The 54,999-nt window shown below is 59.2% G+C and carries 56 protein-coding genes and 6 pseudogenes (1 of these 62 only partly in view); 28 read left to right on the top strand and 34 right to left on the bottom strand.

Features of this window, described 5'->3' with window-relative positions; translation table 11 throughout:
* From E0F99_RS12495 to E0F99_RS12485, 3 genes are all read right to left on the bottom strand, one after another.
* Positions 1-1,489: the 5' portion of a cation acetate symporter gene (locus tag E0F99_RS12495; RefSeq protein WP_083359369.1), read on the bottom strand. It extends 170 nt beyond the left edge of the window; only the first 1,489 of its 1,659 coding nucleotides appear in the window; the start codon lies at positions 1,487-1,489; its stop codon lies beyond the left edge, outside the window.
* The gene (locus E0F99_RS12490) at positions 1,486-1,797 is read right to left on the bottom strand and encodes a DUF485 domain-containing protein (protein ID WP_083359370.1); all 312 of its coding nucleotides are present in this window, start codon (positions 1,795-1,797) and stop codon (positions 1,486-1,488) included. The genes E0F99_RS12495 and E0F99_RS12490 overlap by 4 nt, the downstream gene beginning before the upstream one ends.
* 216 nt (positions 1,798-2,013) lie before the next feature.
* On the bottom strand, positions 2,014-2,865 hold the full coding sequence (locus E0F99_RS12485; RefSeq protein ID WP_083359371.1) for a glycine betaine ABC transporter substrate-binding protein: 852 nt from the start codon (positions 2,863-2,865) through the stop codon (positions 2,014-2,016).
* Positions 2,866-3,197: 332 nt separating this feature from the next.
* Here E0F99_RS12485 and E0F99_RS12480 point away from each other — a divergent pair, with 332 nt between their 5' ends.
* Complete coding sequence (locus E0F99_RS12480) at positions 3,198-4,751, top strand: glycoside hydrolase family 17 protein (protein WP_083359372.1); 1,554 nt, start codon at positions 3,198-3,200, stop codon at positions 4,749-4,751.
* A 56-nt stretch (positions 4,752-4,807) separates the two neighbouring features.
* Here E0F99_RS12480 and E0F99_RS12475 read toward each other — a convergent pair whose 3' ends face one another.
* Entirely contained in the window at positions 4,808-5,179 is a 372-nt protein-coding gene (locus tag E0F99_RS12475; protein ID WP_083359373.1) for a hypothetical protein, read from the bottom strand.
* 236 nt (positions 5,180-5,415) lie between these two features.
* Here E0F99_RS12475 and E0F99_RS12470 point away from each other — a divergent pair, with 236 nt between their 5' ends.
* The gene (locus tag E0F99_RS12470) at positions 5,416-6,714 is read left to right on the top strand and encodes a serine/threonine protein kinase (RefSeq protein WP_083359374.1); all 1,299 of its coding nucleotides are present in this window, start codon (positions 5,416-5,418) and stop codon (positions 6,712-6,714) included.
* Positions 6,707-7,495, top strand: coding sequence for an MlaA family lipoprotein (locus tag E0F99_RS12465; protein WP_083359375.1), 789 nt, complete (start codon positions 6,707-6,709; stop codon positions 7,493-7,495). Before E0F99_RS12470 ends, E0F99_RS12465 begins: the two co-directional genes overlap by 8 nt.
* A 65-nt stretch (positions 7,496-7,560) precedes the next feature.
* Here E0F99_RS12465 and E0F99_RS31105 read toward each other — a convergent pair whose 3' ends face one another.
* Together E0F99_RS31105 and E0F99_RS12455 are read right to left on the bottom strand one after the other, a co-directional pair.
* Positions 7,561-7,932, bottom strand: coding sequence for a DUF805 domain-containing protein (locus E0F99_RS31105; RefSeq protein WP_083359376.1), 372 nt, complete (start codon positions 7,930-7,932; stop codon positions 7,561-7,563).
* Positions 7,933-8,009: 77 nt separating this feature from the next.
* Positions 8,010-8,498 carry a TraX family protein gene (locus tag E0F99_RS12455; RefSeq protein ID WP_232000170.1) on the bottom strand — a complete coding sequence of 163 codons (489 nt, stop codon included), beginning with the start codon at positions 8,496-8,498 and terminating at the stop codon, positions 8,010-8,012.
* Positions 8,499-8,749: 251 nt separating this feature from the next.
* Between E0F99_RS12455 and E0F99_RS12450 the strand changes: the two genes are divergently transcribed.
* Entirely contained in the window at positions 8,750-8,953 is a 204-nt protein-coding gene (locus E0F99_RS12450; protein WP_017850088.1) for a co-regulatory protein PtrA N-terminal domain-containing protein, read from the top strand.
* 270 nt (positions 8,954-9,223) lie between these two features.
* Here the strand turns inward: E0F99_RS12450 and E0F99_RS12445 are convergent, their stop codons facing one another.
* On the bottom strand, positions 9,224-9,928 hold the full coding sequence (locus E0F99_RS12445) for a response regulator transcription factor (RefSeq protein WP_083359377.1): 705 nt from the start codon (positions 9,926-9,928) through the stop codon (positions 9,224-9,226).
* A 146-nt stretch (positions 9,929-10,074) separates the two neighbouring features.
* Here E0F99_RS12445 and E0F99_RS12440 point away from each other — a divergent pair, with 146 nt between their 5' ends.
* From E0F99_RS12440 to E0F99_RS12420, 5 genes are all read left to right on the top strand, one after another.
* Complete coding sequence (locus E0F99_RS12440; RefSeq protein WP_017850090.1) at positions 10,075-10,767, top strand: response regulator transcription factor; 693 nt, start codon at positions 10,075-10,077, stop codon at positions 10,765-10,767.
* Positions 10,745-12,112 carry a sensor histidine kinase gene (locus tag E0F99_RS12435; RefSeq protein ID WP_232000105.1) on the top strand — a complete coding sequence of 456 codons (1,368 nt, stop codon included), beginning with the start codon at positions 10,745-10,747 and terminating at the stop codon, positions 12,110-12,112. Before E0F99_RS12440 ends, E0F99_RS12435 begins: the two co-directional genes overlap by 23 nt.
* Positions 12,113-12,613: 501 nt before the next feature.
* Complete coding sequence (locus E0F99_RS12430; RefSeq protein ID WP_083359379.1) at positions 12,614-13,399, top strand: glycosyltransferase; 786 nt, start codon at positions 12,614-12,616, stop codon at positions 13,397-13,399.
* Positions 13,400-13,500: 101 nt separating this feature from the next.
* A complete protein-coding gene (locus E0F99_RS12425; RefSeq protein WP_083359380.1) occupies positions 13,501-14,265 on the top strand; it encodes a COG4705 family protein in 765 nt (254 codons plus the stop codon).
* Positions 14,266-14,309: 44 nt separating this feature from the next.
* Positions 14,310-14,747 carry a hypothetical protein gene (locus tag E0F99_RS12420; RefSeq protein ID WP_083359381.1) on the top strand — a complete coding sequence of 146 codons (438 nt, stop codon included), beginning with the start codon at positions 14,310-14,312 and terminating at the stop codon, positions 14,745-14,747.
* A 495-nt stretch (positions 14,748-15,242) separates the two neighbouring features.
* Here the strand turns inward: E0F99_RS12420 and E0F99_RS12415 are convergent.
* From E0F99_RS12415 to E0F99_RS12405, 3 pseudogenes are all read right to left on the bottom strand, one after another.
* A pseudogene (locus tag E0F99_RS12415) lies at positions 15,243-15,692 on the bottom strand (DUF808 family protein); the annotation flags it as partial.
* 230 nt (positions 15,693-15,922) lie between these two features.
* A pseudogene (locus E0F99_RS12410) lies at positions 15,923-16,268 on the bottom strand (TolC family protein); the annotation flags it as partial.
* A 6-nt stretch (positions 16,269-16,274) separates the two neighbouring features.
* Positions 16,275-16,472, bottom strand: a pseudogene (locus tag E0F99_RS12405) (efflux RND transporter permease subunit); the annotation flags it as partial.
* A gap of 354 nt (positions 16,473-16,826) precedes the next feature.
* On the opposite strand from E0F99_RS12405, the gene E0F99_RS12400 reads away from it, so the two are divergent.
* Entirely contained in the window at positions 16,827-17,432 is a 606-nt protein-coding gene (locus tag E0F99_RS12400) for a TetR/AcrR family transcriptional regulator (protein ID WP_083359383.1), read from the top strand.
* 207 nt (positions 17,433-17,639) lie between these two features.
* Entirely contained in the window at positions 17,640-18,098 is a 459-nt protein-coding gene (locus E0F99_RS12395; protein WP_083359384.1) for an REP-associated tyrosine transposase, read from the top strand.
* A gap of 134 nt (positions 18,099-18,232) precedes the next feature.
* On the opposite strand, the gene E0F99_RS12390 is transcribed toward E0F99_RS12395, so the two are convergent.
* Positions 18,233-18,673 carry a GlcG/HbpS family heme-binding protein gene (locus tag E0F99_RS12390; protein ID WP_083359385.1) on the bottom strand — a complete coding sequence of 147 codons (441 nt, stop codon included), beginning with the start codon at positions 18,671-18,673 and terminating at the stop codon, positions 18,233-18,235.
* A gap of 256 nt (positions 18,674-18,929) precedes the next feature.
* Between E0F99_RS12390 and gcl the strand changes: the two genes are divergently transcribed.
* The 8 genes from gcl (at position 18,930) to E0F99_RS12350 (ending at position 28,315) form a co-directional block, all read left to right on the top strand.
* Entirely contained in the window at positions 18,930-20,705 is a 1,776-nt protein-coding gene (gcl, locus tag E0F99_RS12385; protein WP_083359386.1) for a glyoxylate carboligase, read from the top strand.
* Positions 20,706-20,715: 10 nt separating this feature from the next.
* Positions 20,716-21,498, top strand: coding sequence for a hydroxypyruvate isomerase (hyi, locus tag E0F99_RS12380; protein WP_083359387.1), 783 nt, complete (start codon positions 20,716-20,718; stop codon positions 21,496-21,498).
* Between the two features lie 172 nt (positions 21,499-21,670).
* A complete protein-coding gene (locus E0F99_RS12375; protein WP_026013623.1) occupies positions 21,671-22,561 on the top strand; it encodes a 2-hydroxy-3-oxopropionate reductase in 891 nt (296 codons plus the stop codon).
* Positions 22,562-22,669: 108 nt separating this feature from the next.
* Positions 22,670-23,950 (top strand): glycerate kinase type-2 family protein, encoded by a 1,281-nt coding sequence (locus tag E0F99_RS12370; RefSeq protein WP_083359388.1) that lies wholly within the window; start codon positions 22,670-22,672, stop codon positions 23,948-23,950.
* Complete coding sequence (gene pyk, locus E0F99_RS12365; protein ID WP_083359389.1) at positions 23,940-25,355, top strand: pyruvate kinase; 1,416 nt, start codon at positions 23,940-23,942, stop codon at positions 25,353-25,355. Before E0F99_RS12370 ends, pyk begins: the two co-directional genes overlap by 11 nt.
* A gap of 121 nt (positions 25,356-25,476) precedes the next feature.
* Complete coding sequence (locus tag E0F99_RS12360) at positions 25,477-26,349, top strand: urea transporter (RefSeq protein WP_083359390.1); 873 nt, start codon at positions 25,477-25,479, stop codon at positions 26,347-26,349.
* Between the two features lie 31 nt (positions 26,350-26,380).
* Positions 26,381-27,205 carry an ion transporter gene (locus E0F99_RS12355; protein ID WP_083359391.1) on the top strand — a complete coding sequence of 275 codons (825 nt, stop codon included), beginning with the start codon at positions 26,381-26,383 and terminating at the stop codon, positions 27,203-27,205.
* A 105-nt stretch (positions 27,206-27,310) separates the two neighbouring features.
* The gene (locus E0F99_RS12350; RefSeq protein ID WP_083359392.1) at positions 27,311-28,315 is read left to right on the top strand and encodes a sulfate ABC transporter substrate-binding protein; all 1,005 of its coding nucleotides are present in this window, start codon (positions 27,311-27,313) and stop codon (positions 28,313-28,315) included.
* Between the two features lie 78 nt (positions 28,316-28,393).
* On the opposite strand, the gene E0F99_RS12345 is transcribed toward E0F99_RS12350, so the two are convergent.
* Complete coding sequence (locus E0F99_RS12345) at positions 28,394-29,017, bottom strand: DUF5666 domain-containing protein (RefSeq protein ID WP_083359393.1); 624 nt, start codon at positions 29,015-29,017, stop codon at positions 28,394-28,396.
* A 178-nt stretch (positions 29,018-29,195) separates the two neighbouring features.
* Between E0F99_RS12345 and E0F99_RS12340 the strand changes: the two genes are divergently transcribed.
* Positions 29,196-30,392 carry an MFS transporter gene (locus E0F99_RS12340; RefSeq protein WP_083359394.1) on the top strand — a complete coding sequence of 399 codons (1,197 nt, stop codon included), beginning with the start codon at positions 29,196-29,198 and terminating at the stop codon, positions 30,390-30,392.
* A 6-nt stretch (positions 30,393-30,398) separates the two neighbouring features.
* On the opposite strand, the pseudogene E0F99_RS12335 reads toward E0F99_RS12340, so the two are convergent.
* The 3 genes and pseudogenes from E0F99_RS12335 to E0F99_RS12325 form a co-directional block, all read right to left on the bottom strand.
* Positions 30,399-30,671, bottom strand: a pseudogene (locus E0F99_RS12335) (type II toxin-antitoxin system HicB family antitoxin); the annotation flags it as partial.
* Between the two features lie 106 nt (positions 30,672-30,777).
* The gene (locus tag E0F99_RS30855; RefSeq protein WP_162276195.1) at positions 30,778-32,748 is read right to left on the bottom strand and encodes a M10 family metallopeptidase C-terminal domain-containing protein; all 1,971 of its coding nucleotides are present in this window, start codon (positions 32,746-32,748) and stop codon (positions 30,778-30,780) included.
* A 270-nt stretch (positions 32,749-33,018) separates the two neighbouring features.
* Positions 33,019-34,137, bottom strand: a complete 1,119-nt coding sequence (locus E0F99_RS12325; RefSeq protein WP_083359396.1) for a cytochrome P450 — start codon at positions 34,135-34,137, stop codon at positions 33,019-33,021.
* A 75-nt stretch (positions 34,138-34,212) separates the two neighbouring features.
* On the opposite strand from E0F99_RS12325, the gene E0F99_RS12320 reads away from it, so the two are divergent.
* Positions 34,213-34,908 (top strand): ArsR/SmtB family transcription factor, encoded by a 696-nt coding sequence (locus tag E0F99_RS12320; RefSeq protein WP_083359397.1) that lies wholly within the window; start codon positions 34,213-34,215, stop codon positions 34,906-34,908.
* Between the two features lie 25 nt (positions 34,909-34,933).
* Here E0F99_RS12320 and E0F99_RS12315 read toward each other — a convergent pair.
* From E0F99_RS12315 to E0F99_RS12305, 3 genes and pseudogenes are all read right to left on the bottom strand, one after another.
* Positions 34,934-35,185 (bottom strand): annotated as a pseudogene (locus tag E0F99_RS12315) (phosphonate metabolism protein PhnP); the annotation flags it as partial.
* Between the two features lie 91 nt (positions 35,186-35,276).
* A complete protein-coding gene (gene phnN, locus E0F99_RS12310) occupies positions 35,277-35,849 on the bottom strand; it encodes a phosphonate metabolism protein/1,5-bisphosphokinase (PRPP-forming) PhnN (protein WP_083359398.1) in 573 nt (190 codons plus the stop codon).
* A pseudogene (locus E0F99_RS12305) lies at positions 35,849-36,211 on the bottom strand (alpha-D-ribose 1-methylphosphonate 5-triphosphate diphosphatase); the annotation flags it as partial. The pseudogene E0F99_RS12305 and the gene phnN, both read right to left, overlap by 1 nt.
* 836 nt (positions 36,212-37,047) lie before the next feature.
* Between E0F99_RS12305 and E0F99_RS31100 the strand changes: the two are divergent.
* Positions 37,048-37,119 (top strand): hypothetical protein, encoded by a 72-nt coding sequence (locus E0F99_RS31100; RefSeq protein WP_408003450.1) that lies wholly within the window; start codon positions 37,048-37,050, stop codon positions 37,117-37,119.
* Between the two features lie 258 nt (positions 37,120-37,377).
* On the opposite strand, the gene E0F99_RS12300 is transcribed toward E0F99_RS31100, so the two are convergent.
* The 10 genes from E0F99_RS12300 to ccmA all read right to left on the bottom strand — a co-directional run bounded on the left by E0F99_RS12300 (position 37,378) and on the right by ccmA (position 44,746).
* The gene (locus E0F99_RS12300; protein ID WP_083359399.1) at positions 37,378-37,773 is read right to left on the bottom strand and encodes a hypothetical protein; all 396 of its coding nucleotides are present in this window, start codon (positions 37,771-37,773) and stop codon (positions 37,378-37,380) included.
* Positions 37,774-37,788: 15 nt separating this feature from the next.
* Positions 37,789-38,979, bottom strand: coding sequence for a c-type cytochrome biogenesis protein CcmI (gene ccmI, locus E0F99_RS12295; protein WP_083359400.1), 1,191 nt, complete (start codon positions 38,977-38,979; stop codon positions 37,789-37,791).
* A complete protein-coding gene (locus tag E0F99_RS12290; RefSeq protein ID WP_012723038.1) occupies positions 38,972-39,445 on the bottom strand; it encodes a cytochrome c-type biogenesis protein in 474 nt (157 codons plus the stop codon). The genes ccmI and E0F99_RS12290 overlap by 8 nt, the downstream gene beginning before the upstream one ends.
* A complete protein-coding gene (locus tag E0F99_RS12285; protein WP_083359401.1) occupies positions 39,442-39,978 on the bottom strand; it encodes a DsbE family thiol:disulfide interchange protein in 537 nt (178 codons plus the stop codon). Before E0F99_RS12285 ends, E0F99_RS12290 begins: the two co-directional genes overlap by 4 nt.
* The gene (locus E0F99_RS12280; protein ID WP_083359402.1) at positions 39,975-41,963 is read right to left on the bottom strand and encodes a heme lyase CcmF/NrfE family subunit; all 1,989 of its coding nucleotides are present in this window, start codon (positions 41,961-41,963) and stop codon (positions 39,975-39,977) included. The genes E0F99_RS12285 and E0F99_RS12280 overlap by 4 nt, the downstream gene beginning before the upstream one ends.
* 3 nt (positions 41,964-41,966) lie before the next feature.
* Complete coding sequence (gene ccmE / locus E0F99_RS12275) at positions 41,967-42,434, bottom strand: cytochrome c maturation protein CcmE (protein WP_083359403.1); 468 nt, start codon at positions 42,432-42,434, stop codon at positions 41,967-41,969.
* The gene (ccmD, locus tag E0F99_RS12270; protein ID WP_003172771.1) at positions 42,431-42,607 is read right to left on the bottom strand and encodes a heme exporter protein CcmD; all 177 of its coding nucleotides are present in this window, start codon (positions 42,605-42,607) and stop codon (positions 42,431-42,433) included. The genes ccmE and ccmD overlap by 4 nt, the downstream gene beginning before the upstream one ends.
* On the bottom strand, positions 42,604-43,359 hold the full coding sequence (locus E0F99_RS12265) for a heme ABC transporter permease (protein WP_083359404.1): 756 nt from the start codon (positions 43,357-43,359) through the stop codon (positions 42,604-42,606). Before E0F99_RS12265 ends, ccmD begins: the two co-directional genes overlap by 4 nt.
* 86 nt (positions 43,360-43,445) lie before the next feature.
* The gene (gene ccmB / locus E0F99_RS12260) at positions 43,446-44,114 is read right to left on the bottom strand and encodes a heme exporter protein CcmB (protein ID WP_083359405.1); all 669 of its coding nucleotides are present in this window, start codon (positions 44,112-44,114) and stop codon (positions 43,446-43,448) included.
* On the bottom strand, positions 44,111-44,746 hold the full coding sequence (gene ccmA / locus E0F99_RS12255) for a cytochrome c biogenesis heme-transporting ATPase CcmA (RefSeq protein WP_083359406.1): 636 nt from the start codon (positions 44,744-44,746) through the stop codon (positions 44,111-44,113). The genes ccmB and ccmA overlap by 4 nt, the downstream gene beginning before the upstream one ends.
* A 200-nt stretch (positions 44,747-44,946) precedes the next feature.
* Between ccmA and fliK the strand changes: the two genes are divergently transcribed.
* Both fliK and E0F99_RS12245 read left to right on the top strand, forming a co-directional pair.
* Positions 44,947-46,536, top strand: coding sequence for a flagellar hook-length control protein FliK (fliK, locus tag E0F99_RS12250; protein WP_083359407.1), 1,590 nt, complete (start codon positions 44,947-44,949; stop codon positions 46,534-46,536).
* Positions 46,533-46,862, top strand: a complete 330-nt coding sequence (locus E0F99_RS12245; protein ID WP_083359408.1) for an EscU/YscU/HrcU family type III secretion system export apparatus switch protein — start codon at positions 46,533-46,535, stop codon at positions 46,860-46,862. The genes fliK and E0F99_RS12245 overlap by 4 nt, the downstream gene beginning before the upstream one ends.
* A gap of 72 nt (positions 46,863-46,934) precedes the next feature.
* Here the strand turns inward: E0F99_RS12245 and E0F99_RS12240 are convergent, their stop codons facing one another.
* Positions 46,935-48,122 carry a molybdopterin molybdotransferase MoeA gene (locus E0F99_RS12240; RefSeq protein ID WP_083359409.1) on the bottom strand — a complete coding sequence of 396 codons (1,188 nt, stop codon included), beginning with the start codon at positions 48,120-48,122 and terminating at the stop codon, positions 46,935-46,937.
* A gap of 22 nt (positions 48,123-48,144) precedes the next feature.
* On the bottom strand, positions 48,145-48,684 hold the full coding sequence (gene moaB / locus E0F99_RS12235; protein WP_083359410.1) for a molybdenum cofactor biosynthesis protein B: 540 nt from the start codon (positions 48,682-48,684) through the stop codon (positions 48,145-48,147).
* A gap of 76 nt (positions 48,685-48,760) precedes the next feature.
* Between moaB and mobA the strand changes: the two genes are divergently transcribed.
* Positions 48,761-49,363, top strand: coding sequence for a molybdenum cofactor guanylyltransferase MobA (gene mobA, locus E0F99_RS12230; protein ID WP_083359411.1), 603 nt, complete (start codon positions 48,761-48,763; stop codon positions 49,361-49,363).
* A 79-nt stretch (positions 49,364-49,442) separates the two neighbouring features.
* Positions 49,443-49,664 carry a YgdI/YgdR family lipoprotein gene (locus E0F99_RS12225; RefSeq protein ID WP_083359412.1) on the top strand — a complete coding sequence of 74 codons (222 nt, stop codon included), beginning with the start codon at positions 49,443-49,445 and terminating at the stop codon, positions 49,662-49,664.
* A gap of 54 nt (positions 49,665-49,718) precedes the next feature.
* Here E0F99_RS12225 and E0F99_RS12220 read toward each other — a convergent pair whose 3' ends face one another.
* The 3 genes from E0F99_RS12220 to E0F99_RS12210 form a co-directional block, all read right to left on the bottom strand.
* Complete coding sequence (locus E0F99_RS12220; RefSeq protein WP_083360476.1) at positions 49,719-50,609, bottom strand: pseudouridine synthase; 891 nt, start codon at positions 50,607-50,609, stop codon at positions 49,719-49,721.
* A 72-nt stretch (positions 50,610-50,681) separates the two neighbouring features.
* A complete protein-coding gene (locus E0F99_RS12215; RefSeq protein ID WP_083359413.1) occupies positions 50,682-51,017 on the bottom strand; it encodes a transcriptional regulator in 336 nt (111 codons plus the stop codon).
* A 74-nt stretch (positions 51,018-51,091) separates the two neighbouring features.
* The gene (locus E0F99_RS12210) at positions 51,092-51,328 is read right to left on the bottom strand and encodes a glutaredoxin family protein (RefSeq protein WP_083359414.1); all 237 of its coding nucleotides are present in this window, start codon (positions 51,326-51,328) and stop codon (positions 51,092-51,094) included.
* Between the two features lie 191 nt (positions 51,329-51,519).
* Between E0F99_RS12210 and E0F99_RS12205 the strand changes: the two genes are divergently transcribed.
* Complete coding sequence (locus E0F99_RS12205) at positions 51,520-53,238, top strand: cation:proton antiporter (RefSeq protein ID WP_083359415.1); 1,719 nt, start codon at positions 51,520-51,522, stop codon at positions 53,236-53,238.
* Here the strand turns inward: E0F99_RS12205 and E0F99_RS12200 are convergent.
* On the bottom strand, positions 53,225-54,433 hold the full coding sequence (locus E0F99_RS12200) for an ammonium transporter (RefSeq protein WP_083359416.1): 1,209 nt from the start codon (positions 54,431-54,433) through the stop codon (positions 53,225-53,227). The two genes, E0F99_RS12205 and E0F99_RS12200, sit on opposite strands and share 14 nt — an antisense overlap.
* 359 nt (positions 54,434-54,792) lie before the next feature.
* Between E0F99_RS12200 and E0F99_RS12190 the strand changes: the two genes are divergently transcribed.
* Positions 54,793-54,999, top strand: a 207-nt coding sequence (locus tag E0F99_RS12190; RefSeq protein WP_130908782.1) for a DUF883 domain-containing protein, incomplete at its 3' end; no start/stop codon positions are given.

The following is a 54,999-nucleotide window of genomic DNA, read 5'->3' as shown; positions in this document are numbered from 1 at the left end:
AGATGGCTTTTTCGTGATGCAGGATCGACACCCAGATGGTCGGGCCAAGGATCATCAGGCCAACGGCGCTGACCAAGCCCAGCCAGCCGCCAATCATCGCGCCACGGGTGGTAAGGTTTTTCCAGTACATGGAAAGCAGCAGCACCGGGAAGTTACAGCTGGCGGCAATCGAGAACGCCAAGCCGACCATGAACGCAATGTTCTGGCTTTCGAACAGGATACCCAGGCCGATGGCCAGCACCGCCAGGGCGATGGTGGTGATCTTCGATACGCGAATCTCATCCTTCTCGTTGGCTTTGCCTTTCTTGATCACACTGGCATACAGGTCATGGGACACCGCCGAAGCACCGGCCAGGGTCAAGCCGGCAACCACCGCGAGGATGGTGGCGAACGCCACGGCCGAAATGAAGCCCAGGAATATACTACCGCCCACCGCGTTGGCCAAATGCACCGCCGCCATGTTGTTGCCGCCGAGCAAGGCACCTGCCGCATCCTTGAATGCCGGGTTGGTGCTGACCAGCAGGATCGCGCCGAAGCCGATGATAAAGGTCAGGATGTAGAAGTAGCCGATGAAGCCGGTGGCGTACAGCACGCTCTTACGCGCTTCCTTGGCGTCGCTTACGGTGAAGAAGCGCATCAGGATGTGCGGCAGGCCTGCGGTGCCGAACATCAGCGCCAGCCCTAAGGAGAATGCTGAGATCGGATCTTTCACCAGGCCGCCCGGGCTCATGATCGCTTCACCTTTAGGGTGAACCTTGATCGCCTCGGAAAACAGCATATTGAAGTCAAAGTTGACGTGCTTCATCACCATCAGCGCCATGAACGAGGCACCGGACAGCAGCAGGACCGCCTTGATGATCTGCACCCAGGTCGTCGCCAGCATGCCGCCGAACAGCACGTACATGCACATCAGAATGCCCACCAGGATCACCGCCACATGGTAATCGAGGCCAAACAGCAACTGGATCAACTTGCCCGCGCCGACCATCTGCGCGATCAGGTAGAACGCCACCACCACCAGCGAGCCACAGGCCGACAGGCTGCGGATCTGGGCTTGCCCGAGGCGGTAAGACGCCACGTCGGCAAAGGTGTACTTACCCAGGTTACGCAGACGCTCGGCGATCAGGAACAGAATGATCGGCCAGCCCACCAGGAAGCCGATCGAGTAGATCAAGCCGTCGTAGCCAGAGCTGAACACCAGCGCGGAAATCCCCAGGAAGGACGCCGCCGACATGTAGTCGCCGGCAATCGCCAGGCCGTTCTGGAAACCGGTGATCTTGCCGCCGGCCGCATAGTAGTCGGCCGCCGATTTGTTGCGCTTGGATGCCCAGTAGGTGATGCACAAGGTCGCGCCGACAAAGGCAACGAACATCAGGATCGCCGGGATATTCAGCGGTTGTTTATGCACTTCGCCGGTCAATGCGTCTGCCGCCCAAACAGCAGGTGCAAAGACCGAAGCGCCGAGTACAGCCAATAGACGACGGATCATTGCGCAGCCTCCTTGAGAATCGCATTGTTCAGGTCGTCAAATTCGCCGTTGGCGCGTCGTACGTAAATTGCAGTCAGGACAAAGGCCGAAACAATCAGCCCGACCCCGATCGGAATTCCCCAGGTGATGGACGAACCGGGGCTGATCTTGCCCCCCAAGATTTGCGGCCCATAAGCAATCAGAAGAATGAAAGCGGAGTAAAGCCCGAGCATGATCGCCGAGAGAGTCCAGGCGAACCTTTCCCTTTTTCTCACCAGCTCCTTGAAACGCGGGCTGTTTTGAATCGAGAGGTAAATGCTGTCGTTCATTGTTTTTATCCTCGCAGCACAGCTTTTTTATTATTGGAACGTATCCACTGTATGCGGCTGCAGAACAGGTTCCAGACGACCTTAGTATTAGAACGACATGAGGGTTCTCGCCAACTTTAAGCTGATTAAAGTGACAGCCTTTGCCTCAGAAACGACAAAGCCCACCGGGCGAAAACGCCAGATGGGCTTGAAAGGTGCTAACTAGAGGCTTCGGGGTTATTTACCGATCCACTCGGCCACACGTTCAGGGTGCTTGGCAACCCAGTCCTTGGCCGCCGCATCAGGCTTGGCGCCCTCCTGAATCGCGAGCATGACTTCGCCGATTTCGTCCTTGGAGGCCCATTGGAATTTTTTCAGGAAAGCGACGACTTCCGGCGCTTTCTTCTCCAGGCCCTTACTGCCGATGCTGTTGACGGTTTCAGCAGCACCATAAATCCCTTTTGGATCGTCCAGGAAACGCAGTTTCCACTTGGCGAACATCCAGTGTGGCACCCAACCGGTCACCGCAATGGATTCCTGCTTGTCCTCGGCACGGGCCAGTTCGGCAATCATCGCCGCGCCCGAGCTGGCTTGCAGCTTGTAATCCAGACCATAGGCCTTGATCGCTTCGTCGGTTTTAAGCATTACGCCTGAACCGGCGTCGATGCCAACGATCTTGTTCTTGAAGGAGGTGTCGGTCTTGAGGTCTTCAATCGACTTGGCCTTGACGTACTCCGGCACGATCAAGCCAATTCTTGCATCCTTGAAGTTGGGGCCGTAGTCGACCACCTTGTCCTTGTTCTTGGCCCAGTACTCACCGTGGGTCACGGGCAGCCAGGCGGAGAGCATGGCGTCGAGCTTGCCAGTGGCGACGCCCTGCCACATGATCCCGGTAGCGACGGCTTGCAGCTTCACGTCATAACCGAGCTTTTCCTTGATCACTTCTGCTGCCACGTGGGTGGTGGCAACGCTGTCGGACCAACCGTCTACATAGCCGATGCTCAGGGTCTTGCTGTCTGCGTTGGCCAGTGTGGAGCTCATCGCAACTACCAGCGTGGCAGCTGCGCCCAAGAGTCGTCGCATTTTCATCATACTTCCCCGAAAGTGCTGCGCCCGACGGATGCCGAGCGACGTCAACCTGTTGTTATGTGGTGCACCGCGCCCCCTTCACGCGCATCGATCCGGCGGCTGTGACATCAGTGGAGTGCTGACACTTCGATCATCAACCTGCCGGGGCCTTGGACCTGCTCTGACTGCGACCTCAGGTAAGCAAGAAACGACATCACATCGCCAGCAGGAGGTTTTGTAGGACATAGCAACAAAATCCCGCCCGAACTTTGCATGTCTAAATTATGCAGCCCCACTGGGACGGGCTAAATCCGGGTAAGATGCGCGCCTTTGCTCCCCCAGATAAGCCGACTATGCCCGCGACTGCCCGCCTCCCTGCCCTGCCCTATGTTTTCGCCTTGATCCTCGGCGCGCTTGCCCTCGTCGGCTATTGGTACGGCCTCGGCCGGCCCGTGGTGTTGCCGGACGTGGCCAGCGCCAGCCACAAAATGCAATGCGCGTCCTACACCCCATTCGACAAGGACCAATCACCGTTCGACCAGCCTTTCAAGCTGCGCCCCGAGCGCATGGACGCCGACCTCGCCTTGCTGTCCACCCGCTTCGAATGCATTCGCACCTACTCCATGACCGGCTTGGAGGCCCTGCCGGGCATGGCGCGCAAGCATGGGTTGAAGGTAATGGCCGGCGCCTGGGTCAGCAGTGACCCGATTGCCACCGAAAAAGAAATCGACGAGTTGATCGCTGCGGCCAACGCCAACCCCGACGTGGTCACCTCGGTCATCGTCGGCAACGAAGTGCTGCTGCGCAAGGAAGTCACCGCCAAGCAATTGGTGACGCTGATCCATAAAGTCAAAAGCCAGATCAAGCAGCCGGTCACTTATGCCGACGTGTGGGAATTCTGGCTGCAACACCCGCAAATCGCCCCGGCAGTGGACTTCCTGACCATTCACCTGCTGCCGTACTGGGAAGATGACCCGTCCGGCATCGACCAGGCGCTCAAGCATGTGGGTGACGTACGCCAGACCTTCGGCAACAAGTTCGCGCCCAAAGACGTGTTGATCGGCGAGACCGGCTGGCCCAGCGAAGGTCGCCAGCGCGAAACCGCCGTGCCGAGCCGGGTTAACGAAGCCAAGTTCATGCGTGGTTTTGTGGCCATGGCCGAAGCCAACGGTTGGCGCTACAACCTGATCGAAGCCTTTGACCAGCCGTGGAAACGCGCCAGCGAAGGCGCGGTCGGCGGTTACTGGGGGCTGTTTGATGCTGATCGCCAGGACAAGGGCATCCTCGCCGGGCCGGTGACCAATGTGCCGTACTGGCCGCTCTGGCTGGGCGTGGGCGGGATTATCCTGCTGGGCGCCTTGGTACTTGGCGGGCGCGTTCGCACTTCTCGAGCAGCACTGATGTTGCCATTGCTCGGTGCCGTGGCGGCCTGCTCCATCGGCACCTGGGCTGAGCTGACCCGCGTCACCGCGCGCTTCAACGATGAATGGGTGTGGGCAGGCTTGCTGGTGGTGTTGAACCTGCTGGTGCTGGCCCACGCCGCCCTGGCCCTGAGCGCGCGCGACGGTTGGCGTGAGCGGGCCTTTAATTGGCTGGAGCAACGCGCAGGCTGGCTGGTGGCAATCGCCGGGTTCGCCGGTGCGGTAATGATGCTGGCGCTGGTATTTGACCCGCGTTATCGCAGCTTCCCAAGTGCAGCGCTGGTGCTGCCGGCCCTGGTTTACCTGATTCGCCCGGTGACTGGGCCGCGTCGGGAGATTGCGTTGCTGGCCTTTATCATCGGTGCCGGCATCGCGCCGCAGCTGTATCGCGAAGGGTTGCTGAATCAGCAGGCGTGGGGTTGGGCGCTGGTGAGTGGGTTGATGGTTGTGGCGTTGTGGCGTTGCCTGCGGGTACGCAAGGCTTAAAACCATACCTGTGGCGAGGGAGCAAGGTCCCTCGCCACAAAGGCGCCCTATGCGGGTTAATCAGTCACCCGCGGCTTCCTGACCAACCGCAACCCCGCAATCACCACCGCAAACACCGCAAACGTGGTGTTGTACAACGCCAACGCTGGCAAACCGAACACCATCGCCAATACGGCCAGGCCCCATCCGGCACGGCCCGGCACAAAAAAACCCAGCACCGATGTAACCAACGCCGCCCAGCCCAACACCTTGAAGTGAATCATCAGCCCCAGGTTCGAACGCAGCTGGCATTCCCAGCGGCTGGCCTCATCGACGCAGACTCCCACCCAGCGGCCATCCTCCATAAACCCGTATCGGGCGCCATAACTGGCGGCCAGCCATAACGGCAGGGCAATAAGCAGCAGAATCAACGGCAAACGACGGGACATGGAGCACTCCGAAAGGCAAAAACGGCGCTCAGCTTAATGCGCCGGCAGCCGTTAGCAAGGCGCATACACACAATTAGTGTCCATCCACGCGCGGCAAAGTGTATCTTCTGGCTGCTATTATCCCGATTCCGACGTTTTTTTCCGACTTTTCGTGCCGAAAGCTGGCACTTCGGTGGCAACGCGGTGGTCATAGCCTGCGAACTTCATTCAGCACGTTTCCTCTTAGGGATTAAGTCATGCTCCGTTCCTTGCGCTGTGCTGCCTTACTCGGCAGCCTTTTTTTGAGTGCGTCAGCACTGGCCGTCGACATCGACCAGGCCACCTATGGCTACCCTTTGACCAACCCGTTCGAAGCGACCATCGCCACCACCCCGCCGGACCTTCGGCCCAAATTACCGACCAACGACGAGATCAACCAGTCCGACTACACCCTGAACATGCGCCCTGAGCGCGAATTCAGCTTGCCGGACAACTTCTGGGCAGTGAAGAAACTCACCTACCGCATCGCCAAGCAAGACCGCGCCGCGCCGTTGATCTTCCTGATCGCGGGCACCGGTGCGCGTTTTGACAGCAGCATCAACGAATACCTGAAAAAACTGTATTACCAGGCCGGCTACCACGTGGTGCAGTTGTCGTCGCCGACCAGCTTCGACTTCATCAGCGCCGCCTCGCGCTTCGCCACGCCGGGTATCACCCAAGAAGACGCCGAAGACATGTACCGCGTGATGCAAGCTGTGCGCGCACAGAACGCCTCGCTGCCGGTAACCGACTTCTACCTCACCGGCTACAGCCTGGGCGCCCTGGATGCGGCATTTGTCAGCAAGCTCGACGAGACCCGTCGCAGCTTCAACTTCAAGAAAGTGCTGCTGCTCAACCCGCCGGTCAACCTCTACACCTCGATCACCAACCTCGACAAGCTGGTACAGACCGAGGTCAAGGGCATCAACAACACCACCACCTTCTATGAGCTGGTGTTGAGCAAACTGACCCGTTACTTCCAGCAAAAGGGCTACATCGACCTCAATGACGCCCTGCTCTACGACTTCCAGAACTCCAAGCAGCACCTGACCAACGAACAGATGGCGATGCTGATCGGCACCTCGTTCCGCTTCTCGGCGGCCGACATTGCCTTCACCTCGGACCTGATCAACCGACGCGGCCTGATCATCCCGCCTAAATACCCGATCACTGAAGGCACCAGCCTCACGCCGTTCCTCAAGCGTGCGCTGCAATGCGACTTCGACTGCTACCTCACCGAACAAGTGATTCCGATGTGGCGCGCGCGCTCCGATGGCGGCAGCTTGCTGCAACTGGTTGATCAAGTGAGCCTGTATGCGCTCAAGGACTACCTGCACGACAGCCCGAAAATCGCCGTGATGCACAACGCCGACGACGTGATCCTCGGCCCGGGCGACCTCGGTTTCCTGCGTAAAACCTTCGGCGATCGCTTGACCGTCTACCCGCTGGGCGGCCACTGCGGCAACCTTAATTACCGCGTCAACGCCGACGCCATGCTGGAGTTCTTCCGTGGCTAAATATCTTCTGCTGCTCGCTGCCCTGATGTGCGCGGGCGTCGCCAATGCCGACAACAGCAAGGCGCACGAACCGGTCAAGGTTGACGCTGACGGCTTCAAGGAGCCGCTGACCAAGCTCAAGTTCAACCCGGGCCTGGACCAGCGCGAGTTCGAGCGTTCATCGCTGACCGCACTCAACGTGTACGACCCGCTGGAGTCGTGGAACCGCCGCGTATACCACTTTAACTACCGCTTCGACCAATGGGTGTTCCTGCCGGTGGTTGACGGTTACCGCTATGTTACGCCGAGCTTCCTGCGCACCGGCGTGAGCAACTTCTTCAATAACCTGGGTGATGTGCCCAACCTGTTGAACAGCCTGCTGCAATTCAAGGGCCACCGCTCCCTGGAAACCACCGGGCGCCTGCTGCTCAACACCACCATCGGCGTCGCCGGTCTGTGGGACCCGGCCACCGCAATGGGCCTGCCGCGCCAAAGCGAAGACTTCGGTCAGACCCTGGGCTTCTACGGCGTGCCCGGCGGCGCGTACTTGGTGCTACCGATCTTCGGTCCGTCAAACCTGCGCGACACCACCGGCCTGATCGTCGACTACGGTGCCGAAACCGAAATCAACTTCCTCAACGTGTCCAAGGTCAGCGAAAACCATCCGGAAATATGGGCCCTGCGTGCCGTCGACAAACGCTACCAGACCAGCTTCCGCTACGGGCAGATGAACTCGCCGTTTGAGTATGAAAAGGTACGCTACATTTATACAGAATCGCGCAAGTTGCAGATCGCCGAGTAAACGCCATCCAGATACGAAAATGCCACTCACCTAAGTGAGTGGCTTTTTTGTTTCTGCTCCAACAATCACTCAGCAGTGCGTGACGTACCCACAGAGCGGCTAGCCGGTTGTTCCTTAGCGCCCGGGTATAACCCAAAACCAACCCAGAAGAGCGACCCGACAAAAGGCAACAACGTCCAGAACGAGTTGACTTGGCTAATGCCGTTATCGGTGAGCCTACGGCATAACAGAGTGACCCTGGCTGGCAGCGTCAGCAGCAAGTAACCCAAGCCAATACCCAAGGCAGTTTTTATCGAATCTTCAAAAAACCACCAGCGACGAGCTATGAATACCCCTGTAATTACATTATCAACCAACTGAAAATACCAGAAAGCGCTCCTGCTCGACCGACCCTCGAATACAAATGATTTCTTCGGCGCGTCCAGACACCAATTCATTTAAAACTCCCTGATTAACAGACATCGATGCTTAATAAGCACCAGGCTCCCACCATCTGATTTTGACCTCCCTCAGATCAGAAGCCGCAGAGCTTGCAAAGCAGCAAGATGGCCCGGATAGAACCAGTAGCCCCATTGCCGACCGGCCAGACCTTGAAGGTGAAAGTCTGACGCAGAAGCCAGAGCCCGATCAGGGGAGCCGCGAACGCGGAGCTCAAAGCCAACAATGAATAGATTTCCAAGTCCATCGCCCTGGTCACGATGCTGCTGCGGGTATTGCTCGACAGGCAAAGAGCCGCTGGCAGCAACCAAAAAACACCGAGGCTCTTGATCGCTAACAAGACCGCCGCTGGAAGGAGTGCTCCGTAGAAGCCATACATCAGTGGATCATCCAGCACGTAGGCAACTGCGGCGGCCATCAACGCCGTAGCGCCGCTCAACAAGGTGCGATATTGCAATCCCCACGCAATCAACAGCCCTAATGCCAGGGTAACCAACACGTTGAATGATCCCGGGGGGCTGATGTAGCGATAAGGCACTTCTGAAATGGCGGCGAACAACAGCATCAAGGCGAGGTAGCGTCCGTTCGCGGCAGTCAGCCAGGGCCCTTTCTACATTGCGGTCTCATTAGCTTGGACTGCAGATAGTGGTCGGAAGAAGTGATGCCCAGGATATAAGGGTTACACAGAACAAGCCTAAGTAACCCACCTGTCAAAAAATTCATTTTTCGGGAATGAGCGTGAAATGCCCCTAGCTTCAGTATTAGCCCAAGCCAGCAAACATTTTGATGGCTAAACCTAAAAACTGGAGATTTGCCATGAAAACCCTGAAAGCTCTTTTGATCGTAACCTTGATGAGTGCCTCTGTAGCTGCGATGGCAGAAGGCGGTGGCGATAAAGTAATGGCGCAGATGGAGGCCGCAAGAGCGTCTGCAATGACAACCTACCAAAAGTCTGAACACGCAACCGCCGTTGCCAGCAATCAAAAAGCGGCGTCCAACGATGTCGCACGTTCGAATTGATAGGACGTTCTACTCATCAAATTCATTAGCAGCCGACTACTCGATCATGCGCTTTAAGTGCCATGAAGTGCAGTCGGGAAAACTGCCGAAAGGACGCATAACCAGAGTCGCTTACTCGCCGTGTGGCAGTAGGACTAATCCTTTAAAAGGGTCAAAACGACCTGCTCGGGTTGCGGGGTACACCGACAATCCGAGTAATTGGTCGGCAGCACAAAAGCTGTTCTAATGATGCGCAAGCATTTCACCACCCAGCGGCTTCGATTCAGGTTACTATCGAGCAGGAGCTTCAGATAAGTTTGTCGATACGTTGAGGCAGTAGCCTGCACCAGGAATGGTAGCAATTAGCGAAATTCCAAATCCATCATCTAACTTTCGACGTAGGCGATAAATATGTTTATCGATAACGTTGTCGTTTGGATCGAATTCATAGTCCCACGCACTCTCAAGTAGCATCAAGCGAGTAACAACCTCACCACAATGTTTCATGAGTTTTTCTAGAATCAAGGTTTCGCGGTGAGCAAGGGATATCGTTCGCCCCATCCATGTTACCTGCCGAGCTGCAGAGTCAAGGCACAGTTCGCCAACACACAAGGTACTCGCCTTACCAGGCTGCTGATCTCTAGGTCGCAATAACCCTTCCAGTCGCGCCAATACTTCAACAAAGGCATAGGGCTTCGCCAAGTAGTCGTCGCAACCCGCCTCAAGCCCCTCAACTCGCTGCTGGGTCGAGGCTAAGGCGCTGAGCATCAATACTGGCGTCTGCATTCCCTCCCTGCGTAACTGTCGAACCAACGACAAACCGTCCATACCCGGTAGGCATCGATCAACGATCAAAGCGTCATAGATACCCTCAAGCGCCATCGCGAGCCCGTCACGACCTTCTGCACTGGCATCGACGACATGTCCGCTCTCTCCGAGTCCTCGCACTAGGTATGAAGCGGTACGGGCATCATCCTCAATGACTAAAATACGCACTCAAACCTCGCAAAGACTTAAATAAATTTTTTTTCATTTTGTCGGAAGCTCAGTGTATAGACTGGCTTGTAACACTATGCCATCAAAGGGGTCGTTTGATTTACATCGGCCTATTAATTTCAAGCCAGGAGCTCAGCGCGACGCCTATGACCCACGTACTGGTTATCGAGGATGATCCCGTCACCTCGCGGGAGATCGAGGCTGCACTTCAAGACCATGGCTTTGACGTGACCCTTGTAAACAATGGTCGTGAAGGCTTGTTAGCAGCCATTAGCGATACCTTCGACATCATTGTTCTTGATCGCATGCTACCTGGAGCGCTTGACGGCCTAGGTATGCTCACCGCATTGCGCGCCTCCGGCATCACCACACCGGTTCTGATTCTCAGTGCGCTCAGCGCTTTAGATGAACGGGTTCGAGGCCTTCGCGCAGGAGGCGATGACTATTTGACCAAGCCGTTCGAGTTCATTGAGCTGACTGCTCGACTAGATGCTCTGAATCGCCGAAGGGCACCTCCTAGCGCAGCAAATCGAGACAGTCGATTACGCATTGGGAACCTGGAAATTGACCTGCTACGACGCTCAGTGCGCCGAGGCGAAAGACAGATTGACTTATTACCTCGTGAATACGCGTTACTAGAGTATCTCGCTCAACATGCCGGGCAAGTCGTCACGCGAACCATGCTCTTCGAGGCTGTCTGGAACTATAGTTATGACGACCGCACCAATGTGATAGATGTTCATATTGGTCGCCTGCGTCATAAGATTGATGGCGAGGGCGATTCTCCAATGCTCCAAACCATTCGGGGGGCTGGTTATGTCCTACGTTCGCCTGAGTGAGATTCCACGTACCATCAGCTTTCGAACAGCCCTTATGTTCCTGGCATTATTTGGATGCTCGTTTTTTGCGTTATTTGGTTATATTTATTGGCAGACTACCGGATATCTGATCTCAGAGGTGGATACTGCACTGCATCGAGAGGTAGACCGCCAAACCGCCCAAGAGCCTGCGCTACGACGTACAGAAATACTTAAACATACGGAACAAGACCCCGAAGGGCGGCTCCCCTATACGCTATTCGATTCTGCTGGTACAACGATTGCGGGGGCGCTATCAACCCTACCTACGTTCAGTGCATACGATAAGCCAGCGGAATTTTTCTGGGATAAAGCTAACGGGCATGATCGGCCTATCCGCTACCTTGTTCACAAACTGGATGATGGAAGCACTCTTCTGATCGGCCAGGATATTCACGATATTCGTGAGTTTGACGAACTTTTGGTCAATGCTCTAGTTTCAGGTGGCTCACTACTTATAGTAGTTGGACTACTAGGAGCGATTGCATTAGGCGTATCTGCTCGCCGTCGTCTAGACGTACTTAGCCGTTCCATAAAAATAATTGTGGAGGGCGATCTGAGTGGGCGTTTGCCTACACGGGGAAATAACGACGATATTGACCGTATTGCCGGCGTGGTAAACGGCATGCTGGATGCACTTGAACGGCTGATGAGTGAAGTCAAAGGTGTATGCGATGATATTGCTCATGACTTGCGAACACCGCTGACTCGCTTGATCGCTGGATTGGAACGTGCACAACGGCGTAGTTTGACGCAAAAAGAGTACGCCAGCGCTATCGATACAGCCATTGAGGATGCTAAAGGCCTAATGCAAACCTTCCGGGCACTGCTGCGCATTTCAGAAATAGAAGGCAGTGCTAGACGCAGTAATTTTACCCTTGTTGGTTTCAATCAAATCTGCGCTGATGCAGTTGAGCTCTTTGAACCTCTCGCTGATGAGCGTGGTATGAGTCTAGTGTTCAAGCCATGCGAGGGAGTCGATACAGTAATGGGCGATTCGCAGTTACTGTTTGATGCGGTTTGCAACCTCATCGATAACGCCATCAAGTTTTCACCGGACGGAAGTGACGTTGAAGTAACAGTCTCGGCAGACTCTAACAACTGTGGAATCAGTATCCGTGACCCTGGGCCCGGAATACCGGAGGAGGAACGGGAAGCGGTTTTCCGTAGACTCTACCGCTCAGAGTCCAGCCGTCATACGCCAGGAAATGGCCTGGGCTTAAGTATGGTTTCAGCTGTAGCACGTTTACATGACATGTCCCTACAGGTGCACGATGCCCGGCCTGGATGCCGGGTGGACTTGATAGGTAAAGCACAAAACGCTTGAGAGCCTGTATCCATATCTAAAGCTTTCGTCGCTCGGCGAGCAACCCATTCGATTGCTTGCCTGTCTCTTGGCTCACCTGATATCCCTGTATTTGGATTGTCCGCTATGCACGTCAGCAGGTCTTTGACCTGCTTTCGTTTCAGAGTTACATCCTGAATTTTTCGCCTACCAATAGGATTGCGACGATTGTTGGGGGAGCAACCACTCCCATAGCGACAAACCTGTCAAAAAATTCATCTGCAAGGGAACTGAATTATAAGCTCCCAGGCACAGAATAAATAAAGAATAAATGCCCTAAAGCAAATAGCTAGGCATTGAGTTCTCCACAGGGAAAAATCTGCAACAAGAGACACTGTCTTTTTATGGCGGTTTAATTGTGCACACCCAATGTAAAAGTCTAAGAGTTGGACAAGTATACTTTTTCGATGGAGGGTAGCAGGGCGGCTTCGCTGGCTGTTGCTCGCTATAACAAAGGCCGTCAAATTCGAGAGTTAGTTGGCTATGAAAGATCACCACCCAGAAAAGGCAAACTACAGCATCGCTTTGGTTAACTACAAGTCGCTTGAGCTGACCAGGAAATGCCTCCAGCTCCTGCAAGATACCGTGAAAGAAAAAGGTATTTCTGTTTATGTGGTGGACAACGACTCTAGGGATTCAAGCACAGAGTATCTTCGAGCTTTAAAATGGATCAACTTAATTGAGCGAAAACCAGAGTATCCTGAAGCTGGAAATATTGCTCATGGCCGAGCCCTTGATCTCGCTTTAGGTTTCGTGGAAACGGAATATGTATTTCTTTTGCATACCGACACTTTCATTTATGACCTTGACGTTTTTAACATGATGCTCGCGCAATGTGCCGAACAACAAGGCGTGGCAGCCGTTGGATGCTTAGAGCAGCTGAACAGAGGCTTTTTTCGCTCGGCCTGGAGAGTATCATCACGGTTTTTTAAACATTACACCAGGCGCAGTCTTAAAGCGCTTGGCATAAAATCGAGGGAGCCGAAACCCTATATAGAAAAACACCTAAAAAGCTTTTGCGCCCTGTGGAATGTAAGATTGATCAAAAAGCACGGCTTGCATTTTCAAATGGATGAACGCAATCCAGGCTATGAGCTTCAGGATAGGATGACCGAATTGGATTATAAAATTAGATTTATATCGCCCCGGAAAATATTTCGCTATCTAGACCATATTCAAAGTGGAACGATTTCCTCACTAGGCGGCTACACCAGAAACCACAGAAGAGTCAGGATGTATAACCAGATTACACAGGGTTTAAAACTTTAAAAGGCGGCGACGGATCTGTATTCGCTCAACCTCAGAAAAATTCCGCTATCTAACTTCGCCTTTACATAAGCTCAGCGCATATCAAAAGAGGCTGTCATCACATGAATCTCGACAAAGCCGGATGGCTCAACAAAGTACCTGAAGTGACATTGTCATTCTGGGTCATAAAAATACTGTCCACTACGGTGGGGGAAACAGGGGCGGACTTTCTGTCAGTAAACGCTGGCTTAGGAGCTGCCTGGACTTCCATCGGCATGGCCGCATTACTAATGCTAGCGTTGTATTTCCAGCTCAATACCAAGGCTTATTCGCCCAGGATTTACTGGCTAACAGTGGTACTCGTAAGCATTGTCGGGACACAGATTACCGACGTCATGACCGACATGCTAGCTATCAGCCTATACACCAGCACGGCGCTCTTTGCGGTACTGCTGACGATCAACTTTCTAGTCTGGTACAAGGTCGAGCGAAACCTGTCGATTCGTGAAATTGTCACGCCTAGAAGGGAGCTTTTTTACTGGACGACCGTACTTTGCACCTTTGCGCTTGGCACAGCAGCCGGCGATCTAGCCACCGAAGCGCTGGGTTTGGGTTTCACCCTTGGTGTTTTTATTTTCGGTGCGCTTATTGCCGCCACTCTGGTGGCTTGGCGCTTGGGTGGCAACGTGGTGCTGACCTTTTGGCTGGCTTACATCCTGACCCGTCCTTTTGGCGCCTCTCTCGGCGACTTGCTTACTCAAGCTAAGACCTATGGTGGCCTTGGCATGGGGGCTGCTTGGACGAGCGCAATTTTCTTGTGCGTAATTGTCGTTCTGGTAGGGGTCGCACAAATAAGTGTGAGTAACCGTAAATCCGTAAATCCGTAAATCCGTAAATCAATAACTGGTCAAAAAACCATCAAGGAATTCTCATGCCAACTCTTCAAAATATGATCCGTCAAGTCGGTATCGTGTCGTCTATTTTTTTGCTGAGCATCGCTGCTGGCTGCTCGAAACCTTCCGATAATGTCGCCTCTGGAATACAGCCCACCCCCGTCAGCGCATCTGCCCAGTCTGCTTCAAAGTTGGGTGACCTATCTGAGTTCCGAACCATCGCGGCGGATACTTCCAGCCTCACCGAAAAAAACGACCTCGCTGGAGCAAAAGCTCGCATCAAGGATCTAGAAACCTCATGGGACTCTGCCGAAGCAGGAATTAAACCCCGCGCTGCCAGTGATTGGCATGTGCTGGACAAAGCAATTGATAGGGCACTCGATGCCCTGCGAGCAAGTACACCCAAGCAAGCCGATTGTAAGGCAGCAATGGATAACCTTTTGAAAACCTTCGATTCTATGATGGGTAAGTCATGACACCGCTCTAGGGCCGCTGATGCATCAGGGGGCAAACATCGGCCCAGATGCTTCAACACAGACGCGCAGGTCATGATCCCTGCGCAGGTCTTAGTGAGTTACATGCGTATATTGCCAGTCACAGATGACTCGATAACTGGCGAAGCGACTCAAGACGCGCCGACCGATGCAAGCCACGGCGTGCGACCAAATTTGCCGTGGCGTACCTACTGGTGCGTCTGCTTGTGGTGTTACGCCGTAAAAAACCTCCAAGCCTTCGTAAGTGATTTGAAGCCAGTCGCACTTTCATTCTCCGCATGCAGCGCGCAACCTAACGTACAAGATTGCCATAGAAACGGGCGCGAACTTGCTAAGTCGACTATCCCGGACGCACCTAATGAGGATTCGTGAAGAGATACTTGAAATGGCTCGGTCGACGCTTCGCCCTCCAGGGGCTGGCGCTGTTTAGCGGGCAGGAAAGGACAGCGTATTGTGCATTTCAAAGCGGTGGACAAAAAGGATGCAGTCGGTACGGATCGCGCCCTTGATCTTGTCCTTCTCAAACGCCACCAGATCAGTCGCCGGATCCACCACCGCTTCGACCCGATGCGCCTGCTCATAGGTGCGTTTGTGCAAGAACGTATGCGCGAGCTTTTCAAAGCCCTCGAAACACAGATAAGCGCCGCCCAACATCAACAACGGCGTGACCGCCCACGGTGCAAACGCACTGATCAACAGTGCCGCGGGCACCAGGATCAACTTGTTGAGAAACGAGCCCTTGGCCACCGCCCACACCACCGGGATTTCCCGCTCGGCACGAACCCCGCAGACCTGCTGGGCGTTAAGCGCCATATCATCACCGAGCACCCCGGCGGTCTTCTTGGCGGCCCTCTTGGTCATCAACGCCACATCGTCGAGGACGGCGGCGATGTCGTCGATCAGTACCAGCAAACGGCTTCCTGCCATGACGCGTTCATCCTGCAGTTCAAGTGCCGCGAATATAACGCGGCGACCGGGAGGGAATAGAGGTCTCTCTACTGCACGGAGGATTGCTGTTGATCTGTTTTTGATCTTGGTCTGAGTCGCCCCGTTAACCACGCTGGCCGCACGCAGGTTTGAATCCGTGGGCAACCCGGCCAACCGACAGGCCGCCATCGCAGGCAAGCCACACAGTTGGATTGCGATGTATCAGCTAATCAGGGTGCCTGCCACCCGCCGCCCAGGCTCCGAATCAGCACCGCCTCCCGACTAACGGTGCCCACACGCAACTGCGCCTCCTGGCTGCCAAACAACTGCTGATTGCGCTGGTACGCCTGCTGGAAGGCATCAGCCTGGGTTTGCAGATGGTTGATCGCCGACAAATTGTCCTCAACATTCTGCCAACGCACTGAGCACCGTGCCCCGATAATTCACCGCGATCTGGTCATAACTCGCCGCAGCCTGCTTGACCGCCGCCTGCGCACCGCCCTCAAAAATCGTCTCTGCCAACGCCGGGCCCAACGTCCAAATGCGGTTCGGCAACGAAAACAACCCACCCAGCGCGATGGACAGCGAGATCACGTTAACCACCAGCAATATCGCCAGCCCCAACTCGTACTGCACATCGGTAACCAAGGCGCGGAGGGGCTGGGTGCGGTCGGTGAGCACCGCCACGTTCAAGTTGCCCGGCAGGCTGGCGCGTAACGTGGGCAGCCGTTGCTGCACGCGGTCGACCACTTCGATCACGTTGGCACCGGGCTGGCACTGGCCTGCCTTTGCGGGCGCCGCCAACGAAGTGTATGCCCAGGCCAATCGACAGCGCGACCAGCAGCAACGCTGCCTATGACTCAGGCGAACGTACGTCGCCTGCTTTTCTCAACGGTTTCTCACTCGAACGCCCAATACTGGGCTGAACGGCGACCGTATTGGCCGCGTCGCTGATCCGAGCGCCAGCAACGCGCCCAGCCGGTGCCTGTACTACCGTGGATACGTTCAGCATCAACGCAGACAAAGTCAGCTGCAACGCCCGGTGTGCACAGGCTGCGCCTGCATTCTTGAGCGCTGTGTGAAGCCGGTGCTACCATGCGCAACCGCCTGTCTAGGCAAGGAAACTGCTGGTCTATGAGCACCATCCGCGAGCGCAATAAAGAAATGATCCTGCGGGCGGCGAGCGAGGAGTTTGCCGACAAGGGCTTCGCCGCGACCAAAACCAGCGACATCGCCGCCAAGGCCGGGCTGCCCAAGCCCAACGTTTACTACTACTTCAAGTCCAAGGACAACCTCTATCGCGAGGTGCTCGAGAGTATTATCGAGCCGATCCTGGCGGCGTCCACGCCGTTCAATCCCGACGGTGAGCCGGCGGTGGTGCTGAGCAATTACATCCGCTCGAAAATCCGCATCTCGCGCGACCTGCCGTTTGCCTCCAAAGTATTCGCCAGCGAAATCATGCACGGCGCGCCGCACCTGAGCAGCCAGCAGGTCGAGCAACTGAACGCCCAGGCCAAGCACAACATCGACTGCATCCAGAGCTGGGTGGACCGCGGCCTGATCGCGGCGATTGACCCCAATCACCTGATGTTCAGCATCTGGGCGGCGACGCAGACGTATGCCGATTTTGATTGGCAGATATCGGCGGTAACCGGGAAAGCCAAGCTGGATGAGGCGGATTATGAAGCGGCGGCGCAGACGATTATTCGGTTGGTGTTGAAGGGGTGTGAGCCGGACTGATAGACCGTGGTGTGGCCATCGCAGGCAAGCCAGCTCCCACATTGGAATCTATGCCAGACACACTATGTATGAACACCGCAAAACCACTGTGGGAGCGGGCTTGCCCGCGATAGCGCCCTCCCAGACATATCCTGCCAAAAGCCTGCCGATCAGCATCAGCCACCAGGATCTAGCCTCTCAGAACCCCAACTGAAGAGAGGCCAAGGAATGCCTGATCTAGCGACCTCACACCGCCTGCGCGTCGGGCGGTTCAGCGAACCGAACCGCATCTACCTGATCACCACCAACACCCACGAACGCATACCGATATTCAGTGACTTTCATCTGGGTCGCCTGGTGGTCTGGCAATTCAGGTTGGCCCAGTACCAAGGGCTGGCTAACTCCCTGGCCTGGGTGGTGATGCCTGACCACTTTCACTGGCTGATCGAGCTACAAAAAGGCTCGCTGGGGGATCTGCTGTGCCAAGTGAAGTCCAAAAGCACCCGAACGGTGAACGGCGCCACAGGCCGCAAAGGCCGGCTTTGGCAGACAAGCTTTCATGATCGCGCGCTGCGCCAGGAAGAAGACTTGGTCAAAATGGCCAGGTATGTGGTGGCCAACCCACTGCGGGCCAAATTGGTAGAACGGATTGGCGACTATCCACTGTGGGATGCGGTGTGGGTATAGAGCCGAGACCGAGTCGCCGCCTTCGCGAGCAAGCCCGCTCCCACATTTGATTGGATTCACACATTTATATGTGTGAATGCGGTCAAATGTGGGAGCGGGCTTGCTCGCGAAGAGGCCCTAAAAGTCACCGAAGGCTAGGCAGACACCCCGGCATCCGCCAACAACCCCACCCCCTCAATCGCCGTAATCGCGCACTGCTCATCAATATCCGACGTATCCCCACTGATCCCAATCGCCCCCAGCACCGCGCCCGCCTGATCCCGAATCAATACCCCGCCCGGCGCCGGCACCACGCTGCCCTGCCCCAGGCTGTTCAACGCCGCGATAAACGCCGGGCGCTGCTGGGCGTCCAGTGCCAGCAAACGTGAGCCCTTGCCCAGGGCAATCGCGCCCCAGGCCTTGCCGATGGCGATTTGCGGGCGAAGCAGGCTGGCGCCGTCTTCGCGTTGCAGGGTGACCAAGTGCCCGCCGCTGTCGAGCACTGCAATGGTCAGCGGTGCGGCTGAAATAGTGCGGCCTGCGGTGAGGGCCTGGCTGGCCAGTTGGGTGGCGAGTTTCAAGGTTAAAGCGCTCATGGTGCCGTCCTTCTTTTGTTATTGAGAAAGCGGTGGAGGTCTGTTTGATCAGATGCCAGATTAAACAAATAGAACACAATGACATTTGTTTTTGTATACAATATTTTCGAACAAACGCTCCATACGTCGAAAAAAGCGCTTCCGACGAACGTAAAGGCGCATTTATAAAATGCATTGACCTGCGCCGCTCGCCGTGAATACACTTTGACTAGAAACCACTTGTATACAATTACAAAACGCAAGAGGCACCAAAACCATGAGCAAAATGAGAGCAATCGAAGCCGCCGTCCTGGTGATGCGCCGTGAAGGTGTGGACACCGCCTTCGGTATCCCAGGCGCCGCCATCAACCCGCTGTATTCGGCCTTGCAGAAGGTCGGTGGCATCGATCACGTCCTTGCTCGCCACGTTGAAGGCGCCTCGCACATGGCCGAGGGCTACACCCGCACCAAGGCCGGCAATATCGGCGTGTGCATTGGCACCTCGGGCCCGGCGGGCACTGACATGGTCACCGGCCTGTACAGCGCCTCGGCCGACTCGATCCCGATTCTGTGCATCACTGGTCAAGCACCCCGTGCACGCATGCACAAGGAAGACTTCCAGGCCGTCGACATCACCAGCATCGTTAAACCCGTGACCAAGTGGGCGACCACTGTTCTGGAGCCGGGCCAAGTGCCTTACGCGTTTCAGAAAGCCTTCTATGAAATGCGCTCCGGCCGCCCTGGCCCAGTGCTGATCGACCTGCCGTTCGACGTGCAGATGGCCGAGATCGAATTCGACATCGACGCCTACCAGCCGCTGCCGCTGGCCAAACCACTGGCCACGCGCATCCAGGTCGAGAAAGCCCTGGCGCTGCTGGACCAAGCCGAACGCCCCTTGCTGGTGAGCGGCGGCGGTGTGATCAACGCCGACGCCAGCGAGCTGCTGGTGGAGTTCGCCGAACTGACCGGCATCCCGGTGATCCCGACCCTGATGGGCTGGGGCACAATCCCGGACGATCACCCGCAGATGGTGGGCATGGTCGGCCTGCAAACCTCGCACCGTTATGGCAACGCAACGATGCTCAAATCAGACGTGGTGCTGGGCATCGGCAACCGCTGGGCCAACCGTCACACCGGTTCGGTGGAGGTGTACACCGAAGGCCGAAAATTCATTCACGTGGACATCGAGCCGACGCAAATCGGCCGCGTGTTCACCCCGGACCTGGGCATTGTTTCCGACGCCGGTTCTGCGTTGACGATGTTCATTGAAGTGGCCCGCGAGTGGAAAGCCGCAGGCAAACTCAAGGACCGCAGCGCTTGGCTCAATGACTGCCAGCAGCGCAAGGCCACCCTGCACCGCAAGACCCACTTCGATAACGTGCCGGTAAAGCCGCAGCGCGTGTACGAAGAGATGAACCAAGTGTTCGGCAAAGACACCTGCTACGTCAGCACCATCGGACTGTCGCAGATTGCCGGCGCGCAATTCCTGCACGTCTATAAGCCACGCCATTGGATCAACTGCGGCCAGGCCGGCCCGTTGGGCTGGACCATTCCGGCGGCGCTCGGTGTGGTCAAGGCAGACCCGAGCCGCAACGTGGTGGCGCTGTCAGGCGACTATGACTTCCAGTTCATGATCGAAGAATTGGCCGTGGGCGCGCAGTTCAAGCTGCCGTACATCCACGTGGTGGTGAACAACTCCTACCTGGGTTTGATCCGCCAGGCCCAGCGCGGGTTTGAAATGGACTACTGCGTGCAGTTGTCCTTCGACAACCTCAACGCCCCGGAACTCAACGGCTACGGCGTGGACCATGTCGCGGTCGCCGAAGGCCTGGGTTGCAAAGCCCTGCGCGTATTCGAACCGGGCCAGATTGCGCCAGCGTTGCGCAAGGCCAAGGAGATGATCGAAGAATTCAAGGTGCCGGTGATTGTTGAGATTATTCTGGAGCGCGTGACCAATATTTCCATGGGCACCGAGATCAACGCCGTCAACGAATTCGAAGATCTGGCCCTGGTCGGCAATGATGCGCCGACTGCCATTTCCCTGCTCGATTAAGGAGAACCCTATGCCGCGTTTTGCCGCCAACCTGTCCATGCTGTTTACCGAGCAAGACTTTCTCGCCCGTTTCAAAGCGGCTGCCGATGCCGGCTTCCAAGGTGTCGAGTACCTGTTCCCGTACGAATTCAGCTCCGCCGAGATCAAGGCACAACTGGATGCCAACGGCCTGACCCAAGTGCTGTTCAACCTGCCAGCCGGTGACTGGGCTCAGGGCGAGCGCGGCCTGGCGTGCCACCCGGACCGCGTCGAAGAGTTCCGCGCCGGGGTCAAGCTGGCCATCGCCTACGCCCAGGTGCTGGGCAATACCCAGGTCAACTGCCTGGCAGGTATCCGGCCACAGGGCGTTGACGACGAGACCGTAGAAAAGACCTTTGTCGCCAACCTCAAGTACGCCGCCGACAAGCTGCAAGCCGCGGGCATCAAGCTGGTCATGGAGATGATCAATACCCGTGACATTCCGGGTTTCTACCTGAACAACACCGCCCAGGCCCTGTCGATTCGCGAGCAGGTGGGCAGCGCCAACCTGTTCCTGCAATACGACATCTATCACATGCAAATCATGGAAGGCGACCTGGCCCGGACCCTGGCGGCGCACCTGGGTGAGATCAATCACATCCAACTGGCCGACAACCCGGGGCGCAATGAGCCGGGGACCGGGGAGATCAACTATCGCTTCCTGTTCGAGCATTTGGACCGCATTGGTTACACCGGTTGGATCGGCTGTGAGTACAAGCCGCTGACCACCACCGAAGCGGGACTGGGTTGGCTCAAGACCCATAACGCCATCTAACTCAACACGCAGGACCCAATGTGGGAGCGGGCTTGCTCGCGAATGCGGTAAGTCAGTCGACGAAGATGTTGAATGAAAGACCTTCGCGAGCAAGCCCGCTCCCACATTTGGATCTTCAGTGTTTGGCAGACCCTGTCCGCCCTGCACCTAGAATAAAAAGAGGATGTTGATCATGGCTAAAATCGGATTTATCGGCACCGGCATCATGGGCCAACCCATGGCCGCCAACCTGCAAAAGGCCGGCCACCAACTGTTCCTGTCAGAGCATCACGGCAAGGCGCCCGAAGCCCTGATCGCGGCCGGCGCGGTGGCCTTGGCCAACCCGCAGCAAGTCGCCCAGGAAGCCGAGTTCATCATCGTGATGGTGCCCGACACCCCACAGGTGGACGATGTGCTGTTCCGCGCCGACGGTGTTGCTGCCGGCCTGTCACCCAACAAAGTAGTGATCGACATGAGTTCGATCTCCCCCACCGCCACCAAGGCCTTTGCCGCCAAGATCAATGCAACCGGCGCGCAATACCTCGACGCGCCTGTGTCCGGCGGTGAAGTCGGCGCCAAGGCCGGCACCTTGAGCATCATGATCGGTGGCGAGCCGCAGACGTTCGAACGCGCCCTGCCGCTGTTCCAGGCCATGGGCAAGAACATCACCCTGGTCGGCGGCAACGGTGATGGCCAGACCGCCAAGGTGGCGAATCAGATCATCGTCGCGCTGAACATCCAGGCGGTGGCCGAAGCGTTGCTGTTCGCCTCGAAAAACGGCGCTGACCCGGCCAAGGTGCGTGAGGCGCTGATGGGCGGTTTTGCGTCGTCGAAGATCCTCGAAGTGCATGGCGAGCGCATGATCAAGGGCACCTTCGATCCAGGCTTTCGCATCAACCTGCATCAGAAGGATTTGAACCTGGCGCTGGCCGGGGCCAAAGAGCTGGGCATCAACCTGCCGAACACCGCCGGTACGCAGCAAGTGTTCAGTACCTGCACGGCGATTGGCGGCGGCAATTGGGACCACTCGGCACTGATCAAGGGGCTGGAACACATGGCGAATTTTTCGATTCGCGATAAATAATTCAATTTGAAATGCAGACCTGTGTGGGAGCTGGCTTGCCTGCTCCCACATTTTTGTCCCAGTTCCACGTTTCAAACCTAAAAACAAAAATCCCCCGGGAGCCCGCTTATGTCGGTCGATCCGCAACACCTGCTTCGCGAGCTGTTTGCCACAGCCATCGACGCCGCCCACCCCCGGCTAGTCCTTGAACCTTATCTGCCCGCCGACCGTAGCGGCCGGGTGATTGTGATCGGCGCTGGCAAAGCCGCGGCCGCCATGGCGCTCGTCGTCGAGAACTGCTGGCAGGGCGACGTCTCGGGCCTGGTGGTCACCCGCTACGGTCACGGCGCGCCGTGCAAAAAAATCGAAGTGGTCGAAGCCGCGCACCCGGTCCCCGATGCGGCCGGCCTGGCGGTGGCCAAGCGCGTGCTGGCACTGATCAGCAACCTCACCGAAGACGACCGCGTGATCTTCCTGCTGTCCGGTGGCGGCTCTGCCTTGCTGGCCCTGCCCGCCGAAGGCATCACCCTGGCCGACAAGCAAGCCGTCAACAAAGCCCTGCTTAAATCCGGCGCGACCATTGGCGAGATGAATTGCGTGCGCAAGCACCTCTCGGCGATCAAGGGTGGGCGACTGGCCAAGGCCGCATGGCCGGCGACGGTCTACACCTATGCGATTTCCGACGTGCCGGGCGACCAAGCCACCGTCATCGCTTCCGGCCCCACCGTCGGCGACCCGAGCACGTCGCAACAAGCCCTGGCGATCCTCAAGCGCTACGGCATCGATGCGCCCGCCTCGGTGCGCAGCTGGTTGCAGAACCCGGCGTCGGAAACCGTCAAACCCGGCGACCCGCTGCTCGCGCGCAGCCATTTCCAATTAATCGCCCGCCCGCAGCAGTCGCTGGAAGCGGTGGCGGTGAAAGTACGCCAGGCCGGGTTCAGCCCGTTGATCCTCGGCGACCTCGAAGGCGAAGCGCGGGATGTGGCCAAGGTGCACGCCGGTATCGCCCGGCAAATCGTGCAGCATGGCCAGCCACTGGCGGCGCCGTGCGTGATCCTCTCCGGCGGTGAAACCACCGTCACCGTGCGCGGCGATGGCCGTGGCGGGCGCAACGCCGAATTCCTGCTGAGCCTCACCGACAGCCTCAAGGGCCTGCCCGGCGTTTACGCCTTGGCCGGCGACACCGACGGCATCGACGGCTCGGAAGACAACGCCGGCGCAATCATGACCCCCACCAGCTACGCCCGCGCCGAAGCCTTGGGGCTGTCGGCCAGCGACGAGCTGGACAACAACAATGGCTATGGCTACTTCGCCGCGCTCGACGGTTTGATCGTCACCGAGCCGACCCGTACCAACGTCAACGACTTGCGCGCCATCCTGATTCTCGAGACTGCCCACCATGACGCCTGACAAAAAGGTCAAAATCCTCGCCACCCTGGGTCCGGCCACCGACGGCATCGATGACATCCGCGAGCTGGTGGAAGCCGGGGTGAATATCTTCCGCCTCAATTTCAGCCACGGCGACCACGCCGATCACGCCCAGCGCTACCAGTGGATTCGCCAAGTGGAGCGCCAGCTCAATTATCCGCTGGGCATCCTCATGGACCTGCAAGGGCCGAAGCTGCGGGTCGGGCGGTTTGCCGAGGGCAAGGTGCAACTGGTACGCGGCCAAGCTTTGCGCCTGGACCTGGACCCGACGCCGGGCGATCAGTGTCGGGTTAACTTGCCGCACCCGGAAATCATCGCAGCGCTGGAGCCGGGCATGGACCTGCTGCTGGACGACGGCAAGTTGCGTCTGCGCGTCATCACCAAACATGCCGAGGCCATCGACACCACCGTGCTGAATGGCGGCGAACTGTCTGACCGCAAAGGCGTGAATGTCCCACAAGCCCTGTTGGAACTCAGCCCATTGACCGCCAAAGACCGCCGCGACCTGAGCTTCGGCCTGGAGCTGGGCGTGGACTGGGTGGCGCTGTCGTTTGTGCAGCGACCGGAAGATATTCGCGAAGCCCGCGAGTTGATCGGCGACAAGGCATTTCTGATGGCCAAGATCGAGAAGCCTTCGGCCGTGCAACGGCTGCAGGAAATCGCCGAACTGAGCGACGCGATCATGGTGGCCAGAGGCGACCTGGGCGTGGAAGTACCCGCCGAGAGCGTGCCGCAAATCCAGAAAGACATCATCAGCACCTGCCGCCAACTGGGTAAACCGGTGGTGGTGGCCACGCAGATGCTCGAGTCCATGCGCTTCTCCCCGGCGCCGACCCGCGCGGAGGTGACGGATGTGGCCAACGCCGTGGCGGAAGGTGCGGACGCGGTGATGCTGTCGGCGGAAACCGCTTCGGGTGAGTACCCGCTGGAAGCCGTGCAGATGATGAGCAAGATCATCCGCCAGGTGGAAAACGGCCCGGACTACCAGACACAGCTGGACGTCAGCCGGCCCAAGGCCGATGCCACGGTGTCGGATGCGATCAGCTGCGCGATTCGGCGCATCAGCAGCATCCTGCCAGTGGCGGTGCTGGTGAACTACAGCGAATCCGGCAGTTCCAGCCTGCGCGCGGCACGGGAGCGGCCGGTGGCGCCGATCCTCAACCTCACACCCAACCTCTCTACGGCGCGCCGCTTGAGCGTGGCGTGGGGCGTGCACTCGGTGGTCAATGATCGGCTGCGCCAGGTGGACGAGGTGTGTTCCACAGCGCTGGAGATTGCTCAGGCGCAGGGGATGGCGCAGCGTGGGGATACGTTGGTGATTACGGCGGGGGTGCCGTTTGGCAAGCCGGGGTCGACCAACTCGTTGCGCATCGAGACATTGATTTAGCGCCTGCTTGGGCCTCATCGCGGGCAAGCCCGGCTCCCACATTTTGATGTGCAAATACACTCACATGTGGGAGCGGGCTTGCACGCGATTGGGGCAACTCGGTCTCACTGACTTACCACACATGCACAACCCAACCTGCCCCGACTGGGCCGAAGCCCTGCTCAATGGCTTCAGCCAGATATTCCTGCAACGCCAGCCGCTGTGTGGCCTGCTGTGCCTGCTGGCCATCCTTATCGGCGCCCCGGCCTTGCTGGGCGGGGCGTTGTTGGGCGGCGTGGCCGGTTTGCTCACAGCGCAGCGCCGTGGTTATCCCAAGGCAGAGCGCCAGGCCGGCCTTTATAGCTACAACGGCGTGCTGCTGGGTTTGTTGATCAGCCAGCACTTCGCCTGGTCGGCGTTGTTGCCGCCGCTGATCCTCGCATGCGGCGGCCTCGGGGCGATCCTCACGCGGCAGTGGTTGAAACACGCCACCCGCCCGGACGACTTGCCCGCCTACACCGCGCCGTTCGTGGGCCTCGGTTGGTTGCTGCTGGGCACAGTGCCTGAACGCATGTTTGCGCTGAACGAACCCGCCCCCCTCGCCGTCCTCACTGCGCCGTTTACCGGGCTCGCACAAATCATGCTGCTGGACCAACCTCTGGCCGGCGCCCTGATTGCACTTGGCCTGTTGCTGGCCAACCGCCGCGCCGCGCTGTGGGCATTCACCGGTGCCGTCAGCGGCGTGCTGATCGCTTTGTTGATAGACGAAACCAGCAGCGCCCTCCTTGGCCTGCACAGCTACAACCCGGCGCTGGCCGCACTGGCATTGAGCCAGGCACGCCGCCAACCCTGGCTGCCGCTGCTCGGCATCCTCTTGGCGGTCATCCTAACGCCCGGTTTCGCCGCCCTGCACTTGCCCGCGCTGACCGCGCCGTTCATCCTCGCCTGCTGGCTGGTACGCGCCAGCCAGCGGATGTTCAAAGCCTGCGTGGACAGCCCGTTCGAATCCCCCTAGGCTTGCTCGATATTCGATTTAGGCGAGATCTATGGACAGCAACAACGACTGGCGTCAGCGGCTCTACGTCATGGTTTTCCAAAGCGATACAGTGGCCGGGCGCCGCTTTGACGGCATTTTGTTGCTGATCATCCTCGCCAGCATTGTGATCGTGATGCTCGACAGCATCGACCAGATTCATCAGGACTACGCGAATCTGCTGGCCTATATCGAGTGGGGCTTCACCCTTATTTTTGCCATCGAGTACGTCTTGCGCCTGTACTGCTCGCCCAAGCCGTTGCGCTACGCCTTCAGCTTTTATGGGCTGGTGGACTTGCTCGCCATCGTGCCTGGCATCCTCGCGCTGTATTACAGCGACGCGCAGTACCTGTTGATCATCCGCATCATTCGGATGCTGCGGATCTTCCGCGTGCTCAAGCTCAGCCCGTACCTCAAGCAAGCCAACTACCTGATGGCGGCGTTGCGCGGCAGCAAACAGAAGATCGTGGTGTTCCTGCTGAGCGTGTGCACGCTGGTCACAGTGTTCGGCACCTTGATGTACGTGATCGAAGGCCCCGAACATGGTTTTACCAGCATTCCCAAGGGCATCTATTGGGCGATTGTGACCCTAACCACCGTGGGCTTTGGCGACATTGTGCCGAAGACGCCGCTGGGCCAAGTGATCTCGTCGCTGGTGATGATCACCGGTTACTCGATCATCGCCGTGCCCACCGGGATTTTCACTGCAGAGCTGGCGAGTGCCATGCGCGGCGAGCAGCTGCAACACGACTGCCCGGTGTGCAAAAAAGACAGCCATGAGCCCAACGCGGCGTTTTGCTCGCGCTGTGGCAGCAATCTGTTTCATAAAGTGGAATAAGCAAAGTCCGTTTTAATCTTTAAACGTCTATGCGGGCGCGGCTATAGTCGCTGGCAAATTGCCCCTACTCAATCGACCACCTTCTCGAACAACAAGGAATGAGCAGTGAAAAAACTCGTTAGCGCCTCTCTTCTGGCCGCCGGCCTTGCCCTGGCGGGCGCCGTCCAGGCTGCCCCCGTCACACTGCTCAACGTCTCCTATGACGTGATGCGCGACTTCTACAAGGATTACAACGCTGCCTTCCAGAAGCACTGGGAAGCCGAGCATCCGGACGACAAGCTGACCTTGCAGATGTCGTTCGGCGGCTCCAGCAAACAAGCGCGCTCGGTGATCGACGGCCTGCCGGCTGACGTGATCACCATGAACATGGCCACCGACATCAACGCCTTGGTCGACAACGGCAAACTGGTGCCGGACAACTGGGTGACCCGGCTGCCGAACAACAGCGCGCCGTTCACCTCCGCCACCGTGTTTATCGTGCGCAAAGGCAACCCAAAAGCCCTGAAAGACTGGCCGGACCTGCTCAAGGATGGCGTGCAAGTGATCGTACCGAACCCGAAAACCTCGGGTAACGGCCGCTACACCTACCTGTCGGCGTGGGGTTATGTACTGAAAAACGGCGGTGATGAAGACAAGGCCAAGGCCTTTGTCGGCAAGCTATTCAAACAAGCGCCGGTGCTGGACACCGGCGGCCGTGCAGCCACCACCACGTTCATGACCAACCAGATCGGCGACGTGCTGGTGACCTTTGAAAACGAAGCGGAAATGATCGCGCGTGAATTCGGCCGTGATCAGTTCGAATTAATCTACCCAAGCGTCTGCGCCGAAGCTGAGCCGCCGGTGTCGGTGGTCGACAAAGTGGTCGAAAAGAAAGGCACCCGCGTAGCCGCCGAGGACTACTTGAAATACCTGTGGTCGCCGGAAGGTCAGGAAATTGCTGCCAACAACTACCTGCGCCCACGTGACCCGAAGGTGTTGGCCAAGTACACCGACCGCTTCCCTAAAGTCGACTTCCTGTCGGTAGAGAAGACCTTTGGTGACTGGCGCACCGTGCAGAAAACCCACTTCAATGATGGTGGGATTTTTGATCAGATCTACAGCGGCCAGTAACCTGCTCTAGCTGAGTAAACACGGTCAAAATGTCGGAGGGGGCTTGCTCCCTCCCACATTGGGTGGTGTGTTTGGCAATTACATCGGCGGTGTCACGCCATCCTTACCCGCCGAAATCGCCTGAGCGGTGACAGTCCCATCCGCCCCCTGCGCTGCAAACATCACCACCTTCACCCCCGGTTTGAGCAAGCTACGGTCACCCGGCTCCAGGTTGACGATCGGCACATCATCCGGCACCACAATTTTCTGCTCGCCGCCTTTGTACTTCACGGTCAAGGTACGCCCTTGGCTGACGACCAGATCGCCGACGGTGCCGTTGGTCATGCTGCTGCCTTCTTTCAAGTCGAACGCGCGGTGGCCGTCGCCCGTGCCGGCCATGGCCGGCGGGAACACGTGGACCTCCAGAGCCGTCAGGGTGCCGTCGGCATTCGGCATGGCGGCAGAGCCGATATAGCTGCCGGGCTTGATTTCATCAATTTTGGCCAGGGTGACGGCGCGTACTTGGGTATCTTTGGTCAGGTGCACGGTGACTTCTTCACCGCTGTTGACCTTGACGTGCATTGCGTCGCCGTCGATCGCCGTGATGGCGCCGCGTACACCCACTCGTGGAGCATCGGCGGCTTTGGCGGCATTGGCCAACCCAATGGCCATGGCCGCGGCAAGCGTTGAAGCCAGGATCATCTTGTTCAGCGTGATTTTCATGAAATTGAATTTCCTGTTTCGGCAGTTGTGACTGAATGTATCATTGCCGTTCGACTCAAAAGTTAACGTTTCAGTCATTAATTTGCGGCATGAGTGATATCACTGACAGCGCCCTACTACGGCGCTGGCGTTGTCTTTACTCTCGCACGCCACCTTCCTTCGCTTTTACGAGAACATCATGAACGCTAGCCCACACGCTACAGGCACCATGACCCGAGGCATGGTGATGCTTTTTGCGTTCTGCTGCGGTGCCATTGTGGCCAACATCTATTACGCCCAACCGATCATCGAATTGATTGCGCCGGACATCGGCCTGACCCCGGCGATGGCCAGTCTGATCGTGTCCCTGACGCAAATCGGTTACGCCTTGGGCCTGTTCTTCCTGGTGCCACTGGGCGACCTGCTGGAAAACCGCAAGCTGATGATCACCACCACCGTAGTGGCCATCGCCAGCCTACTGGGTGCTGCGTTCACCGAGCAGCCGAATTTGTTCCTTCTTGTGTCGCTGCTGATCGGGTTCAGCTCCGTCTCGGTGCAAATTCTGATCCCGCTGGCCGCACACCTGGCGCCGGCCGAGTCCCGTGGCCGCGTGGTTGGCAGCATCATGGGCGGCTTGCTGCTGGGTATCCTGCTGGCACGCCCGGTGTCCAGCGTGGTGGCTGACCACTTTGGCTGGCGTGCGATGTTCATGGCCGCCGCCGCGTTGATGGCGTTCATCAGCGTGGTATTGCTGATGACTATCCCCAAACGTCAGCCCGACCATAGTGCCAGCTACGGCCAGTTGCTGCGCTCGCTGGGCACCCTGCTGCGTGAGCAACCGGTACTGCGCCAGCGCGCGTTTTACCAAGGCTGCATGTTCGCCACGTTCAGCCTGTTCTGGACCGCCGCCCCGCTGGAACTGGTGCGCAACCATGGCCTGAGCCAAACCCAGATCGCGATCTTCGCCCTGGTAGGCGCCATCGGCGCCATCGCCGCGCCCATCGCCGGCCGCCTGGCCGATGCCGGCCATACCCATCGCGCCTCGCTGCTGGCGATGCTGTTGGGTGCCTTGAGTTTCCTGCCGGCCTTTGTACACCCGTTGTACAGCGTGATCGGCCTGGCGGTGACCGGCGTGGTGCTGGATTTTTGCGTGCAGATGAACATGGTCCTCGGCCAACGTGCTATTTACGCCCTCGACGCCAACAGCCGCAGCCGCCTGAACGCGCTGTACATGACCAGCATCTTCATCGGCGGCGCGTTCGGTTCGGCAATTGCCAGCAGCGTGTATGAACACGGCGGGTGGCTGGGCGTCATGCTGGTGGGCAGCGCGTTCCCGCTGGTGGCGTTGTTACGCTTCCTTAGTGCTTGGCGTGGTGCCTCGGTCGCAACCGCCTGAGTGCCCTCAGGAACGCACCCACTTCTGCAAGGCCGCATCCGCCAGAAATGACGAGCGGCTTTTGACCTTGTGCTCACGCACATAACGGTCGATTCGCTGGATGACATAACCGGGCAAGGTCACATTGACCTTCTCGGTTTTGCCCAGATAGGGCGAGATGCCCAACGCCAGCATTCCCCGGCCCATGCCCGCGTATTCTTCATGAGCGTGATGGTTGGCCACCGACGTTGGCATCGGACTCGCCCCGCCTTCGGCCGCGATCTCTTGCAGCATGATGTTCCCAACGAGCAGGCTGGCAAGTGCCAAGGCACGGGCGTTTGTCGAGTACGCCCAAGCGCTGATCAATGCGTGAGCTTGTCAGCGCCTCGCCGGGGTACTTTTAGCGCTAGCGGGCAGCCAGGCCGAGCACGTCCTGCGGCTTGATCAACCGCGAGCTTTGAATCAGGAAATCCGAATACCGCCGCCCCAGCAGGTCGACGCCCACAAAGGAGCGGCCGCTCTGTGGGTCATACGTGACGACGGTATCGCCAATACGCCCCGTATAGTTCTCAACCAGGTGCAAGGAGGTTCCCAGCTCGTTTGCCAGGGCTGTCAGATCAATAGCGTCTTCGCCACTGGTGAAATCCATGAGCCGGTCAGGGTCGTAAGCGCTCGAATCACTGACCTTGGCATATTTGAACGTGTTTCTACCGCCCACGCCCCAGAGTTCATCGCCACCGCCACCGCCCGTGATGACGTTGTTCACAGCGTTGCCTATGATCCGGTCTCGGCCTGAGCCGCCGATAGCATTCTCCAGCGTGACGCCTTCAGCGATGGCGACGTTATTGCGCAAGCCGCCTACGCTGGAGGCTGAGTTATGGCGCAAGTCGATGACCTGGTTCTGTGTGAAGCCGGAAAAGTCCAGGGTGTCATTGCCGCCGGTGTCGCGAATGGCGAAGTCGGGGGCGCTGCTCCCGGCATGCAGGCTGCTGGCGCTGTCACCGGTGTTGGCGTTGAACCCGTAGACCGTATCGTGGGGGTTGATGCCACGCTCAGGATTCGGTGTCGGGCTGCGTACGGCGCTCAGTTGCGTAACGCCAGTGCCAGTGACCACGTCACTGGCACGAATCCCGCCCACACTCTTGATAAACAGATCGGCTTTGCCACGCCCTGTCAGGTCAACGCTCAAGCTGCCGTTCCCGCTGTTCTGATCATGGCTGAGAACGATCTCGCCAGCTCGCCCTGTCAAACGCTCGACCACCTTGAAATGCTTGATTGAGTAGTTTTTGAATAGGCCGCTGAGATCAATCTTGTCCGTCCCACTCACGAAATCCACAATGTTGTCTGGCCTGGCGAGCGTAGAGTCATTCGCCCAATCGTAAACAAAAACATCCGCGCCGCCGCCGCCTCTCAACTGATCCGCACCGCCGCCGCCACGCAGCCTGTTGCCAACCTCATTACCCTGAATGTCGTCGTCGCCCGGACCGCCGATGGCGTTTTCCAAGACAACCCCCTTGGCAATGGAAACATTGCCCTTCAAGCCGCCAACGCTGGAATACGACTCAGCGCGCAAGTTGATTTTCTGGTGTTGGGAAAACCCGGAAAAATCCAACGTGTCATTGCCCCCACCGTCCCAGATTGAAAATAGAGCGGTGTCGTTCGCGCCTTTAAGGTTGAAGGCACTGGCGCCGGCAGTGGCGTTAAAACCATAGGTGGTGTCCGTATTCCGGGTCGTTAAGTTGGCACCGTAGGGTTGCTGCGCCGCTGCAATATCATCTTTCATAAGCAGGGAAGGTTCACGGCGCCGAAAATCATGACCCGGTTGATTGGTTTCGCGCCAATAACTCATTACGCTGTGGGCTCTGGTGTCTTGCTCATAAGGCGTATCGGCATAACTGCCCACACCTTTACCATAGTCACCGGGGTGCCCGAGACCAATGGCATGCCCCACTTCATGAACAGCGGTTAATAAAAAATAATCGCCATTTTGCGGCGTATCAGAAGCGCCCTTAGTTCCGATAATGGTGGTCATGTCAGCGTGATACAGATCAGGCAAGTGTGACTTCCCACCACTGGTTTCAGGGTTCGCCTTGATTGTTATTGAACCGTCCGCGGACGCCGAGGGTTCTTTGAATACAATGTTGGTCACCTCCTGCCAGGCCTGCAGCGCTTTGCGAATCGAGGCTTTCTGTTGTGCAGAGAACGCTGCGTCAAGGGTGAAAGACAATTCGATTTTTCCGTCGCCATTACGATCGTAATGCCGGTATCCGCCTCGCAGTATCTGCCTGGCGGCCTCATCGGTAGTGAAAGAGGCTTTTTTGACCGCACGATTAAACATCGGTGCATGATGATTAACAAACGAATTAGCAACTCTCATAAACATCCTTTGAAAAACTTTATAATCAACCTGAACAAAAGGCCATGACCGCGACGCCCTAACTAACCGCGACCTTAAAGTCCCACAGAGAAACACCTAACGCCAACCCGATAGTATTTCACTTTCAAACATTAAGACGCCCGACAACACGCCCATCGCCCGTAAACATAGGCGCAAGAAGAAAGGGGCGCACATAAAAACCTACAATTACACATCAACTTAAACATCGCCCGCACACAAAACCCGACACTTCGTTTTCATATAAAAGCGTCACCGGTTCAGGTCGTCTTGTTGAAACCGCGGGATACGCCCATTCAGCGACGGCCAGTACCCGCACTGACCAGCCCCCGCCCATACACTCGGCTGGCGCAGTAAGGCCAGAAGCGCTTGCGAAGCGATGGCCAACGCGAGTGTTTGGCCAGGGCATTGATGGTTGCCCGCGCCGAAGCTGAAGATTCGCCGATGAGGGCGCTCAAGCACCAAACTGTCCGGGTCAGGGTTCGCCTTGGGGTCCCGATTGGCAGCAGCCAGTAACACCAGGACGGTGTCGCCTTCCTCTAAAACGCTGTGGCCAATCGAGCAGCGTGCGGCCACAAATCGCCGGGTGTTCTGTACCGGCGAATCGTAGCGGGCAACCTCTTCCACCAGCGCTTTCACCGAGGCCGGCACGCGCTGAAGGTATTCAAGCAGGTCGGGCCGCCGAGCCAGTGCTACCAGCGTATTGCCAATCAGCCCGGCAGTCGCCTCGCACGTTTGGGACAGCAAGCCGATCAGGTTGGCGGTCAGTGCGTCCGGGTCGGCCCAGGCACCGCCGATAAGCGTCTTGAGTAAATCTGTCTGCTCAAGCCCACCACTGACCATCTGCCGCAGGTACACAGCAGCCGCGTCGGCATAACGCAATTGCGTTGTGCTGCTCAGCGGCGAAAGGCAAGCGACAAACGTACGTGTCTGATCGGCGACGCTACTTAAACGATCGCCGGGCACGCCCAGCAGAGACCCGACCACCGCGACCGGCAACGTGAACATCCAGTCGTCCAGGTTATGCATGCAAGCACCGAGTTGCTTTACCACCCCGGCAATACGCTGCGCATCCACAGTGGCCAGCGCGGGCTCGACCACGGCCCTCGGGCACCGGTGCGCCACCCCTTCGTTCATGCGCATTAGCTTTGAGAATACCTGCCCCGCCGCACCGCTCGCGATCGCCGCAGGTACCGGCTCGTGCGACGGGCGCACCCGACAGTCGGGATGCATCAACACGGCTTCGACCGCCTTTGCCGTACTGGCGACCCACAGCCCAAGGGAAGCATCGAACCCCAACTGCGCATTGCGTCTCAGGCTTGCGTAGTAAGCGTAAGGATCAGCGTGGGTAGCAGCTTGCAGCGGGGTCATTTGGCACTTCCTGTTCACAAAAGAAGCGTTACTATCGGCTCTCTCACACGGCAACGATTCGCTCAGGAACGAAATATGAACGCCCACGACGATGACGCTGCGCTCTCACAAATAGCGGGAGCGATTGCAGAGCCTGCGCGAACGAAAATGCTCTGTTCGCTGATGGACGGCCACGCGCGTACCAGCACCGAGATGGCGGTGGTTGCCGGCGTGAGCACGTCCACCGCCAGCGCCCACTTGGCCAGGCTAAAGGACGACGGGCTGCTCAAGTTGCACACGCAGGGGCGCCATCGCTACTACAGCTTGGCCGGCCCGCCAGTAGCACACGCCATCGAGGGCTTGATGGTGATCAGCCGCACTGCGAGCAAAACGTTCGTCTCAAAGACACCCAATCGCCTGCAATTCGCCCGCACCTGCTACGACCACATGGCAGGCACCCTCGCGGTACAGCTGCATGACTATTTCATCGGGGCCGGCTGGCTGATGGGCGACGGGGTTTATCAGCTCAGCGTGCCCGGTGAAACAGCGATGATCGAACTGGGCGTCGAGGTGGCTGCACTACGTACGCAACGCCGACGTTTCGCCTGTGCGTGCCTGGACTGGAGCATGCGCCGCCCGCACCTGGCCGGTGCTTTGGGCGCGGCATTTCTGCGGTGTGTTATCCGCCGTGAATGGGTGACCCAGGACCTGGACAGTCGGGCATTGGGGTTAACAGCCAAGGGACGCAAAGCCATCGCAGACCGCTTTGGAATTGAGACCGTGGGGCAATAGAGATCAACATGGGGTTATGCGGTGTTCAAAGAATCCGGCCATCCCACGCCACCGTCACATGCCTGGGCAACGCGCGCTGATGAGTCAACAACCACGCATCCAGCGTATGCCCCACGTGCGTCAGCACGCCCAATTGCGCGCCGGTGTCCTCAATGCTCTGTAACGCCAGCGTCAGGTCATTGTGATTGCGCGGTGCTTGCGGCTGCGGCGGCAGGGTGCAATCCAGCACCAACACATCCAGCGGCTCGTGTTGCAACAGGGCCAACGTGGTCGGCGGCGCAGGCTTGCATCGCTGCGCGCAAGATCGCACGCAACGCACTCGCAGCCATACACCGGAACTTGGCGCGCGTCGCCCGTGCCGAGCAAGGTCAGGCGCAGGCCGAGTGCCCATGGTCAAGGCAGCACAGCAAGCGCTCGACGGTGTGTTCAAGCGGGCCGGAATTGTCCAGCACAAACAACCCCGAACCACTGCCCGCAATCAGCTCAGCGGTGAACCGCGCATTGCGCGCCAGGCGCTCTTCGATATCGGCCAGGGACTCACGCCCACGCGCGACCAAGCGCTGGTGCAACACGGCTTGATCTACCGTCAGCAACAACACCAGCAATGCGGGATAACGCTCGCGCGTCTGTGCCAAATACGCACGAGAGCCATTGACCAGCACGTCGTCTCCCGCCGCCAGCCACGCGTCGATTGCCTTGGGAATGCCATAGGACAACCCATTGGCGTGCCAGCTCAGGGCAAACGCGCCCTCAGCGTCCATCGCGGCGAACTGCTCCGGGCTCACGCCTTGGGCCGCTTCGCCCACCGCCTCGGCCGAACGGGTAATCACGCGGCGCACAATGCGGCAGCCGCGTTCGCCCAAGCGCGGGCGCGCGGCATCCAGCAGGCTGTCCTTGCCCGAACCCGATGGCCCGATGAGATAGATCAACCTGCCTGCCATCAAAACACCCTCTTCGCTTGTCGCCATACTTGTTGCACCACAGGCCGCCCTGCGCGGCGCTTGGCTTGCACCAGGTCGACGCGCAGGCCAATGGCAATTTCACCGCGATCAGTCAGGCCCGCGGCGGCCACATTACCCGAGTGCGACCCACCGCGCACCACGTTCGGCGCGACCATCAAGACTTTCATGTTCAGCGCCTGGCAGCCCTTCGCCGCTTCAAGCGTAGTGGGGAATTTGGCGATGGTCATGCCATAGCGCACCGACGCTTCAACATGCGCCAACGTCGCGTCGTCATGGGAACCTGATATTCCAAGCTCACTCGCCAAACCCGGGCATTTCACCCATGCCAGGTTTCGGTAGCGCTTGCGGACACCTGGACCGCTTTTGCAGAAAATGATGGGGCCATGCGTTTCGATGCTTCTGGCATCCATTGAGCAGCGAACTTACCAATCAATGGCATCCGATTGTTAAGGCCGCGCTAACCACGCGGCTAGAGAGGCTTGGTGCTGACGCACGCTGAACAAGACTTTCCCTACGCCCAGTCATTTAACCGCTCTGCATTATGTGGACCGAGCCGTACGCAGGAGGGCCAAGCCCTGCCGGGTTTCCCATTGCCCGGTCGACCAATCTGCGTACGGCTCACCCTTTTTAAGGCTGCTTTGTGGCGGCTGTGCATGGGAGGCTTCGGCCTGCCGCGTTTCTATGACCGGTCTACCACTCTGTGTACAGCCACCTCCCTATATCTTGTGATAGCTACCAGCAAATGCATGTGAAGATTTGCCCTACACAGATTTCGGGGTGCGTCTGATCAACCTCGCCGTAAACCTTCCCTGGTCGCTGCAAAATCAGCGAACGGGTGTGCAAGCCCGACCTTGATCTGGACGCACAAGCGCCTATAGCGTGTAGCGGGCGCTTTTTTGTTGCCGTTATTTTTGTTATGGCGGCTGTGCGCGGGGCACTTTGGGGTGCGCCGGGTTCCTAGATCCAAGGTCTTCCCCACCTGCGTACAGTCGCCACCCATCATGTGGAAGTGATTGGGAGCGGCTCCATTAAATTCTAGGAGCCTGCTTATGAAAAAGGTCACACCTAACCCCCCCCACCATCCTCCTCGGATGACACCCAACAATCTCCACCCACTATCATCTTCACCGTCCGTCCCGGCCTCAGCACCGAAGAGGCCTTGAGCAATGCCAGCGAGATGCTGGAATCCGCGACCGTGTGTGCGTACGACTGTGCCGAGCATCTGGATGGCTCTGGCCGCAACAGGTGATGGCGGTGGTGCAGATGATTGAGATTGCGCAGTTGTTGGTGGATCAAGCGCTGAAGCGGGAGTGTCCCATCGCTTAATGGCTGAAGCGATCTTCTGCGGGAGCTGGCTTGCCTGCGATGGCGGTGGGTCAGGCAACAAATGTCTGGCTGATAGGCCGCCATCGCGGGCAAGCCCGGCGCCTACATTGGCTTCCCAGGGCTTGAGAGATAGCAGTGCACATCGAAAACAAAAAAGGCGACCTATCCAGGTCGCCTTTTGTCATTGCGCGTACTGCTTGCTCAACCCCGGCGGCACGCCGTGCACGTCGGTCTCTTCCCATGGCCCGTTCGGGCTGATGGAGCGGCCCCAGCCGTTGCTCCAGCGGTAGTAAGTGCGCTGGCGGTAGAAGGTGTCGGGCTGTTCTTCCAGTACATACACCTGCATCTTGCCGTCCCAGTGGCTGGCGGCGCCCGGTGGCGGGGCGAAGGTCGGCGATTTGCTCGGCAGCGCTTTCGGCGACGGGGTTGCCGGGCCGGAAGGCTGGGTGCCCGGCTGGCTCGAGGGGCCCGACGGTGGGATGGTCGGCCCGGTGGGCGCGGGAGGTGGCCGGTGGACCGCACAAGCGCTCAAGCCGAGTACCAGGCTGAGCAAGGTGATGCGTGCGAATGCGGTCATAGGCGTTTCCTCAAGTTACTTGTCCGGACTGTCGATGGTCAGCTTCTGCAAGGCAGTGGTAGTGCTGGCCAAGGGTTGGCTGCGGCCGATCCACTCGCCAGTGGTCGGTTGACCGGCCCGGGATATGCGCGCAACCAGTTGGACTTCTGGGAAGTTCGACAGTTTCAACTGCGGCATCATCGCGTCCGCATCGCCCAGCTCAACGGTAACCGGCAACTGCGCGACAGTGACGCGCTTGGCCGCCAAAGGCGCCGGTGGGCCGGAGACCGCGCGGGCAAAGATGAAGACGCTGTCGGTTGGCAGGGCTTTGGCCTTCACCTCGGCGGACAGGTCTACACGTACTTTCAGAACAGTCTTAGGCGCTTGAGCGACAGTGCCACCGCTCTCCTTGAGTTTTTCCGCTGCGCGATCAATCCCGCCTTGCAGCGCGACACGGGAGTTATCTTGCGCTGGCAATTGCGCCAGCAGGCGGTTCCAGTAGTCGATAGCCTCCTGATAGCGCTGGCCTTCAAAGGCGGCAATACCCAGCAGGCCAAGGCTGGTGACTTCCTTCGGGTCCAGCTTCAAGGCTTCATCGGTCAGCGCCTGTACCTTGGGCGACCACTGCTTGTTGTCGGCAAAGTACTGCGCCTGAGCCCATTGGCCGAGCAGTTCCGGCTGGCGGCCAGCCAGGGCCACGGTGCGTTCGAAGACGTTGGCTGCATCGGCCGAGCGGTCCTGGGCCATGTAGGCGCGGCCAAGGAAGTACAGGCCTTCTGGCGAATCCGGCTGGGCCGCTGCGGCGCGTTCCAGACGCTGGGTCATGTCTTGCATGGACACCGGCGGCTGAGAGAATTCGCGGGTCAGTTCGACCTTGTCGCTGGACCCGTAATGCAGGTACAGCGCAACGCCCAAAATCGGCACGAGAAAAGCCGCCAAGAAAGGCAACGGCTTACCCAAGCGCGATTCGCGAGGTTTTTCCACACCTTCGGTGTCGGCCAACAATTCGCGGGCCGCTTCGGCGCGGCCGGTGTCAAGTTGCGCGGCATTGAGCACGCCTTCATCTTGCTGCACTTGCAACTCGGCCACGCGTTCCTGGTAGAGCGCCACGTTCAGCGCGGTGCGATCCTCTTCACGCTGGGCGCGGCGGCCGCGCAGTACAGGGATTAACAGGAAACTCAGGGCAATCAGGAGCAGCAACCCTGCTGCGAGCCAAAAATCAATCATCAGTCTTGGTGTCCAGCAATTGGTCGAGGCGCTTACGCTCTTCGGGGGATAGTGCGTCGGACCCATCGGTGGGTGCGGCGCGGCGACGGCGGACGATCACGGCCATGACCACCACACCGGCTAACAACAGCCCGGCAGGGCCGAACCAGAGCAGCGCGGTCTTGCCGGTGAGGGCCGGTTTGTAGCGCACAAAATCGCCGTAGCGGTCGACCATGAAGTCGATGATCTGCTGGTTGTCCTTGCCCTCCCCCAACATGCGGAAGATCTCTTTGCGCAAGTCGGCGGCGATGGGCGCGTTGGAGTCGGCGATGTCCTGGTTCTGGCACTTGGGGCAGCGCAGTTCCTTGGTCAGTTCGCGAAAACGCTCGCGGTCACCGTCCTTGGCGAACTCGTAGGTGTCGATGGCGGCGTGGGCCACACCGACCAATCCCAGTGCGAGAACAGCAGCGGCTAACAGACGCTTCATGGCTTGGCCTCATCGACCAGCGCCTGGTACTTGGCGGCCAGTTGCTCGCGCCACACCACTTCGTCGATCACGCCCACGTATTTGTCGCGGATCACGCCCTTGGCATCGATAAAGAAAGTTTCCGGGGCACCGTACACGCCAAGGTTCAAACCGAGGTTGCCGTCTTCATCGCGGATATCCAGCTGATACGGGTTATGGAATTGCGCCAGCCACTTCAAGGCCGCTGCATTATCGTCCTTGTAGTTGATGCCGTAGATCACCACGCCCTTCTCGGCGAGTTTGTTCAGCACCGGGTGTTCGACGCGGCATGAAATGCACCAGGTCGCCCACACGTTGACCAGCGCCGGTTTGCCCAGCAGGTCGGCCTGGGTCAGAGTCTTGTCACCCTGCACCGTCTTCAGGCTGAACGTCGGGAACGGCTTGCCGATCATCGCCGAAGGCAGCTCGGCCGGGTCCAGGTACAAACCGCGATACAAAAACACCGCCACCACCAGAAAGGCCGCCAGCGGCAACACCATCAACCAACGCTTCATGCCGCCGCTCCTGAAAGGCCGAGGGCTTCACGCACCCGGCTCTTGACCTTGACCCGATAACGCCGGTCCAGCGCGGCCAGCAAACCACCCAACCCTGTAAGCAGGCCGCCGAACCAGATCCAGCGCACAAACGGTTTCACATGCACGCGCACGGCCCAGGCGCCGTCGCCCAGCGGTTCACCCAGCGCCACATAGAGGTCGCGGGTGAAACCGGCGTCGATGCCAGCCTCGGTCATCATTGAGTTTTGCACGGTGTACAGGCGTTTTTCCGGGTGCAGCACGGCCACTTCTTTCCCCTTGCGCACGACACGAACGGTGCCTTTGTCTGAGGTGAAGTTCGGCCCTTGGAAGTGCTTGGCACCTTCAAAAATGAAGTGGTAACCGGCCAGGTCCATGGACTCGCCCGGCGCCAGGCGCAGGTCGCGCTCGGCGCTGTTCTGGCTGGAGAGCACCACGCCCAAGGCGCACACGGCGATGCCGATGTGGGCGATCTGCATGCCCCAGTAGCTGCGGGTCAAGGTTGGCAGGCCTTTGATCAGGCCTTTGTGGCGGGTCTTGTCGGCGATATCGCGCACGCCGGCCAGCAATACCCAGGCGGCGAGCAGGAAGGTGGCGAGCACCGCCCAATTGAAGTCGCCGTAGGCAACGCCGGCGATCACTGCCAGGGCCACACTGCCGAGCAGCACCGGCATCAACATGCCCACCAGCCATTTCACCGGGGTGTCTTTCCAGCGCACCAGCATGCCGACCGCCATCACCACCATCAACAGCCCCATCAACGGGATAAACAACGCGTTGAAGTACGGCGGGCCGACGGACAGCTTGGCGCCGCTCAACGCATCCAGCACCAGCGGGTACAAGGTGCCGAGCAGGATCATCGACGCGGCCACCACCAGCACCAGGTTATTGCCCAGCAGCAGGGTTTCCCGCGACCACAGGTTAAAGCCGACGTGGCTCTTGACCACTGGCGCGCGCAGGGCGAACAGGGTGAGTGAGCCGCCGACCACAAACAACAGGAAGATCAGGATGAACACGCCACGCTCAGGGTCGGAAGCGAACGCATGCACCGAGGTCAACACACCCGAACGCACGAGGAAGGTGCCGAGCAGGCTGAGGGAAAATGCGGCGATGGCCAGCAATACCGTCCAGCTTTTGAACACCCCGCGTTTTTCGGTGACCGCCAGCGAGTGAATCAGCGCGGTGCCCACCAGCCAGGGCATGAACGAGGCGTTTTCCACCGGGTCCCAGAACCACCAGCCGCCCCAGCCGAGTTCGTAATAGGCCCACCACGAGCCCAAGGTGATGCCGATACCGAGAAAGGCCCAGGCGACGATGGTCCACGGCCGCGACCAGCGCGCCCAGGCCGCATCGAGGCGCCCGCCGAGCAAGGCGGCGATGGCGAAGGCGAAGGCCACCGAGAAACCGACGTACCCCATGTAGAGCATCGGCGGGTGCACGATCAGGCCGATGTCCTGCAGCAGCGGGTTCAGATCATGCCCGTCCACCGGGATCTGCGGCAGCATGCGGCTGAACGGGTTGGAGGTCATGATCAGGAACAACAGGAAACCGATGCTGATCATGCCCATCACCGCCAGCACCCGCGCCAGCATGACTTGCGGCAGTTGGCGCGAGAACACTGAGACCGCGAAGGTCCAGCCGCCGAGGATCAACGCCCATAGCAGCAAAGAGCCCTCGTGAGCGCCCCACACGGCGCTGAACTTGTAGTACCACGGCAAGGCGCTGTTGGAGTTGTTGGCGACATAGGCGACGGAAAAATCGTCGGTCATGAAAGCGTAGGTCAGGCAACCAAACGCGAACAGCAGGAACGCAAACTGGCCCCAGGCGGCCGGCTGCGCCAGGCTCATCCACAGGCGGTCGCCGCGCCAGGCGCCAAGCAACGGCACCACGGCCTGGACGACGGCAAAGCACAGGGCGAGGATCATCGCCAACTGGCCCAACTCCGGAATAAACAGTGCGGACGTCATGGCTTAGCCCTCCTTGGCAGGTTGTGAAGTTGCGCTCGGGGCGGATTGGCCGCTGTCTTTCAAGGCCTTGGTGACTTCCGGCGGCATGTATTTCTCATCGTGCTTGGCCAGCACTTCATCGGCGACCACGACGCCGTCGGCGTTGAGCTTGCCCAGGGCAACGATGCCCTGGCCTTCGCGGAACAGGTCCGGGAGGATGCCGCGATAGGTGATGGTCACGGCCTTGTTGAAGTCGGTGACCACGAAGGTCACATCCAGCGAATCACCGGAGCGCTTGAGCGAGCCCTTCTCCACCATGCCACCGGCGCGGATGCGTGTGTCGACGGGCGCTTCGCCATTGGCGATCTGAGTCGGGGTGTAGAACAGGTTGATGTTCTCCCGCAGGGCGCTCATCGCCAGGCCCACGGCAATACTCACACCTGCCAGGATGGCCAGGATGATCAACAGACGCTTTCTACGCAGCGGATTCACTTTTCGGTCTCCCGGCGCAAACGACGCGCCTCTTGTTGCAGGTAACGCTTGCGGGCCAGGATCGGCGCGGCGACGTTGAGGGCCAGCACTGCCAGGCAGATGCCATAGGCCGTCCAGACATACAGGCCATGATGGCCCATGGCGAGAAAATCACTGAAAGAAGCAAAACTCATCCACGCGCTCCCAGGCAGGTTTGCACTTGGGCCTTGACCCAACTGGCGCGGGCTTCACGCTTGAGCACTTCCAGGCGCATGCGCATCAGCAGCACGGCGCCGAAGAAACAGTAGAAACCCAGCACCATCAGCAGCAGCGGCGCCCACATTTCCACGGGCATGGCCGGCTTTTCGGTGAGGGTGAAGGTGGCGCCCTGGTGCAGGGTGTTCCACCACTCCACCGAGTACTTGATGATGGGGATATTGATCACACCGACGATGGCCAGTACCGCGCAGGCTTTGGCGGCGCTGTCGCGGTTGCTGATGGCATTGCCCAGGGCGATCAGGCCGAAGTACAGGAACAGCAGGATCAGCATCGACGTGAGGCGTGCATCCCACACCCACCACGAGCCCCAGGTCGGTTTGCCCCAGATCGCGCCGGTGACCAGCGCCACGGCGGTCATCCACGCGCCGATGGGCGCGGCGCATTGCAGGGCCACGTCGGCCAGCTTCATCTTCCACACCAGCCCGACCACGCCGCACACGGCCAGCATCACGTAGCAGGACTGCGCCAGCATCGCCGCAGGCACGTGGATATAGATGATGCGAAAGCTGTTGCCTTGCTGGTAGTCCGGCGGCGCGAAGGCCAGCCCCCAGACCAGGCCGATGCCGATCAGCAACGCGGCGGCGACGCTCAACCACGGCAGCAGCTTGCCGCTGATGCCGTAAAACCATTTGGGCGAGCCGAGCTTGTGAAACCAGGTCCAGTTCATTGCTGTTTCCATCACGGTGGCCTCTTGTCTTGGCAAGAAGCTCTCAGGGTCTTTACTGGCCAGGGTTACCCCTTAACCAGACCTCATTATTCGCCGACGCTGATCTTCAGGCCAGCCGCTATAGCAAAGGGTGTCAGGGTTACCGCCAGGGCGGTCAGGCTGCCAAGCCACAGCAGGTAACCGGTCGCCGGCATGCCCATGAGTGCGGCCTGCATAGCGCCGCTGCCCAGGATCAACACCGGGATATACAAAGGCAGAATCAGCAGGGCCAGCAACAGGCCGCCCCGCTTCAAACCGACGGTCAACGCTGCGCCCACCGCCCCCAACATGCTGAGCACCGGCGTACCGAGCAACAAGGACAACAGCAATACTGGCAGGCATTCGACGGGCAAGCCCAGCATCATCGCCAGCAGCGGTGAGAGCAAGACTAGCGCCAAGCCGGAAAAAGCCCAGTGTGCCAGTACCTTGGCCAGTACCAGAAGTGGCAAAGGGTGCGACGAAAGGACCCACTGCTCCAGGGAACCGTCTTCAAAATCACTGCGAAACAGCCCGTCCAGCGAGAGCAGGACGGATAAAAGCGCGGCCACCCACACCAGCCCAGGGGACAAGGTTTGCAACAGTTTAGTCTCGGGACCGACCGCCAGCGGGAACAGCGCAATGACAATGGCGAAGAACACCAGCGGATTGGCCAATTCAGCCGGGCGACGGCACAACAAGCGCGCTTCACGGGCGACCAACAGGGCGAACACACTCATACCGACCACCGGCCCAAGTCCAGGTCGCGGTAACCGGCAGGCATGCGCGTCAGGGTGTGGTGAGTCGTGAGCACAACCAAACCGCCCTGCTCGCAGTGCCGGGCAAGGTGCTCTTCGAGTTGGGCGACACCTTGTTTGTCGAGGGCGGTGAAGGGTTCGTCGAGAATCCACAAAGGCGGGCCGGGCAAGTACAAACGCGCCAGGGCCACGCGGCGCTGTTGGCCGGCGGACAGCGTGTGGCACGGCACGTCTTCGAAACCCTTGAGGCCGACAGCCGCCAGGGCTTGCCAGATGGCGTCGCGGGAAGCCGGTTGATGCAGGGCGCTGAGCCAACTGAGGTTTTCTTCCGGCGTGAGCACGTCCTTGATACCGGCGGCGTGGCCGATCCAGACAAGGTTGCGGGCCAACTCCGTGCGTTGTTCGTTGAGCGGCTTGCCGCTCAGTCGCACCTCACCGGCCGTCGGCTGCATCAAACCGGCCAGCAGGCGCAGCAAACTGGTCTTGCCGCTGCCGTTCGGGCCGCTGATTTGCACCATGTCGCCGCCCGTCAGACGCAGTTCGAGGTGTTCGAACAGCAGTCGCAGGTCGCGTTCACAGGCAAGCGCTACGGCTTCAAGAAGAGGGCTGGTCAAGAGATCGCGGGCCTTTACGGTTCAAGTCGGCGGTGCAGCGGCCGTTATAGAGAGATGCACAATAACGGCTTTGGCGACCGATTTTAGAGAGCTGGATCAAATAGTTGTGAGGTTTTTACCGCTCTCTTTGCAGACGGGCGGCATTATACATGTGATGCCCTACTCTAAAGAGGGCAATTTCCCCAGAGACGACGCGCACGATGACCGGTGAGATCAACCTTCCTACGCTGCCTCCAGCCCCGGTGCCCGCGCCCGCGCCCGCGCCTACCCCGCTGCCGCCGAGCGGTGAGTTGCTGAAACTGCTGGAACCGCAGACCGGACTGATCGACCCAGGAAAAACCGCCAACGCTGAGGTGATCGCGCTTAAACAAGGCGGCGATGCCTTTCAGCTGTTGCTGAAGTTGACCCTCGAAGGCGGCCGCCAGACCCTGGTACAAGCCAGCAGCGCCCAGCCTTTGCCGTTAGGCAGTAACGTGGCAGTGAGCCAGACCCCGGCCGGTAACCTGACCATCACCTTGCAGCAAGCCTTGAGCGCCAATGTGGCCGCCCTCACCCGCATCGATACCACGCAAATCCCGGTGGGCACGCTGTTGCAAGCCAAGGTGCTGACCACCCAAATGCTGCCGCAGGGCACCACGCAACCGGCCATCTACCGCTCGCTGGTTACCGTGCTCAATAACGCCCTCGCCGGTGCCACGCTGACGTTGGAAAGCCCGCAGCCGCTGCGGGTCGCCAGCTTGCTCAGCGCCGTAGTGCAGAACGCGCAGACCTTGAACTTCGTGCCGTTGAGCGGGCTCAAGGATCAGTTGGCCGTCACACAACAGCTATCGACTCAGCAAAGCCGCCAGGGCTCGCTGGATGCGGTCTTCACGGCCCTGCAAAACCTGCCCCGTGGCGACAGCACCTCAGCCGACCTGCGCGCGGCTGCCGAGCGTTTACTCGCGGCCTTGCCCGACCTCGCCCAAGTCAGCAACCCCAAGGTGTTGGCGCAAGTGATACAGAACAGCGGTGCCTTTTTAGAAGCTAAATTACTTGCCGGGCAAAACCCGCAAATCCCGCCACTGGACATGAAGGGCGCGCTGTTGCGCCTGGTCGCCGACCTGCTGCCGGCGCTGCCCGCCAGCACTAATCTGAATGCGATCCTGGCCGCCAATACACTGGCCCAGGTGTTACCCAACTTTGTGCGCAGCCCGCTGAACACGCTCGGCCAGGTGAGCGCCAAGCAGATACCCGCCGGTTTCCCGCTGCCGGAGCGGCTGATGGCGAAATTGGAAGGCGAAGGTGACCTGCAAAACCTGCTGCGCCTGGCCGCCGGGGCGATTTCGCGCCTGCAGAGCCACCAGCTGTCGAGCCTGGAACAGACCGGCACCACCGCCGATGGCCGTCTGCAAACCACCTGGCAGCTGGAAATCCCCATGCGCACCCTGCAGGACATCGTGCCGTTGCAGGTCAAGTTCCAACGCGAAGAACCGGCCCCGGATAAAGATCAGCCCGAGCGCAAAGACAAGAAAGACCCCAAGCAGATGCTCTGGCGCGTCGAGCTGGCGTTCGACATGGAGCCGCTGGGGCCACTGCAGGTTCAGGCGCAACTGACACAGGGCAAACTGTCCAGCCAGCTATGGGCGACTCGGCCGTTTACTGCCAGTTTGATCGAAAGCCATCTGGGCAGCTTGCGTGAACGTCTGGTGACTTCGGGCCTCAACGTCGGCGACCTGGATTGCCACCTCGGCACCCCACCGCGCGGGCCAAGAACCGGCCTGGAACAACGCTGGGTGGATGAAACCGCATGAAAAACCCAACGCCACCGCGCCAGGCGATTGCGCTCAAGTACGATGGCCAGCAAGCGCCGACCCTGACGGCCAAGGGCGACGATGCCCTGGCTGAAGCCATCCTGAAGCTGGCGCGGGAAAATGAAGTGCCGATCTATGAAAATGCCGAGCTGGTTAAGCTGCTGGCACGTATGGAACTGGGGGACAGTATCCCGGAGGAGTTGTACCGCACAGTGGCGCAAATTATTGCCTTTGCGTGGACACTCAAGGGCAAGTTCCCGATCGGGTATGACCCGGATGCGGGGCCGGTGGAACGGGATGTGACCGAGCGTGGGGACGATTACTAACGGCTCGACCTCGTCCCCCTTGTGGCGAGCGGGCTCGCCACAGCAAGCGCTCCCACATTTAGATCTCTACTGTCAGTTCAGGACTTCACTGAGCGGAATGAAATTGACCCGATCCCCGATCTCCAGCGTCGTGCCTTCCAGCACCTCCACAAACCCTTCCGCCCACGCTGCACTGCGCAGCACGCCGGAACTCTGGTTGCGGTAGATGATCGCCCTGCCCTGCTCGATCCGCCCGCGCAGGTACTCGCGGCGGTTGCCCGGTTTGGGCCAGACGAACCCCACCGGCACTTCGAAACGCAGCGGCTCCACGTCGTGCACACCTTGGCGACGCAGCAGATACGGGCGGGCCAGCAGCGCAAACGTCACCAGCGTCGAGGCCGGGTTGCCGGGCAAGCCGATCACCGGCACACCCCGAAAATGGCCGAAGGTCAGCGGTTTACCCGGTTTGATCGCCAGCTTCCACAGGGCCAACTCGCCCTCTTCACGCAGGGCGATGCCGAGGAAATCCGCCTCGCCCACCGAGACACCGCCAGTCGAAAGGATCAGGTCGACGTTGCCCAAGTCCGCCAGGCGTTTGCGGGTCTTTTCCAGGTCGTCCGGCAAAATCCCGGCATCGATCACTTCGCAGCCCATGCGTGCAAGCCAACTGCACAGCACACGGCGGTTGCTGTTGTAGATCTGCCCCGGGCCCAGTGGCAAGCCGGGTTCGATCAGTTCGTCACCCGTGGACAGCACGGCCACGCGCACGCGGCGTACGACGCTCAAGCGATCGCGGCCAAGCGACGCGGCCAGGCCCAGTTCAATCGGGCTCAGGCGGGTGCCGGCGGTCAACACCTCCTCGCCGACCGTAGTTTCCTGGCCTTGCGGGCGGATGTTCTGGCCAACTTTCAAGGGCTCGGTAAAGCTCACGCGTTCGTCGGTGTGAACCCTGGCGTTTTCCTGCATTTCGACACAGTCCGCGCCTTCGGGCACCGGCGCGCCGGTAAAGATTCGCGCACAGCTGCCGGCGGCCAACGGCTGCGGCGCTTGGCCGGCGAAGATGCGCTGGCTGACCGGCAAGGGCTCGCCGGTCCAGTCCGAGAGGCGCAGCGCGTAACCGTCCATGGCGCTGTTCGGCCAGGGCGGCAGGTCGAGCGTGGAGATCAGGTCTTGCGCCAGCACACGGCCATCGCACTCACCCAGAGGCAGCACTTCCTGCTCACGGATAGGCACCGCTTCGGCCATGTCCAGCAGTTGGCGCAGCGCGTCTTCCACCGGCATCAATGTGCCGCTCCTGCCAGGCTTATCCACGGGATACGCAGGGTTCGGCCTGCTTTAAGTGAGGGACGAAGTTACACGGGCGGTGGCGGTTATCCAGTTGCTCGGCGAGGATGCCATCCCAGCCGGTGCGCACTGCGTTAGTCGAGCCCGGCAGGCAGCACACCAGCGTGCCATTGGCCAGCCCGGCCAGGGCGCGTGATTGCACGGTGGAGGTGCCGATGTCGGCCACGGAAATCTGGCGGAACAGTTCGCCAAAGCCATCAACCTGTTTGTCCAGCAGGCAGCTCACCGCTTCGGGCGTGCTGTCGCGGCCGGTGAAGCCGGTGCCGCCGGTGATCAGCACCACTTGCACCACGTCTTCGGCGATCCAGTGGGCGACCTGGGCGCGAATTTTGTAAAGGTCGTCCTTGAGCAGCACGCGCTCGGCCAGGGTGTGGCCGGCAGCGGTCAGGCGGTCGACGAAGACCTGGCCCGAGGTATCAGTGTCCAGGGTGCGGGTGTCGCTGACGGTCAGTACAGCAATATTCAGGGGTACAAAGGGCGCATCAGCCTTGGCGTTCATGGCTCGGTCCGGTTGTCGAAGGAACAGCCCGATGTTATATCACAGGGCCCTATTTACCTGCCGCAGCGGAACCGCCATGCCCCTCGATTTTTCGCCCCTGCCCTGTTCGATATTGCTGCTGGCCGGTGGCCGTGGCCACCGCATGGGCGGCCAAGACAAAGGCCTGCTGCCTTGGCGCGGCCAGCCACTGATTGCGCATTTGCAGTGCCTGACCCGACCGCTGACGGATGACTTGATCATCTCGTGTAACCGCAACCATGACCTGTACGCACCCTACGCCGACCAGTTGGTGAGTGACGACAGCCCGGACTTCCCCGGCCCACTGGCCGGCATCCGCGCCGGATTGGCCGCCGCGCGTCATGCGCATTTGCTGATACTGCCGTGCGACGTGCCGAACATCGACGTGAGACTGCTCACCGACCTGCGTGAGACTGCGCACCGCAATCCGCGGCTGCCGGTGATGGTGCGCCAGGGTGAATTCTGGGAACCCTTGATCTGTATCATCCCCACGCACCTGAAAACCGAGGTAGAACGGGCCTGGGACGCCGGTGAACGCAGCCCGCGCAAGATCCTGCTGCAACTCGGTGGGATGGGCCTGCAATGCCCGCCCGAAGACCCGCGCCTGGCCAACCTGAATACGCCGCAGCTGTTGCACCCAGGGTTCGGCGTGTCAGAATGAACCTCGCATAAGGAACTTTGTCGACGCCGCGCGCGTCACACGGTCAGCAATTTAAAAGAATTCTCTCGGAGACACACTCATGACTCAACGGACCATCGCCGCTCTCATGCTTGCACTGGGCCTCGCTACTCTCGCCGGTTGCGCTTCGCCTACAGTGATCACCCTGAATGACGGTCGCGAAATCCAGGCCGTCGACACCCCTACATACGACAAGGCTTCGGGCTTCTATGAGTTCGAGCAACTGGACGGTAAACAGACCCGTATCAACAAGGATCAGGTTCGTACCGTTAAAGACCTGTAAGCCTTAGCGTTACCAACAAGGCCCGCCGCGTGCGGGCCTTGTCGTTTCCGGGGTTTACCAGTCGAGGGTGATGCGGCTGCGAAAATCGCGTTGTTCGCCCGTGACCGGGTCGATAAAGCGCACGCCCTGGGCCAGCAGCTTAAGCGGGTTGGCGTAGTCGTCCTCGGCCTCCCTGATCACGTCGGGGTAGAACGGGTCATTGCAGATACTCGCGCCCAGCGCGGTCATGTGCACACGCAACTGGTGCTTCTTGCCGGTCACGGGAAACAGGCCATAGCGCCACAAGTCGCCATTTTGTTCGCGCACCTCCACAGCCGTTTCGGTGTTGCTGGCACCCGGCCCTTCCTGCATACGAAAGAACGGTTCGCCATCCACCAAGCGGCTTTTGTGCACGAGGGGGAAGGTCAGGTTCGGCAAGGCTGGGGCGATGGCTTCGTAGAATTTGTCGATGCGACGCGTAGGGAACAGCTGTTGATACGCCGAACGGCTGTGCGGGTTGGCGGAGAACAGCACCAGCCCTGCGGTGTGCCGGTCGATACGGTGCAAGGGCACCAAAGAAGGGTTATCCAGGCGACGGATCAAACGGCGCAGCAGGGTCTGCTCGACGTATTCACCGGCTGGGGTCACCGGCAGGAAGTGCGGTTTATCGGCTACCACCAGATGCTCGTCAGCGTACAGGATGGTTTCCTGAACCGGGATCACCTTTTCATTCGGCACTTCGCGGAAGTAGTAGATGCACAGACCTTCCTTGTAGGCCAGGTTCAGGTTGATCGGCGTGCCGTTAATATCGAGCACCCGGCTGCGGGCGATGCGATCCAGCCACTGTTCACGGCTGATCGCCGGGAAGTGCTCGCACAGGCACTCCAGCACCGTCGCCCAAGGGCCAGGTGGCAAATACAACGTGCTGGCTTGATGCTGGGATGCGCAAAAACCGGAAGATGACATGACAATGCTCGAAGCCTGGAGAATCAGGCGGGCATTATCCCGCATGGAGCGCGATGGAGCCTAGGGCGGATCTCAGGCCTTGGCCAATTGCGCGCGCAGGACCGGCGAGGCGCTGGCGGCGTCGGTGAATTCCTTGAGCCAACGCAGCACGTCCACCGCTTCCCAGCGGCCGGGATCGTAAAGCGCGTACAGCAAGCCCTGATAACCCACCACATCCAGCTGCTTGTGATAACCGGCGCGCTGGAACAACGCCTCGATCTCGGCAAAGCAGGTGTTGAAATGCACTTTGTTAAATGGCGTCTTGCCTTCCGTGACCAGGCCATCGAGGCGCAGCTCGTTCACCGCGTCGCGCACGACGTCGGCGGACATGCGATTGACGCTGCTTTTCAGTTGTTCAACATTCACCACGGGCGTTCCCTCTATTCCATCACTGTACAAGCATACAGTAACGTAATATTTGGAAACCCACCACCGGAGAAAACTTAAGAAAGGAAGGCAACAATCTGTCCAGTGTCGAATGGCCAGTCCAGTTCTGCCCCGGTATCCACCCGGCGAAGCACCGGAATCCGCAGGCCGTAGGCTTCGGTCAGATCATCGGGGTCGGTGATATCCACCAGTTCTACCATCAACCCATGTTCGACGAGTGGCATGACTTCGACTTCGGCGATCTCACAAAGATGGCAACCCAGGGTGCCGAATAACTGGCATTCAGGAAGCATGGCGAATGGGCCTGATCAGAAAGTAGGACTTTATTCTATGCCCAGCGAATACCTGTGGCGAGCGGGCTTGCCCCGCTTGCCACCACAAGCCCACTTAACCCACACACCCCCTGACACAGATCAGCATGACCTCTAACTGATTCAGCGATTCTCACACCTTTTTGTCCGTTCAACCTGCAAGGAAGCTGCTCGTGTTCGCCAACCTGCTGATCATTCTGGCCTCATCCCTGGTGGTGATTGCGCTGTTTCGCCGGCTGCAATTACCGCCCGTGCTGGGCTACCTGTGCGTGGGCCTGGCTGTGGGGCCCACCGCACTGGACTGGGTGAATGACAGCGAAGACCTGCCCGACCTCGCCGAACTGGGGGTGGTGTTCCTGCTGTTTTCCCTCGGGTTGGAATTTTCCCTGACCAAAATGCTCGCGCTGCGCAGCGTAGTGTTTGGCCTGGGCAGTTTGCAGGTACTCGGTTGCGGGGTGTTGTTGGGCGGCGTGCTGATGGGCTTCGGCCTGGCACCTGGCGTCGCGCTGTTGCTCGGCGCGGGCTTGGCCCTGTCCTCCACCGCCATCGTCAGTAAGGAATTGACCAGCCTCGGGGAAATCTTCAGCAGCCATGGCCAGAACGCGATTGGCGTGTTGCTGTTCCAGGACGTGGTGGCGGTGTTACTGCTGACCTTGGTGCCGGTGTTTGCCGGTAGCAGCGAGCAAGCCTGGTATTGGGCGTTGCCGCTGACCCTGGGCAAAACCGTGTTGTTGTTCGTCGGCCTGCTATTGGCCAGCCGCTGGTTACTGCCCCGCCTGTTCCATGAAGTCGCCGCGTCCCATTCGGCGGAGCTGTTTGTGCTGTTGGCGCTGGTGATCGTCTTGCTCACCGCCTGGCTCACGCATTTGCTGGGCCTTTCCCCTGCGCTCGGCGCTTTTCTGGCCGGCATGCTGTTGGGGGAAAGCCACTACCGACATCAGATCGAGGCGGATATCCGGCCGTTTCGCGACATTCTGCTGGGGCTGTTTTTCGTCAGCATCGGCATGCTTATCGACCTGCAGTTATTCATCAACCACAGCCTGTTGATCCTCGGCCTGACCCTCGCACTGATGCTGATCAAAGGCTGCGTCGTGGCGGCCCTGGTCAAGTTGCGCGGCAGTGACAGTGAGACCGCATGGCGCAGCGGCCTGGCCTTGGCGCAAGGGGGCGAGTTCTGTTTTGCGCTGATGGCGCAGATGCAACAGAGCCGGCTGATCCCGGATGAATTTAATGGGTTGCTGCTTGCCGCCACTTTCTGCTCGATGCTGCTGACCCCGCTGTTACTGCGCGCGGCCCCCACGCTTGCCCTGCGCCTGCACCGCAAGCCCAATCAGCAGGTGCAGTTGGAAGAAATCACCGCACTCAATGCCGAGTTACGCGGCCACACCGTGATTTGCGGGTACGGCCGGGTCGGGCAGTCCATCGGTCGATTTATACGCCAGGAACAACAGGCGTTTATCGCCTTGGACGACGACCCCGAGCGTGTGAAAGAAGCCGCCACCGAAGACAGCAGCGTGCATTATGGCGACTGCCGCCGTGGCGCCCTGCTCAGTGCGGTCGGCCTGGAACGTGCTCGGTTGGTCGTGATCGCGGTGGACAACTCGGATGTGGCGCTGGCGGTGTTGAAGGAAGCACGCAGCATTAACCCGCACGTGCCGATCCTGGTGCGCACCCGCGATGACAGCCAACTGGCTGAGCTGAAAGCGGCAGGCGCCAGCGAGGTGGTGCCTGAGCTGCTGGAGTCGAGCTTGATGCTCGCCTCCCACGCCTTGATCCTGCTGGGCCTGGCGGAGCAACAGGTGCAGGCACGGGTGGACGAGGTTCGGCATAACCGCTATCGGCTGCTGCACGGCTTCTACCCCGAAAGAGAGGCACCGATTAATCCTGACTGACCGAGCCAATCTTGTGGATCGACAGGTCCGCGCCGTAGTACTCCTGCTCCTGGCTCAGGCGCAGCCCGTGCACGCGCTTAATTACGCCATACACCAGCAGTCCGCCGAGCAGCGCTACCACCACGCCAAAGGCGGTGCCGATCAACTGGCTGATCAGGCTTACGCCACCCAGGCCGCCGAGGGCGGTTTGGCCAAAGATGCCGCATGCGATGCCGCCCCATACGCCGCACAGGCCGTGCAACGGCCACACACCCAGCACGTCGTCGATCTTCCAGCGAGCCTGGGCCGCGATGAAGCACCCCACAAACAGACCGCCGGCGACCGCACCGGTGACCAGCGCGCCCACGGGGTGCATCAGGTCGGAACCGGCGCAAATCGCCACCAGCCCGGCGAGCGGGCCGTTATGCAAAAAACCCGGGTCATTGCGGCCGATCACCAACGCGGCGACCGTGCCGCCGACCATCGCCATCAGCGAGTTGACCGCCACCAGCCCACTGACGCCGTTGAGCGTTTGTGCACTCATCACGTTAAAGCCGAACCAGCCGACAATCAGGATCCACGAGCCCAGCGCCAAAAACGGAATGCTTGACGGTGCGAAGGCCACCAGCCGCCCTTCGCGGTATCGCCCGTTACGCGGCCCCAGCAGCAACACGGCCGCCAGCGCCAGCCAGCCGCCCATGGCGTGCACCACCACGGAACCGGCAAAGTCATGGAAACTGGCGCCAAAGGTCGCGAGTAGCCAGGCTTGCAGGCCGAAGTTGCCGTTCCAGACGATGCCTTCAAAAAACGGATAGATAAACGCCACGATCAGCGCGGTGGCGCACAGTTGCGGGGCAAACTTTGCCCGTTCGGCAATGCCCCCGGAAATGATCGCCGGAATGGCCGCCGCAAACGTCAGCAGGAAAAAGAACTTCACCAGGCCGTAGCCATGATCGGCACTGAGCACCGCGGCCGGTTGCATGAAGCTCACGCCGTAGGCGATCCAGTAGCCTATAAAGAAATAGGCCAGGGTGGAGATGACAAAGTCGCTGAGGATCTTCGACAAGGCATTCACTTGGTTTTTCTGGCGCACAGTGCCGACTTCCAGGAACGCGAAGCCGGCGTGCATGGCCAGGACCATGACCGCACCGATCAAGATGAACAGGGTGTTGGAGCTGTGGACGAGGGTGTCCACTGCACTTTGCAAATTTTCCATGGAGGTTGGCAGGCCTGCAAATAAGGCAAAAAGCACCAAAGCGGTTCAAGCCAGGGGTTCGCGCACTAATTTGGCACCACCGGCCCCGCCCCTCTTCAGAAGGCGTGAACCGCTTTAGCGCAGCGATCAACACAACAGGCCGTTGCCGACAGGGTTTTTCCGCGAGTTTCAGTTATTTAGGGTAAGGTTTTTAAAGGCATTCGCCCTGACCGCCCGGATTCAGCGCAGGCCCCAGGGCAGGCGCACCAAGGCAAAGCAAAAGCTGTACCAGACAATTGCAGTGAACCTTCACCGATACCGGTGACTCGAAAACTAACCTAACTAAAATATGTACAGATCAGCCAATCACGGAGATAACCATGGCCAGAAGAACTGCAAAGACTGCTCAAGAAATACTGATGGCGGATTTCCAAACCCTGGTCAGTGACACCGAAAAGTTGCTGGACGACACCGCCGTATTGGCCGGTGATCAGGCCGATGACCTGCGCACCAAGAACCCCGACCGCCTGCTCAAGGCCCTTGAAAACCCGCAACTAACCGAAGACCCACTTGCCGCACGCGGCCAC

It is taken from the genome of Pseudomonas antarctica (genome assembly GCF_900624995.1).
Lineage (GTDB): Bacteria > Pseudomonadota > Gammaproteobacteria > Pseudomonadales > Pseudomonadaceae > Aquipseudomonas > Aquipseudomonas antarctica.
Note: the sequence above shows the minus strand (reverse complement) of the source record. Positions and strands in the feature narration are given on the sequence as shown.

What these genes read in the sequence shown, in the direction of transcription:
- E0F99_RS12490 (WP_083359370.1), bottom strand. Translation starts at nt 1,797, where the DNA reads ATGAACGACAGCATTTACCTCTCGATTCAAAACAGCCCGCGTTTCAAG.
- E0F99_RS12485 (WP_083359371.1), bottom strand. Translation starts at nt 2,865, where the DNA reads ATGAAAATGCGACGACTCTTGGGCGCAGCTGCCACGCTGGTAGTTGCG.
- E0F99_RS12480 (WP_083359372.1), top strand. Translation starts at nt 3,198, where the DNA reads ATGCCCGCGACTGCCCGCCTCCCTGCCCTGCCCTATGTTTTCGCCTTG.
- E0F99_RS12475 (WP_083359373.1), bottom strand. Translation starts at nt 5,179, where the DNA reads ATGTCCCGTCGTTTGCCGTTGATTCTGCTGCTTATTGCCCTGCCGTTA.
- E0F99_RS12470 (WP_083359374.1), top strand. Translation starts at nt 5,416, where the DNA reads ATGCTCCGTTCCTTGCGCTGTGCTGCCTTACTCGGCAGCCTTTTTTTG.
- E0F99_RS31105 (WP_083359376.1), bottom strand. Translation starts at nt 7,932, where the DNA reads ATGAATTGGTGTCTGGACGCGCCGAAGAAATCATTTGTATTCGAGGGT.
- E0F99_RS12455 (WP_232000170.1), bottom strand. Translation starts at nt 8,498, where the DNA reads ATGCTGTTGTTCGCCGCCATTTCAGAAGTGCCTTATCGCTACATCAGC.
- E0F99_RS12450 (WP_017850088.1), top strand. Translation starts at nt 8,750, where the DNA reads ATGAAAACCCTGAAAGCTCTTTTGATCGTAACCTTGATGAGTGCCTCT.
- E0F99_RS12440 (WP_017850090.1), top strand. Translation starts at nt 10,075, where the DNA reads ATGACCCACGTACTGGTTATCGAGGATGATCCCGTCACCTCGCGGGAG.
- E0F99_RS12435 (WP_232000105.1), top strand. Translation starts at nt 10,745, where the DNA reads ATGTCCTACGTTCGCCTGAGTGAGATTCCACGTACCATCAGCTTTCGA.
- E0F99_RS12430 (WP_083359379.1), top strand. Translation starts at nt 12,614, where the DNA reads ATGAAAGATCACCACCCAGAAAAGGCAAACTACAGCATCGCTTTGGTT.
- E0F99_RS12425 (WP_083359380.1), top strand. Translation starts at nt 13,501, where the DNA reads ATGAATCTCGACAAAGCCGGATGGCTCAACAAAGTACCTGAAGTGACA.
- E0F99_RS12420 (WP_083359381.1), top strand. Translation starts at nt 14,310, where the DNA reads ATGCCAACTCTTCAAAATATGATCCGTCAAGTCGGTATCGTGTCGTCT.
- E0F99_RS12400 (WP_083359383.1), top strand. Translation starts at nt 16,827, where the DNA reads ATGAGCACCATCCGCGAGCGCAATAAAGAAATGATCCTGCGGGCGGCG.
- E0F99_RS12395 (WP_083359384.1), top strand. Translation starts at nt 17,640, where the DNA reads ATGCCTGATCTAGCGACCTCACACCGCCTGCGCGTCGGGCGGTTCAGC.
- E0F99_RS12390 (WP_083359385.1), bottom strand. Translation starts at nt 18,673, where the DNA reads ATGAGCGCTTTAACCTTGAAACTCGCCACCCAACTGGCCAGCCAGGCC.
- gcl (WP_083359386.1), top strand. Translation starts at nt 18,930, where the DNA reads ATGAGCAAAATGAGAGCAATCGAAGCCGCCGTCCTGGTGATGCGCCGT.
- hyi (WP_083359387.1), top strand. Translation starts at nt 20,716, where the DNA reads ATGCCGCGTTTTGCCGCCAACCTGTCCATGCTGTTTACCGAGCAAGAC.
- E0F99_RS12375 (WP_026013623.1), top strand. Translation starts at nt 21,671, where the DNA reads ATGGCTAAAATCGGATTTATCGGCACCGGCATCATGGGCCAACCCATG.
- E0F99_RS12370 (WP_083359388.1), top strand. Translation starts at nt 22,670, where the DNA reads ATGTCGGTCGATCCGCAACACCTGCTTCGCGAGCTGTTTGCCACAGCC.
- pyk (WP_083359389.1), top strand. Translation starts at nt 23,940, where the DNA reads ATGACGCCTGACAAAAAGGTCAAAATCCTCGCCACCCTGGGTCCGGCC.
- E0F99_RS12360 (WP_083359390.1), top strand. Translation starts at nt 25,477, where the DNA reads ATGCACAACCCAACCTGCCCCGACTGGGCCGAAGCCCTGCTCAATGGC.
- E0F99_RS12355 (WP_083359391.1), top strand. Translation starts at nt 26,381, where the DNA reads ATGGACAGCAACAACGACTGGCGTCAGCGGCTCTACGTCATGGTTTTC.
- E0F99_RS12345 (WP_083359393.1), bottom strand. Translation starts at nt 29,017, where the DNA reads ATGAAAATCACGCTGAACAAGATGATCCTGGCTTCAACGCTTGCCGCG.
- E0F99_RS12340 (WP_083359394.1), top strand. Translation starts at nt 29,196, where the DNA reads ATGAACGCTAGCCCACACGCTACAGGCACCATGACCCGAGGCATGGTG.
- E0F99_RS30855 (WP_162276195.1), bottom strand. Translation starts at nt 32,748, where the DNA reads ATGAGAGTTGCTAATTCGTTTGTTAATCATCATGCACCGATGTTTAAT.
- E0F99_RS12325 (WP_083359396.1), bottom strand. Translation starts at nt 34,137, where the DNA reads ATGACCCCGCTGCAAGCTGCTACCCACGCTGATCCTTACGCTTACTAC.
- E0F99_RS12320 (WP_083359397.1), top strand. Translation starts at nt 34,213, where the DNA reads ATGAACGCCCACGACGATGACGCTGCGCTCTCACAAATAGCGGGAGCG.
- phnN (WP_083359398.1), bottom strand. Translation starts at nt 35,849, where the DNA reads ATGGCAGGCAGGTTGATCTATCTCATCGGGCCATCGGGTTCGGGCAAG.
- E0F99_RS12300 (WP_083359399.1), bottom strand. Translation starts at nt 37,773, where the DNA reads ATGACCGCATTCGCACGCATCACCTTGCTCAGCCTGGTACTCGGCTTG.
- ccmI (WP_083359400.1), bottom strand. Translation starts at nt 38,979, where the DNA reads ATGATTGATTTTTGGCTCGCAGCAGGGTTGCTGCTCCTGATTGCCCTG.
- E0F99_RS12290 (WP_012723038.1), bottom strand. Translation starts at nt 39,445, where the DNA reads ATGAAGCGTCTGTTAGCCGCTGCTGTTCTCGCACTGGGATTGGTCGGT.
- E0F99_RS12285 (WP_083359401.1), bottom strand. Translation starts at nt 39,978, where the DNA reads ATGAAGCGTTGGTTGATGGTGTTGCCGCTGGCGGCCTTTCTGGTGGTG.
- E0F99_RS12280 (WP_083359402.1), bottom strand. Translation starts at nt 41,963, where the DNA reads ATGACGTCCGCACTGTTTATTCCGGAGTTGGGCCAGTTGGCGATGATC.
- ccmD (WP_003172771.1), bottom strand. Translation starts at nt 42,607, where the DNA reads ATGAGTTTTGCTTCTTTCAGTGATTTTCTCGCCATGGGCCATCATGGC.
- E0F99_RS12265 (WP_083359404.1), bottom strand. Translation starts at nt 43,359, where the DNA reads ATGAACTGGACCTGGTTTCACAAGCTCGGCTCGCCCAAATGGTTTTAC.
- ccmB (WP_083359405.1), bottom strand. Translation starts at nt 44,114, where the DNA reads ATGAGTGTGTTCGCCCTGTTGGTCGCCCGTGAAGCGCGCTTGTTGTGC.
- fliK (WP_083359407.1), top strand. Translation starts at nt 44,947, where the DNA reads ATGACCGGTGAGATCAACCTTCCTACGCTGCCTCCAGCCCCGGTGCCC.
- E0F99_RS12245 (WP_083359408.1), top strand. Translation starts at nt 46,533, where the DNA reads ATGAAAAACCCAACGCCACCGCGCCAGGCGATTGCGCTCAAGTACGAT.
- E0F99_RS12240 (WP_083359409.1), bottom strand. Translation starts at nt 48,122, where the DNA reads ATGCCGGTGGAAGACGCGCTGCGCCAACTGCTGGACATGGCCGAAGCG.
- moaB (WP_083359410.1), bottom strand. Translation starts at nt 48,684, where the DNA reads ATGAACGCCAAGGCTGATGCGCCCTTTGTACCCCTGAATATTGCTGTA.
- mobA (WP_083359411.1), top strand. Translation starts at nt 48,761, where the DNA reads ATGCCCCTCGATTTTTCGCCCCTGCCCTGTTCGATATTGCTGCTGGCC.
- E0F99_RS12225 (WP_083359412.1), top strand. Translation starts at nt 49,443, where the DNA reads ATGACTCAACGGACCATCGCCGCTCTCATGCTTGCACTGGGCCTCGCT.
- E0F99_RS12220 (WP_083360476.1), bottom strand. Translation starts at nt 50,609, where the DNA reads ATGTCATCTTCCGGTTTTTGCGCATCCCAGCATCAAGCCAGCACGTTG.
- E0F99_RS12210 (WP_083359414.1), bottom strand. Translation starts at nt 51,328, where the DNA reads ATGCTTCCTGAATGCCAGTTATTCGGCACCCTGGGTTGCCATCTTTGT.
- E0F99_RS12200 (WP_083359416.1), bottom strand. Translation starts at nt 54,433, where the DNA reads ATGGAAAATTTGCAAAGTGCAGTGGACACCCTCGTCCACAGCTCCAAC.